Origin of the sequence: Bacillus sp. LBG-1-113 (assembly GCF_020708615.1) — a bacterium.
GTDB classification, from domain to species: Bacteria; Bacillota; Bacilli; order Bacillales; family Bacillaceae; genus Bacillus; species Bacillus mojavensis.
In genome coordinates this window covers 572,732-630,402 of sequence record NZ_JAJFDG010000001.1, presented here as the reverse complement: position 1 = coordinate 630,402, position 57,671 = coordinate 572,732, and the positions used below count along the sequence as shown (strand labels likewise).

The 57,671-nt window shown below is 45.1% G+C and carries 55 protein-coding genes and 2 pseudogenes (2 of these 57 running past the window's edge); 14 read left to right on the top strand and 43 right to left on the bottom strand.

Annotated features, from left to right (window positions below; genetic code table 11):
- The 4 genes from coaA to LJF29_RS03335 form a co-directional block, all read right to left on the bottom strand.
- Positions 1–285: the 5' portion of a type I pantothenate kinase gene (gene coaA / locus LJF29_RS03350; protein WP_024121956.1), read on the bottom strand. Its footprint begins 675 nt before the window's first position; only the first 285 of its 960 coding nucleotides appear in the window; its start codon is at positions 283–285; the stop codon falls past the left edge of the window.
- Between the two features lie 83 nt (positions 286–368).
- Positions 369–1,721 (bottom strand): D-serine ammonia-lyase, encoded by a 1,353-nt coding sequence (gene dsdA / locus LJF29_RS03345; protein ID WP_229146970.1) that lies wholly within the window; start codon positions 1,719–1,721, stop codon positions 369–371.
- A 92-nt stretch (positions 1,722–1,813) separates the two neighbouring features.
- Positions 1,814–2,593: an SDR family NAD(P)-dependent oxidoreductase gene (locus LJF29_RS03340; RefSeq protein ID WP_010334830.1), complete on the bottom strand. Its 780-nt coding sequence runs from the start codon at positions 2,591–2,593 to the stop codon at positions 1,814–1,816.
- 5 nt (positions 2,594–2,598) lie between these two features.
- The gene (locus tag LJF29_RS03335) at positions 2,599–3,558 is read right to left on the bottom strand and encodes an MBL fold metallo-hydrolase (RefSeq protein ID WP_229146968.1); all 960 of its coding nucleotides are present in this window, start codon (positions 3,556–3,558) and stop codon (positions 2,599–2,601) included.
- 401 nt (positions 3,559–3,959) lie between these two features.
- Between LJF29_RS03335 and proC the strand changes: the two genes are divergently transcribed.
- On the top strand, positions 3,960–4,796 hold the full coding sequence (gene proC / locus LJF29_RS03330) for a pyrroline-5-carboxylate reductase (RefSeq protein WP_229146958.1): 837 nt from the start codon (positions 3,960–3,962) through the stop codon (positions 4,794–4,796).
- A gap of 47 nt (positions 4,797–4,843) precedes the next feature.
- On the opposite strand, the gene LJF29_RS03325 is transcribed toward proC, so the two are convergent.
- Positions 4,844–6,475: a M20/M25/M40 family metallo-hydrolase gene (locus LJF29_RS03325; protein ID WP_229146953.1), complete on the bottom strand. Its 1,632-nt coding sequence runs from the start codon at positions 6,473–6,475 to the stop codon at positions 4,844–4,846.
- Positions 6,476–6,645: 170 nt separating this feature from the next.
- Between LJF29_RS03325 and namA the strand changes: the two genes are divergently transcribed.
- Together namA and LJF29_RS03315 are read left to right on the top strand one after the other, a co-directional pair.
- Positions 6,646–7,662: an NADPH dehydrogenase NamA gene (gene namA, locus LJF29_RS03320; protein ID WP_168748180.1), complete on the top strand. Its 1,017-nt coding sequence runs from the start codon at positions 6,646–6,648 to the stop codon at positions 7,660–7,662.
- Between the two features lie 119 nt (positions 7,663–7,781).
- Positions 7,782–8,552 carry an alpha/beta fold hydrolase gene (locus LJF29_RS03315; RefSeq protein ID WP_229146951.1) on the top strand — a complete coding sequence of 257 codons (771 nt, stop codon included), beginning with the start codon at positions 7,782–7,784 and terminating at the stop codon, positions 8,550–8,552.
- A gap of 34 nt (positions 8,553–8,586) precedes the next feature.
- Here the strand turns inward: LJF29_RS03315 and rpmG are convergent, their stop codons facing one another.
- Both rpmG and rnz read right to left on the bottom strand, forming a co-directional pair.
- Positions 8,587–8,736, bottom strand: coding sequence for a 50S ribosomal protein L33 (gene rpmG / locus LJF29_RS03310; RefSeq protein WP_229146950.1), 150 nt, complete (start codon positions 8,734–8,736; stop codon positions 8,587–8,589).
- A 74-nt stretch (positions 8,737–8,810) separates the two neighbouring features.
- The gene (rnz, locus tag LJF29_RS03305) at positions 8,811–9,734 is read right to left on the bottom strand and encodes a ribonuclease Z (protein ID WP_229146949.1); all 924 of its coding nucleotides are present in this window, start codon (positions 9,732–9,734) and stop codon (positions 8,811–8,813) included.
- 224 nt (positions 9,735–9,958) lie between these two features.
- On the opposite strand from rnz, the gene zwf reads away from it, so the two are divergent.
- On the top strand, positions 9,959–11,428 hold the full coding sequence (zwf, locus tag LJF29_RS03300; protein WP_010334843.1) for a glucose-6-phosphate dehydrogenase: 1,470 nt from the start codon (positions 9,959–9,961) through the stop codon (positions 11,426–11,428).
- Between the two features lie 75 nt (positions 11,429–11,503).
- On the opposite strand, the gene LJF29_RS03295 is transcribed toward zwf, so the two are convergent.
- The 3 genes from LJF29_RS03295 to LJF29_RS03285 all read right to left on the bottom strand — a co-directional run bounded on the left by LJF29_RS03295 (position 11,504) and on the right by LJF29_RS03285 (position 14,971).
- Positions 11,504–12,130, bottom strand: a complete 627-nt coding sequence (locus tag LJF29_RS03295) for a DUF3885 domain-containing protein (RefSeq protein WP_420709683.1) — start codon at positions 12,128–12,130, stop codon at positions 11,504–11,506.
- 77 nt (positions 12,131–12,207) lie between these two features.
- Positions 12,208–13,617 (bottom strand): NADP-dependent phosphogluconate dehydrogenase, encoded by a 1,410-nt coding sequence (gene gndA / locus LJF29_RS03290; RefSeq protein WP_010334845.1) that lies wholly within the window; start codon positions 13,615–13,617, stop codon positions 12,208–12,210.
- A 109-nt stretch (positions 13,618–13,726) separates the two neighbouring features.
- Positions 13,727–14,971 carry a DNA polymerase IV gene (locus tag LJF29_RS03285; protein WP_229146942.1) on the bottom strand — a complete coding sequence of 415 codons (1,245 nt, stop codon included), beginning with the start codon at positions 14,969–14,971 and terminating at the stop codon, positions 13,727–13,729.
- Positions 14,972–15,043: 72 nt separating this feature from the next.
- On the opposite strand from LJF29_RS03285, the gene mifM reads away from it, so the two are divergent.
- From mifM to LJF29_RS03270, 3 genes and pseudogenes are all read left to right on the top strand, one after another.
- Positions 15,044–15,331 carry a membrane protein insertion/folding monitor MifM gene (gene mifM / locus LJF29_RS03280; RefSeq protein ID WP_081638334.1) on the top strand — a complete coding sequence of 96 codons (288 nt, stop codon included), beginning with the start codon at positions 15,044–15,046 and terminating at the stop codon, positions 15,329–15,331.
- Positions 15,332–15,360: 29 nt separating this feature from the next.
- The gene (locus tag LJF29_RS03275) at positions 15,361–16,188 is read left to right on the top strand and encodes a membrane protein insertase YidC (RefSeq protein ID WP_229146937.1); all 828 of its coding nucleotides are present in this window, start codon (positions 15,361–15,363) and stop codon (positions 16,186–16,188) included.
- Between the two features lie 126 nt (positions 16,189–16,314).
- Positions 16,315–17,041 (top strand): annotated as a pseudogene (locus tag LJF29_RS03270) (YqjF family protein).
- Between the two features lie 49 nt (positions 17,042–17,090).
- Here the strand turns inward: LJF29_RS03270 and LJF29_RS03265 are convergent.
- Genes LJF29_RS03265 through mce form a run of 3 tightly spaced genes read right to left on the bottom strand, consistent with a single transcriptional unit; the run spans position 17,091 to position 20,165 of the window.
- A complete protein-coding gene (locus LJF29_RS03265; protein ID WP_229146936.1) occupies positions 17,091–18,206 on the bottom strand; it encodes a tripeptidase T in 1,116 nt (371 codons plus the stop codon).
- Between the two features lie 17 nt (positions 18,207–18,223).
- Entirely contained in the window at positions 18,224–19,750 is a 1,527-nt protein-coding gene (locus LJF29_RS03260) for an acyl-CoA carboxylase subunit beta (RefSeq protein ID WP_229147574.1), read from the bottom strand.
- On the bottom strand, positions 19,743–20,165 hold the full coding sequence (mce, locus tag LJF29_RS03255) for a methylmalonyl-CoA epimerase (RefSeq protein ID WP_229146935.1): 423 nt from the start codon (positions 20,163–20,165) through the stop codon (positions 19,743–19,745). Before mce ends, LJF29_RS03260 begins: the two co-directional genes overlap by 8 nt.
- 89 nt (positions 20,166–20,254) lie before the next feature.
- Here mce and prli42 point away from each other — a divergent pair, with 89 nt between their 5' ends.
- Positions 20,255–20,347: a stressosome-associated protein Prli42 gene (gene prli42 / locus LJF29_RS03250; protein WP_003226489.1), complete on the top strand. Its 93-nt coding sequence runs from the start codon at positions 20,255–20,257 to the stop codon at positions 20,345–20,347.
- A 19-nt stretch (positions 20,348–20,366) separates the two neighbouring features.
- Here the strand turns inward: prli42 and LJF29_RS03245 are convergent, their stop codons facing one another.
- The 6 genes from LJF29_RS03245 to brxB form a co-directional block, all read right to left on the bottom strand.
- Positions 20,367–20,897 (bottom strand): L,D-transpeptidase, encoded by a 531-nt coding sequence (locus tag LJF29_RS03245; protein WP_229146933.1) that lies wholly within the window; start codon positions 20,895–20,897, stop codon positions 20,367–20,369.
- Between the two features lie 51 nt (positions 20,898–20,948).
- Complete coding sequence (locus LJF29_RS03240) at positions 20,949–21,917, bottom strand: aromatic acid exporter family protein (protein WP_229146932.1); 969 nt, start codon at positions 21,915–21,917, stop codon at positions 20,949–20,951.
- A 71-nt stretch (positions 21,918–21,988) separates the two neighbouring features.
- The gene (gene artR, locus LJF29_RS03235) at positions 21,989–22,711 is read right to left on the bottom strand and encodes an arginine ABC transporter ATP-binding protein ArtR (protein ID WP_229146930.1); all 723 of its coding nucleotides are present in this window, start codon (positions 22,709–22,711) and stop codon (positions 21,989–21,991) included.
- Complete coding sequence (artQ, locus tag LJF29_RS03230) at positions 22,704–23,363, bottom strand: arginine ABC transporter permease ArtQ (protein WP_010334856.1); 660 nt, start codon at positions 23,361–23,363, stop codon at positions 22,704–22,706. The genes artR and artQ overlap by 8 nt, the downstream gene beginning before the upstream one ends.
- Before the next feature lie 80 nt (positions 23,364–23,443).
- Positions 23,444–24,211 (bottom strand): arginine ABC transporter substrate-binding protein ArtP, encoded by a 768-nt coding sequence (gene artP / locus LJF29_RS03225; RefSeq protein WP_010334857.1) that lies wholly within the window; start codon positions 24,209–24,211, stop codon positions 23,444–23,446.
- Positions 24,212–24,477: 266 nt separating this feature from the next.
- A complete protein-coding gene (gene brxB, locus LJF29_RS03220) occupies positions 24,478–24,915 on the bottom strand; it encodes a bacilliredoxin BrxB (RefSeq protein WP_024121978.1) in 438 nt (145 codons plus the stop codon).
- A 161-nt stretch (positions 24,916–25,076) separates the two neighbouring features.
- On the opposite strand from brxB, the gene LJF29_RS03215 reads away from it, so the two are divergent.
- From LJF29_RS03215 to LJF29_RS03205, 3 genes are all read left to right on the top strand, one after another.
- Positions 25,077–25,970, top strand: a complete 894-nt coding sequence (locus LJF29_RS03215) for a YegS/Rv2252/BmrU family lipid kinase (RefSeq protein WP_229146928.1) — start codon at positions 25,077–25,079, stop codon at positions 25,968–25,970.
- Between the two features lie 122 nt (positions 25,971–26,092).
- Positions 26,093–27,262 (top strand): multidrug efflux MFS transporter Bmr, encoded by a 1,170-nt coding sequence (gene bmr, locus LJF29_RS03210; protein ID WP_010334860.1) that lies wholly within the window; start codon positions 26,093–26,095, stop codon positions 27,260–27,262.
- Positions 27,263–27,331: 69 nt separating this feature from the next.
- Complete coding sequence (locus LJF29_RS03205; RefSeq protein WP_029441362.1) at positions 27,332–28,168, top strand: MerR family transcriptional regulator; 837 nt, start codon at positions 27,332–27,334, stop codon at positions 28,166–28,168.
- Between the two features lie 62 nt (positions 28,169–28,230).
- Here the strand turns inward: LJF29_RS03205 and LJF29_RS03200 are convergent, their stop codons facing one another.
- The 8 genes from LJF29_RS03200 to LJF29_RS03165 form a co-directional block, all read right to left on the bottom strand.
- Positions 28,231–29,496: a dihydrolipoamide acetyltransferase family protein gene (locus LJF29_RS03200; protein WP_229146926.1), complete on the bottom strand. Its 1,266-nt coding sequence runs from the start codon at positions 29,494–29,496 to the stop codon at positions 28,231–28,233.
- A gap of 21 nt (positions 29,497–29,517) precedes the next feature.
- Positions 29,518–30,501 carry a 3-methyl-2-oxobutanoate dehydrogenase subunit beta gene (gene bfmBAB, locus LJF29_RS03195; RefSeq protein ID WP_103672249.1) on the bottom strand — a complete coding sequence of 328 codons (984 nt, stop codon included), beginning with the start codon at positions 30,499–30,501 and terminating at the stop codon, positions 29,518–29,520.
- Positions 30,502–30,514: 13 nt separating this feature from the next.
- On the bottom strand, positions 30,515–31,507 hold the full coding sequence (gene bfmBAA, locus LJF29_RS03190) for a 3-methyl-2-oxobutanoate dehydrogenase subunit alpha (RefSeq protein WP_229146925.1): 993 nt from the start codon (positions 31,505–31,507) through the stop codon (positions 30,515–30,517).
- Between the two features lie 21 nt (positions 31,508–31,528).
- Complete coding sequence (gene lpdA, locus LJF29_RS03185; protein WP_229146923.1) at positions 31,529–32,953, bottom strand: dihydrolipoyl dehydrogenase; 1,425 nt, start codon at positions 32,951–32,953, stop codon at positions 31,529–31,531.
- A 15-nt stretch (positions 32,954–32,968) separates the two neighbouring features.
- Positions 32,969–34,054 (bottom strand): butyrate kinase, encoded by a 1,086-nt coding sequence (buk, locus tag LJF29_RS03180; protein ID WP_229146922.1) that lies wholly within the window; start codon positions 34,052–34,054, stop codon positions 32,969–32,971.
- A gap of 23 nt (positions 34,055–34,077) precedes the next feature.
- Entirely contained in the window at positions 34,078–35,172 is a 1,095-nt protein-coding gene (gene bcd, locus LJF29_RS03175; protein ID WP_024121987.1) for a branched-chain amino acid dehydrogenase, read from the bottom strand.
- A gap of 11 nt (positions 35,173–35,183) precedes the next feature.
- Positions 35,184–36,083, bottom strand: a complete 900-nt coding sequence (gene yqiS, locus LJF29_RS03170) for a phosphate butyryltransferase (protein ID WP_229146920.1) — start codon at positions 36,081–36,083, stop codon at positions 35,184–35,186.
- A gap of 124 nt (positions 36,084–36,207) precedes the next feature.
- The gene (locus LJF29_RS03165) at positions 36,208–38,286 is read right to left on the bottom strand and encodes a sigma-54 interaction domain-containing protein (protein WP_229146919.1); all 2,079 of its coding nucleotides are present in this window, start codon (positions 38,284–38,286) and stop codon (positions 36,208–36,210) included.
- Between the two features lie 151 nt (positions 38,287–38,437).
- Between LJF29_RS03165 and LJF29_RS03160 the strand changes: the two genes are divergently transcribed.
- Positions 38,438–38,680, top strand: coding sequence for a DUF2627 domain-containing protein (locus tag LJF29_RS03160; protein ID WP_010334868.1), 243 nt, complete (start codon positions 38,438–38,440; stop codon positions 38,678–38,680).
- 35 nt (positions 38,681–38,715) lie between these two features.
- On the opposite strand, the gene prpB is transcribed toward LJF29_RS03160, so the two are convergent.
- From prpB to LJF29_RS03115, 9 genes are all read right to left on the bottom strand, one after another.
- Entirely contained in the window at positions 38,716–39,621 is a 906-nt protein-coding gene (gene prpB, locus LJF29_RS03155) for a methylisocitrate lyase (RefSeq protein ID WP_229146917.1), read from the bottom strand.
- A gap of 16 nt (positions 39,622–39,637) precedes the next feature.
- Positions 39,638–41,056 carry a bifunctional 2-methylcitrate dehydratase/aconitate hydratase gene (locus LJF29_RS03150; protein WP_229146915.1) on the bottom strand — a complete coding sequence of 473 codons (1,419 nt, stop codon included), beginning with the start codon at positions 41,054–41,056 and terminating at the stop codon, positions 39,638–39,640.
- A 14-nt stretch (positions 41,057–41,070) separates the two neighbouring features.
- Positions 41,071–42,195, bottom strand: coding sequence for a citrate synthase (mmgD, locus tag LJF29_RS03145; RefSeq protein ID WP_229146914.1), 1,125 nt, complete (start codon positions 42,193–42,195; stop codon positions 41,071–41,073).
- A 31-nt stretch (positions 42,196–42,226) separates the two neighbouring features.
- Positions 42,227–43,366, bottom strand: a complete 1,140-nt coding sequence (locus LJF29_RS03140; RefSeq protein ID WP_229146912.1) for an acyl-CoA dehydrogenase — start codon at positions 43,364–43,366, stop codon at positions 42,227–42,229.
- Between the two features lie 28 nt (positions 43,367–43,394).
- Positions 43,395–44,261: a 3-hydroxybutyryl-CoA dehydrogenase gene (locus LJF29_RS03135; RefSeq protein ID WP_229146910.1), complete on the bottom strand. Its 867-nt coding sequence runs from the start codon at positions 44,259–44,261 to the stop codon at positions 43,395–43,397.
- A 25-nt stretch (positions 44,262–44,286) separates the two neighbouring features.
- Positions 44,287–45,468, bottom strand: coding sequence for an acetyl-CoA C-acetyltransferase (locus LJF29_RS03130; protein ID WP_229146909.1), 1,182 nt, complete (start codon positions 45,466–45,468; stop codon positions 44,287–44,289).
- 122 nt (positions 45,469–45,590) lie between these two features.
- Positions 45,591–46,334 (bottom strand): glycerophosphodiester phosphodiesterase, encoded by a 744-nt coding sequence (locus LJF29_RS03125; RefSeq protein WP_229146908.1) that lies wholly within the window; start codon positions 46,332–46,334, stop codon positions 45,591–45,593.
- A gap of 89 nt (positions 46,335–46,423) precedes the next feature.
- Positions 46,424–47,044, bottom strand: coding sequence for an N-acetylmuramoyl-L-alanine amidase family protein (locus tag LJF29_RS03120; RefSeq protein ID WP_229146906.1), 621 nt, complete (start codon positions 47,042–47,044; stop codon positions 46,424–46,426).
- A gap of 22 nt (positions 47,045–47,066) precedes the next feature.
- Positions 47,067–47,360, bottom strand: coding sequence for a hypothetical protein (locus tag LJF29_RS03115; protein WP_032731307.1), 294 nt, complete (start codon positions 47,358–47,360; stop codon positions 47,067–47,069).
- 327 nt (positions 47,361–47,687) lie between these two features.
- On the opposite strand from LJF29_RS03115, the pseudogene LJF29_RS03110 reads away from it, so the two are divergent.
- Together LJF29_RS03110 and LJF29_RS03105 are read left to right on the top strand one after the other, a co-directional pair.
- Positions 47,688–47,820: pseudogene (locus LJF29_RS03110) on the top strand (hypothetical protein).
- A gap of 72 nt (positions 47,821–47,892) precedes the next feature.
- Positions 47,893–49,011, top strand: coding sequence for an NADH-dependent flavin oxidoreductase (locus tag LJF29_RS03105; RefSeq protein ID WP_229146904.1), 1,119 nt, complete (start codon positions 47,893–47,895; stop codon positions 49,009–49,011).
- Positions 49,012–49,592: 581 nt separating this feature from the next.
- Here LJF29_RS03105 and spo0A read toward each other — a convergent pair.
- The 7 genes from spo0A to LJF29_RS03070 all read right to left on the bottom strand — a co-directional run.
- Entirely contained in the window at positions 49,593–50,396 is an 804-nt protein-coding gene (spo0A, locus tag LJF29_RS03100) for a sporulation transcription factor Spo0A (RefSeq protein ID WP_010334880.1), read from the bottom strand.
- A 275-nt stretch (positions 50,397–50,671) separates the two neighbouring features.
- On the bottom strand, positions 50,672–51,949 hold the full coding sequence (gene spoIVB, locus LJF29_RS03095; RefSeq protein WP_229146903.1) for a SpoIVB peptidase: 1,278 nt from the start codon (positions 51,947–51,949) through the stop codon (positions 50,672–50,674).
- A gap of 360 nt (positions 51,950–52,309) precedes the next feature.
- Positions 52,310–54,040, bottom strand: coding sequence for a DNA repair protein RecN (gene recN / locus LJF29_RS03090; RefSeq protein WP_229146897.1), 1,731 nt, complete (start codon positions 54,038–54,040; stop codon positions 52,310–52,312).
- A 35-nt stretch (positions 54,041–54,075) separates the two neighbouring features.
- Positions 54,076–54,525: an arginine repressor ArgR gene (gene argR / locus LJF29_RS03085; protein ID WP_010334883.1), complete on the bottom strand. Its 450-nt coding sequence runs from the start codon at positions 54,523–54,525 to the stop codon at positions 54,076–54,078.
- Between the two features lie 96 nt (positions 54,526–54,621).
- Complete coding sequence (locus LJF29_RS03080; RefSeq protein WP_229146895.1) at positions 54,622–55,467, bottom strand: TlyA family RNA methyltransferase; 846 nt, start codon at positions 55,465–55,467, stop codon at positions 54,622–54,624.
- Positions 55,464–57,365 (bottom strand): 1-deoxy-D-xylulose-5-phosphate synthase, encoded by a 1,902-nt coding sequence (dxs, locus tag LJF29_RS03075; RefSeq protein ID WP_229146894.1) that lies wholly within the window; start codon positions 57,363–57,365, stop codon positions 55,464–55,466. The genes LJF29_RS03080 and dxs overlap by 4 nt, the downstream gene beginning before the upstream one ends.
- Positions 57,366–57,543: 178 nt before the next feature.
- Positions 57,544–57,671, bottom strand: the end of a protein-coding gene (locus LJF29_RS03070; protein ID WP_010334886.1) for a polyprenyl synthetase family protein. The gene runs 763 nt beyond the window's last position; 128 of the gene's 891 nt are visible here — the last part of the coding sequence; the start codon falls outside the window, past its right edge — the gene reads right to left on this strand; its stop codon occupies positions 57,544–57,546.

Here is a 57,671-nt window from a genome sequence, read left to right as displayed (position 1 = left end):
GGCAATACCAATGATAAACGGAATTTTGGCTGAATGAGGGTGCTTCAAGAAAACATTCACATGCTTATTTCGTTCGGCAGCGGACTTGACATGCAAATGAAGCAGACGAACAAGCGGAATATAGATCGTCTCCACTTCTTCTACGGATAAATGATCATTCAGCCCTTCAACAGCTTTTGCCTCTTCTTCAGAAACCGCAATCGACAAATGGCCTCCAAATCCTGACCAAGACTGCCGGCTGTGCTGTGTATATAAAGTATGTAAATTAAGCTCTTTATTTTTCACTGTTTACACCTGACTCTCTGTAGCTTTAAACAAACGCTTACAAAGATTGTAACGGAAAACATTCCTACTGTCTGCTTATTTTTTCAATTTATCTTTTTTAACAAGTCAGCACCGATTCGGTTATATGCAGCCATTTCTTCTTTCGGAACCATACTGCCTCCCGTTCCCCAGACGACATGTACGGCATTTTTCATGCTGTGCCGCAGATCACTTTCAGACATGTAGTGTTTCCCGGTTTCCGCTAGAAACAGCTGAACAGGTCCGAACATGCCGGCAAGCGCTGACGGCTCTAATTGCTTATTTTCAGATAAAGCCAGCAAATGAAGCAAGGCATACAGCGTTTCGTCTTCGATAGTATAACAGCCGTTCAGCAAAGGTTCTATCAGATTGCCGACAAATCCTGACGGGCGCCCAACGGCAAGCCCGTCAGCAGCCGTTACATTATCCAAGCCGATATCCTGTACAGAGATCCGATCATGCAGGCCTGAATATAGACCTAAGAGCATAGACGGTGAATGGGTTGGCTCCCCGAAAAATACATGGACATGGTTTCCGTACAGGAGCTTCAGTCCAAATGCCACACCGCCCGGCCCTCCGCCGACTCCGCAAGGCAAATACACAAACAGCGGTGTTTCAGGACCAGGCTCGATATTCATAAAGCTGAGCTGCGTTTTTAAACGACTGGCCGCTGCCGCATATCCTAGGAACAGATGTCGGGAATGTTCATCATCAACAAAATAACAGAATGGGTCTTGTTCCGCCTGCCGCCGTCCTTCTTTAACCGCTTCACTGTAATCTGATTCGTACTCAATGACAGTGACACCCTTTTTGCGAAGTAAATCCTTCTTCCACTGTTTAGCGTCGGAGGACATATGCACCGTCACGCGAAAGCCTAGTTTGGCGCCAATGATGCCGATGCTTAAACCAAGATTTCCTGTTGAGCCGACAGCAATGGAATAGCGGGAGAAAAATGAAGTGAACCGCTCTTCGTGCAAGACGCGATAATCGTCTGTTTCCTTAAGCATTCCTTCTTGAAGCGCCAGCTCCTCCGCATGCTTCAGCACTTCATAAATACCGCCACGGGCTTTAATTGATCCAGAAATCGGAAGCTCATGATCGCACTTTAAAAGCCATCTCCCCGGAAACGTTTCGCCATACACTTCCTCCAGCTTCTTTTTCATATGGCTTATTTCAATAAGCGGCGATTCAATCATCCCTTCGGCGGCTTTTGTTTCCGGAAATGCCTCTGCAATATAAGGAGCAAAACGCCGAAGTCTTTTGTCCGCCTCGTCTATCTCACATTCCCACTCAGCCGCTTGTAATGCCACCCCCTCTTTCTTGCCGGGATTAGCCCAGAATACCGGTCGGGCATCAATCAGTTTCTGAATAAATGGATCTTTTATCAGGTCACGCAGAGTTTCTTGATTTATTGACATCAGCGATTTCTCCTTCCTTTAACAACTATATCTCTTTATAAAAAACTGCCTGCAAACACACCAAAAGGCGTCTCACACAGGCAGTTCCATGCTTATTTTTTCATGAGCACCCGTCCAGCCAGCTTTTCCACAAGTGCTGGAAACATCTGATATAGCTTTGTTCCGGCATTCATCAAACGAGGAAGATTGATTTCACGTTTGTTCGTCATAATGGCAGACGTAATTTGTGCTGCCACATCATCTGGGTCAAGCATCCAGCGTCCGACATTTTTGACATAGTCTCCGCTTTTATCAGCGATAGAAAAAAAGTCAGTCTGAATCGGCCCTGGATTGACTGTCGTCACATAGACGCCCGTGCCCGCCAGTTCCATACGCAAAGCGTTTGAATAGCCGAGCACAGCATGTTTTGTCGCTGAATAAAGGCTGGATTTCGGCGTAGCAATTTTCCCTGCTTGAGAGGCAATATTAATGATATGTCCGCTTTTTTGCTCAAGCATATGCGGAAGAACAGCTTTTGTACAGGCAATCAGACCGAAAACATTGACATCAAACATTGATTTCATTTCATCTAGGGTCGAATCTAAAACCGTTTCAAAAATACCAAAGCCAGCATTATTGATCAGCACATCAACCGGACCGATCTGATCACGGACAAGGGTGATATCTTCAAGACGGGAGACATCCAGAGGAAAAATATCACACTGTCCGCTCCATTCCTCGGTCATTTTTCTTTTGATTTCCTTCAAACGATCCTCACGTCTTGCCGACAGCAAAACATGGGCTCCTTCAGCCGCACATAAATAAGCGATTCTTTCTCCAAGCCCTCCTGAAGCACCTGTAATCCAAATACGCTTGCCAGCTATATTTTTCACCCTGTTCACCTCTCTATTGCTCTAAAGTATGCGGTATTTCCATCCCAATATGACGTGATGCCTGCTTCGGCCGCCAATATATCAAGATGCCCAACCGTTTCTGACATCGTTAAAAACAACTCTTTTTCATAAACGGCTGGAAAGAGCTGCTGACAGACCTGAAAAGCGGTAAGCGGTTTTTCCGACAGCATGTGACGCACATCCTTGGTCCGGCTGTTCTGCTTGTCAAACCGCTTCTTGATCAGCGCTCGTACATTGCTAATCGTTTCGCCATGACCGGGAAACACTGTGTTCGGGGCAAGTTCAGACAGCCTCCTCAGCGACCGCTGATAATCCAGTAAAGGCTCCGTTCTTTTTTCTCCCGTTTTTGGCGCTTCAAGAATCGGGTTAGACGAGCTGTTCGCCAGCAGCAAATCACCGCCAAGCATTCTTCCGGTCTTTTCATGAAAGAGAACAATATGCGACTCTGCATGTCCGGGCATCTCCAGAACAGTCCAGTCTTCCATCCCATCAATTTTCATCCCTTCCGTCACCGTTTGGGTCAAGGATCTTGTACAGGAAAATGCGTACGCCGACCGGATAAGCCTTTCTGCTTTCACATCATCAAATGGAACGCCTAACTCAGGCAGCAGCTTTTGAAAAAAATGTTTTTGCCACTCCATAAATGCCTTGTCTCTGCTGATATATGGTTCGTTAAACGGATGTCCAATCACTTTAATGTCATCAGAAAAAACATCAAGCAACCCTGCATGATCCGCGTGATGGTGAGTCAGCACGATCTGATCAATATCTGACATTTCTATATGTACAGCGGCAAGCTGCTCTTTTAGGGCTGCAGCCGCCTCTTTGGTTTTCGGTCCACAATCGATTAGAGTCAGCGCATCACCTTTTACTAAGTAAACGATGACATCACCGACGGCAAACGGTGTCGGGACGCGAATCGGAATGATATCTGCAGTTGTCATTCTTTTGCTCCTTGTCTTCATTCATTACTCATATTTTAGCTTTTTCTCGGTCTTGTGTCATTATTGCCGTATGAGAACGGCCCTTTTTGAAAAAGCTATTGACATTAGCTTGTCCCCCATTGCATAATGAACAACAACTAAAATGAGAACCATTGGAACGCTATGACGAGGAATAGTATACAGGCAATGGCCAGAGAGAGCGATATCCCCAGGCTGAAAGGTATCGCGGCCCGCTTGTTTGTAGAACCTGCCCTCAGAGCGGTTAGGAAAACCTAAACGTTTCCCGCGTTACGGGATTTGAGCTGAGCACAAGTTGTGCTAATGAGGGTGGTACCGCGAGCCTTTTCGTCCTTTACGTGATGAAAAGGTTTTTTTGTTGTTCTGATAGAAGGAGGATATCCATGAAAAAGATAGGATTTGTCGGCGCCGGGTCCATGGCTGAAGCTATGATCAACGGTTTTTTGCAAAGCGGCATTACAAAACCTGAAAATATTTATATCACAAACAGGTCAAATGAAGAGAGACTCAATGAATTAAAGGAAATGTACGGCGTGCGACCATGCAGGGATAAGAGCAAGTTTTTCACACAAACTGATATCGTCGTTCTTGCTTTTAAGCCTAAGGATGCGGCAGAGAGCATTGACAGCATTCGTCCTTATATGAAGGATCAGCTTGTCATTTCTGTGCTTGCAGGCCTTACCATCGAAACCATTCAGCATTATTTCGGCAGAAAGCTTGCTGTCATACGGGTAATGCCGAATACTTCAGCTGCCATCAGAAAATCAGCAACCGGATTTTCCGTAAGCGCTGAAGCAAGCCAAGACGATATCACGGCGGCTAAAGCATTGCTAGAAACAATCGGTGAGGCCACATTGGTTGAGGAGCAGCACCTTGATGCCGTTACCGCGATAGCAGGCAGCGGCCCCGCTTACCTGTATCGCTATATTGAAGCGATGGAAAAAGCGGCGCAAAAGGTCGGTTTAGATGAGGAAACGGCAAAAAAACTGATCCTGCAGACAATGGCAGGCGCGACAGATATGCTTCGCCAAAGCGGAAAACAGCCGACGCAGCTGCGCAAGGAGATTACGAGCCCTGGGGGAACAACAGAGGCAGGCCTTCGCGCTTTAACGGAGGCCCGCTTTGAAGAAGCAATCATTCATTGTATTGAAGAAACGGCCAAACGAAGCGCTGAAATCAAAGAGCAATTTGCCGGAGCCGCTTTAGAAAAGCATTTTTAGAGAAAAACATAAGACAGAAGACAATGCTCTTTCTGTCTTCATTTATCCTAAGACTGGCTGGCAGCTTCTGATTGTTTTAATAGTGCAGAGATTGTAAAGGAAAGCAAGTCGGGAAGCACCTCAAAGGAATAAGGCACATACAGTCGTTCCGTCCATTTATGCGGGTCTTTTCCAGACGGGCCGACATTTAATACCGGAACATACAGCGCCTCGTCTTCCCTGCTTGGAAGTGAGTATCCTCTGTTAAAGAGCGGCATATTGCTTGTGTATGCACCAACATCCTGTTTTTCCAGCTGAAGATAGCTCAAATCCGAGAGCCCTGGAAAATATTGAACCTCCCGTAAAGCAATGCCGTACCTATCAGCTGCATATTGAATGAGCTTGCCGGCAGTATTCTTGATTACCTGATCGTTTTTTGATGACACTGCCGGATAAAACGGAGGGCTATAAAAGAGAACAATGAGCGGCGCATCTTCCTTACACAGCGCAGCGAGCTCTGATACAATTTTAGTCGAAAAATCTCTGTCTCCAAGGTCTCCCCTGTTTGCATAGGTGAAATTCAGCACCCGTTCTGTTTCCGAGCTTCCGACACGACTTTTCGCACGTGCAAGAAGCTCATCAAACGTAAAAACAGAGACAGTTCGTTCAATTGGATGAAATGGCTCAAACTTCTGGAAATCACGTGTTTTCTGCTGAATATGATTTGTAATCTCCTCTGCCGCCTGCTCTGCGGTTTTTTTTAGCATGTCATGCAGCTCACTCGCGGAGCGCTGCATTGTCAGCACATTAAATAACGTAACGGCTGTATGCGGTGTTTGGACGGAATATGCCTCTTTCAAGTCCTTTTGCATTAAGTTTACCGGCGGCGGGGTGACTTCCCCGTCAGCCATTTCGCAGTAATTCACGTTCAGCTCCAGCAGACGATTGATCTCAGAAACCATTAAATTTGCATTTAAACCGGAAAACGGCTCTCCGACATGCGTTTCTATCCCTTTGCAGAAAAATCCTGCGAGAACCTTGCCAATGCTTCCTGTATACACATATTGCCGCTGGTCGCCCGGAAATTTTTCAAACATCGGTTCGCTATTCAAACAAGCAGTGTATGTAAGATGATATTTATGCTCGATTTCCTTCAGTGCAGGAACGGCTTCGATCATTCCTCTTGAATTCACTTCCTCGTCAGGAACCGTAATCAAAAGGACATTCCCATCAAAATGACCATTCATTGCCCGCTCAAGCATCGACAGCTGAACAGCAAGTCCCGCTTTCATATCCATCGTGCCTCTTCCAAACAGCCAGTCGCCGCTTTCCGCGTCTGTTCTCACGCGTTCAGGAAGCCACTCTTTTTTCTCCAAAAAGGAGTTTAAAAGCTCAGCCGGCTTACAGGCCATATGCTTGAATTCGCCGTAGTCCTCTATGTCCACGACATCAAAATGGCTCAGCAATAGCACTGTCTGTTTGACATCTTTCTTTTTGACAAGCGCCGTCAGAAACGTTCTGCCGTCTTCCATTGGATGGAGTGTGACATGATCAGGGTTATTTTGAAAATAAGGCTTGTCCTTTAAAAGATAATAAAGATATTCCGCAAGTGCGGCTTCCCCTTTCGAACCAGTGACACTTTCGTACTGGACAAGCGAAGTTAAAAGGGTAAGCAAATTATCCTTAGTCTGCCAATTCATCATTTCCACCCTCCTATGTATAAAAACGCTTCGATTCTAAAAAATAACATGACTCCCTGTCTATTATACAGAAATGTTTGACAAAATCGGATCGTTTGAGCAGTTTATATGACGGGAAAGAAATGACTTGTTATAATCAACCTCTAAAAACCTTACGGGAGGCGAAAGAAATGGCCAGAAAATTATTCACACCTATGACGATTAAAGATGTAACGTTAAAAAACCGCATTGTGATGTCACCAATGTGCATGTACTCTTCTCACGAAAAGGACGGAAAGTTACAGCCGTTCCACATGGCTCACTACATAACACGCGCAGTCGGCCAGGTCGGGTTAATTATTGTGGAAGCATCAGCGGTTAATCCTCAAGGACGCATCACAGACCAAGATTTAGGGATATGGAGCGACGAGCATATCGAAGGTTTTGCAAAGCTGACTGAGCAGGTAAAAGCGCAAGGCTCAAAAATCGGAATTCAGCTTGCCCACGCAGGACGTAAAGCAGAGCTTGAAGGAGATATTTTCGCTCCGTCTGCGATTGCGTTTGACGAGCAATCCAGCACACCGGTTGAAATGACAACTGAAAAAGTGAAAGAGACCGTGCAGGAGTTCAAACAAGCAGCAGCCCGTGCAAAAGAAGCAGGCTTTGATGTGATTGAGATTCATGCGGCACACGGATACTTAATTCATGAATTTTTATCTCCGCTTTCTAACCATCGCACAGATGAATACGGCGGCTCACCAGAAAACCGGTACCGTTTCTTAAGAGAAATCATTGATGAAGTCAATCAAGTGTGGGATGGTCCTTTATTTGTCCGTGTATCGGCTTCTGACTATACAGACAAAGGCTTAGATATCGCTGATCATATCGGTTTTGCAAAATGGATGAAGGAGCAGGGCGTTGACTTAATTGACTGCAGCTCAGGTGCCCTTGTTCATGCAGACATTAACGTATTCCCTGGCTATCAGGTCAGCTTTGCCGAGAAAATCCGCGAACAGGCTGATATGGCGACTGGTGCTGTCGGAATGATTACAAATGGTTCAATGGCTGAAGAAATTCTTCAAAATAACCGTGCAGACCTCATCTTTATCGGCAGAGAGCTATTACGCGATCCTTACTTTGCAAGAACTGCCGCAAAACAGCTCAATACAGATATTCAAGCCCCTGTTCAATACGAAAGAGGCTGGTAATCTTGAGATACGAGATATCCGCGGTTCCGCCGCCGGATATCTCTTTTTTTATTTTTGGAGAAACGATCAGCTGACGTTCTCCGTCTCCCTAGTAGAACCAATTAGAGGAGATGACTCCAATGAATGCAGCATGGATCGAAAGGACCTATATGGTTGACGGTTGTGAATTTCATACAAAACACCGAAAAGGATTTAGCGGTGTAACCATTGTTTTTGAAGCCGGCTACGGCACTTCTTCAGAGACGTGGAAACCATTAACAGCGGACATTGATGGCGAATTTGGCATATTCACATATGATAGAGCGGGCATTGGGAAAAGCGGACAAAGCAAGGCAGAACGAACAGCCGACCAAAAGGTGAGAGAATTAGAAAGCTTGCTTAAGGCAGCAAGTATAAGACCGCCTTATCTGGTTGTTTCACATTCATACGGATCGGTTATCAGCAGTTTATGGGCCTGTAAAAACCGAGAGGATATTATCGGCATGGTGCTCCTTGATCCCGCTTTAGGAGATGACGGCACAGGCGGCTTTACATTTATTCCTGAAGAAATGCATACAGCATACAAAAAGCAGATGATGCTCGAAGAGACATATGCTGAATTTTTGAAAAGCCTGCAGCAGGTCAAACAGCAGCAAGTCCATTTAGGAAACATGCCCCTTATTGTCCTGTCATCAGGTGAACGCACTGAGAAATTCGCCTCTGCTGAAGCGGACTGGAGAAACCTGCATAGCAGCATTTTGTCCCTATCCGATCAAAGCGGCTGGATACAAGCAAAAAACAGCTCACATAACATTCATCATGATGAACCTCATATCGTCCATCTGGCGATTTATGATGTATGGTGTGCAGCCTGCCAGCAGGCCGCCCCGCTGTACCAGGCAGTCAATTAAACAAAAAACCCGGCTAAAGCAGCCGGGTCTTTTATTACTTTGTTTCGCGATGAAGGGTATGTTTTTTTAACCGCGGTGAGTATTTTTTCAGCTCTAAACGATCAGGATTTGTGCGTTTATTTTTGGTTGTGATGTAGTTTCTGTCCCCTGTTTCAGTGCAAGCCAAAGTAACATTTACTCTCATGTTTAACATCTCCTTATAAAGCGTAATGATTACGTTTTATTATACAGCTTAATAACAAATTGTCAAACACCTTCTCAGCCTCTCGGAACTTGTACCTCTAAGAAATCATAAGCCGTGATGCTGTTCGGAAAAACGGCTGCCGCTTCTTTCTGAAGCTCCAGAGAGGCCTCTCCCTGATATCTTGCGCTGATATGAGTTAAGATGAGCTGCTTCGCCCCAGCTTCTTTTGCTGTTACAGCTGCTTGTTCTGTTGTACTGTGAAAATAATCAAAAGCAAGCTTCACATCATCCTTAGCAAAGGTGGCTTCATGCACAAGCACATCACAGTCCCGCGCAAGCTCTTTTATCTTATCGCTCACTCTCGTATCCCCGGAAAACACGACAGCTCTCCCCTTTTTAGGAGGCTCCAAAAAATCCTCCCCATTTATGGTGCGTCCGTCTTCAAGCGTCACGATTTCACCTTTTTTTATTTTCGAATATACAGGTCCAGGCGGAATACTCATTTCCTTTAATAACGCCGCCTTTAAAGAGCCAGGCACATCTTTTTCTTGTACGCGGTACCCAAAGGCCTCTACACCATGAATCGCGGATGCAGCTGTGACGATAAACTGGTCGTCCTCAAATACGGCTCCCTCTTCAATCTCTTGTATCACAAGCGGATATGTTAGGTGAGTTTTCGTGACGGCAAGACTTGTTTCAATAAAGGCCTTGATGCCTTTCGGTCCGTAAACCGTCAGCTCGTCCTCACCGCCCTGAAAAGAACGGCTGCCAAGAAGCCCCGGAAGACCGTATACATGATCGCCGTGCATGTGAGTAATGAAGATTTTTTCTATTTTTCGAGGTTTAATTGATGTATGTAAAATTTGATGCTGTGTGGCTTCCCCGCAGTCAAACAGCCATACAGATCGCCTTTCTTCAAGCAGCTTTAATGCGATCGACGTCACGTTTCTAGACTTAGCGGGAATTCCGGCTCCCGTCCCTAAAAAAAGTAATTCCACATTTCCTTCCTCCTACTAGAACTAGTTACCTACAAGGATACAGGATCAGGCGTAAAATGTGAATCTCGCCTCTGATTTGGGCAAACCTTTCGTTCTAGAAATATTTTTGCGCCATTCTGCAAAAAAAGGGGCTTAAATGTTTGCTTTCGTTGAATTTTAGATTTAAAATGAAGGAAATATACGGGGTACTAAAATAAAGCTTCGAATAAAGTGAGGTACTTTTAGTGAAAACAAACCAACAACCAAAAGCAGTAATTGTCATATTCGGTGCAACGGGAGATTTGGCAAAACGAAAACTCTATCCGTCCATTCACCGTTTATATAAAAATGGACAAATCGGAGAAGAGTTTGCAGTTGTAGGAGTCGGAAGAAGACCTTGGTCCAATGAGGATCTTCGCCAAACCGTCAAAACATCTATTTCCTCAGCTGCTGATAAACATATAGATGACTTCACGTCTCATTTCTATTATCACCCGTTTGACGTGACAAACCCTGGTTCTTATCAAGAGCTTAACGTACTGCTCAACCAGCTGGAAGATACATATCAAATCCCGAACAACAGAATGTTCTACTTGGCAATGGCTCCAGAATTCTTTGGAACAATTGCAAAGACATTAAAATCAGAAGGTGTTACAGCAACTACAGGCTGGTCCCGCCTTGTGATTGAAAAGCCGTTTGGCCATGACTTGCCAAGCGCGCAAGCATTAAATCAAGAAATTCGTGAAGCATTTACAGAAGATCAAATTTACAGAATCGATCACTATTTAGGAAAACAAATGGTACAGAATATTGAGGTTATTCGATTTGCCAATGCGATTTTCGAACCGCTATGGACAAATCGCTACATCTCAAATATCCAAATCACATCAAGCGAATCACTTGGTGTTGAAGACCGTGCTAGATATTACGAAAAATCAGGCGCCCTTCGCGACATGGTCCAAAACCATATTATGCAAATGGTTGCGCTTCTCGCAATGGAGCCGCCGATTAAACTGAACACAGAAGAAATCCGCAGCGAAAAAGTGAAGGTGCTGAGAGCCCTCCGCCCTATTGCAAAAGACGAAGTGGATGAGTATTTTGTGCGCGGACAATATCAAGCCGGTGAAATTGACGGTCTGCCAGTCCCTGCTTATACAGATGAAGATAACGTCGCTCCTGACTCAAATACAGAAACCTTTGTTTCTGGAAAGCTTCTGATCGACAACTTCAGATGGGCTGGTGTTCCATTCTACATTCGTACCGGAAAACGAATGAAAGAAAAGTCTACAAAAATTGTCGTTCAATTTAAGGACATTCCGATGAACCTGTACTACGGCAATGAAAACAACATGAATCCGAACTTACTCGTCATTCATATTCAGCCTGACGAAGGCATTACACTGTACTTAAACGCTAAAAAACTCGGAGGAGCAGCACACGCGCAGCCAATCAAACTGGATTACTGCAGCAATTGCAATGATGAGCTGAACACTCCTGAAGCATATGAAAAATTGATTCACGACTGTCTTCTTGGCGATGCGACGAACTTCGCACACTGGGATGAAGTGGCCCTTTCTTGGAGCTTTGTCGATTCCATTTCTGAAACATGGGCAGCCAACAAAACCCTATCGCCAAACTACGAAGCAGGTTCTATGGGTCCAAAAGAATCAGATGATCTTTTGGCGAAAGACGGCTTGCATTGGTGGAATATATAAAGAAAAAGGCTGAAAGTGCTTGTAAAGCATTTTCAGCCTTTTATTGATGTACCAAGCTCTCTGCTTCTAAGCGGCTCAAAAAAGACAATTGATTTTCTCTCTGCCGTAATCTAATATCCAACTGTTATATGTTTCATACATATCCCGTATTGTTTCAGCTGCAGCAGCTAAAATATCGCAGCCTCGATCATCATAAAGATGAAAAATGGTTCTCTTTTTTATATTGATAAAGTAAATATCTTGAGAAATGCTTGGTTTTATCCCCATATCTTGATTACATATCGCTCTCAGCATTGGAATATATCTTACATCACCAGCTTTACACCTCAGAAAAAATCTATGCGTTTTATCATCATCATCAGAACAAGTATAAGAGACAGCAATGTGCTGCAGTTTTTTCAACACAGCTTTTTCTCGAATGTACCGTGAGAAAATATGTAATTTGCTCTTATATCTCCTTCCCCCTCCAAAACCAACAGCATCAGCTATAACAAATATATCATCATCATCGGCATGTAGAGACTTAAATAAAGTGACAGCTCTCTTATATGCGTTATCTATATAAGGGCTGTGTAGATAAGCAGCATTCACATTATATCCTACGCCTATTTCAAACCGGATGCCGATCTGCCAGTTATAAAACAAAGGAGGTGTAAGTCGTAACCCAGGAAAATTTTCAAGTACATACTCATTTACAGGCAAAACATACATCCTTTCGTTCCCCGCACTCTATTTCAAAAAAATCCCGCAGCTGTCAGGCTGCGGGATTTTTCACATTATTATTTCATCCATTCCGTATGGAAGACACCGTCTTTGTCTGTGCGCTCATAAGTATGGGCGCCGAAGTAGTCACGCTGCGCTTGGATCAAGTTTGCAGGCAGCACGGCTGTGCGATAGCTGTCATAATAAGCTAGTGCGCTTGAGAATGAAGGTACCGGCACACCTTGGGCAACTGCAAGTGAAATCACTTGGCGAAGCGCTCCTTGGTAGCTTTCTGCAATGTTCTTGAAGTGGCTGTCAAGCAGCAGGTTGTCGAGCTCAGGATCACGGTCGTAAGCTTCTTTGATTTTCTGCAGGAATGCCGCACGGATGATACAGCCGCCGCGGAAGATCATAGCGATTTCACCGTAATTGAGATCCCAGTTGTATTCTTCAGAAGCAGCTTTCATTTGGGCAAATCCTTGGGCGTAAGAACAGATTTTGCTCATGAACAGCGCTTTTCTGACGGCTTCGATCAGTTCTTCTCTATTTTCTGTAACAGGCTTCACTTCAGGTCCTGAAAGAAGGTTGCTTGCTTTCACACGCTCATCCTTCATCGCTGAAATAAAACGTGCGAATACAGATTCAGTGATAATTGGAAGCGGAACCCCTAAGTCAAGTGCACTTTGGCTTGTCCATTTTCCTGTTCCTTTTTGACCCGCTTTATCAAGAATCACGTCAACAAGCGGTTTGCCTGTTTCTTCATCTTTTTTCGTGAAGATATCAGCAGTAATCTCGATCAGGTAGCTGTCAAGCTCGCCTTTATTCCATTCAGCAAATACTTCATGAAGCTCATCAGCTGAAAGGCCAAGTACCTGTTTCAGGATGAAATAAGATTCAGAGATCAGTTGCATATCCCCGTATTCAATACCGTTGTGCACCATTTTTACATAATGGCCGGCACCGTCCGGACCGATATATGTCGTACACGCTTCACCATCAACTTTTGCAGAAATTGCTTCAAGAATCGGCTTCACAAGTTCATGAGCTTCTTTTTGTCCGCCGGGCATGATAGAAGGCCCTTTAAGCGCTCCTTCTTCTCCGCCTGAAACGCCTGTGCCGATAAAATGAATGCCGCTTTCAGCAAGCTCTTTGTTTCGGCGCTGTGTATCTTTATAGTATGTATTTCCGCCGTCAATTAAAATATCGTCCTTCTCTAAGTGAGGAAGAAGAGATTGAATTGTCGCATCTGTAGCAGTTCCCGCTTTAACCATTAACAAAATTTTGCGCGGTGTTTCCAAGGATTGAACAAATTCTTCAATGCTGTAGGTGCCGACAACGTTTTTGCCTTCAGCCTCCTGCAAAAATTCCTCGGTTTTGCTGCTTGATCTGTTGTAAACAGAAACAGAAAATCCTCGGCTTTCAATATTTAAAGCCAGATTTTTACCCATGACCGCAAGTCCGATAACTCCGATTTGTTGTTTTGACATATTCTAACGTCCCTTCTGAAAACGTTTAACCATTTTAAAATTTACATTAAAATAAAATGATATTTATACTATTGAAATTACCATACTTCACCCCCTTATTTCAAGACATTCAGCTTTTCTTTTCATCTTGAAAAAAATCTTTATTAAAGCTTGTCCCGCTTGTTTTGCTCTCGTCTTTTTTAACCTTTGCACCTTTTCTGATCAGCTTGGAGCCGTACTTTTCATTCAGTTTTTCCATCATCTGCTGAATCGGTTCATCCTTCGCATCCTCTGTAAAGCTGAACAAATCGAGTTGCTTATAGGCCTGCTCTTTTTCTACCAAATCCGTTCCGGTAATGCCGAGCAGCCTGATTGGGTTTTTGTTCCAATGCTTAAAGAAGAGATGTTCTGCTTCATTATATATCTCGTTTTTTTGATCTATCGGATTCTTCAGTGTGATGCTTCTTGTAATGGTTTTCCAGTCCGCGTATCTGATCATAATAAACAGCTTTGAAGCCATTACTTCCTTACGCTGCAAACGGTCGCTAACGGATGCGGACAGTTTTCGAAAAACAGCTAACAGCTCATCCTCATCGGCAGAATCATGAGAAAGTGTGGATGAATTGCCTACGCTTTTAAATTCGTAAATGCGCTCCGGATCAACAGGGGCATGGTGAATGCCGTTCGCTTTATTTTTGAGACGGGGCCCGTTGATGCCGAGCATCCGTTTTAGCGAGTGTTCGTCAGCGGCTGCTAAATCTCCAATCGTATCAATACTAAGCCCGTTCAGTTTTTCCGCCGTCTTTTTGCCTACGCCATGCATTTCTCCAACTGGGAGAGGCCAAAGGATATCAGGCACTTCTCTTTTTCTCAGGATGGTGATCCCAAGCGGTTTTTTCATATCGGATGCCATTTTAGCGAGAAATTTATTCGGGGCAATTCCGATGCTTGACGGAAGCAGCAGCTCCTTCTGCAGTCTGCTTTGTATTTCTTTTGCCGTCTCATAGGCATTGCGGCTGTATGGTGTATCCGTCATATCCATATAGCCTTCGTCGATGGAGACAGGCTCCACCAGATCCGTATATTCACGAAGGATGCTAAACATCGCTCTTGAAGAGCTTCTGTAGCGGTCAAAGTTCGGCGGAAGGACGATGAGATCAGGACAGTTGCGCTTTGCTTCCCAAACCGGCATGGTTGTTTTCACGCCGTGCGCCCTTGCTTCGTAGCTGCATGTGACGACGATGCCTTTTCGTTCTTTGACGTTTCCGGCAACTGCAACCGGCTTTCCTCGGAGAGCCGGGTCATATGCCATTTCCACCGATGCATAGAAACTGTTCATATCAATATGGAAAATAATTCGGCCCTTCCCCGGCATAAACATATCTCCTTTCTGTTCATTAGACAACGGCTTGTACATATAGTAAAATGAAGGTATTGAATGGATGTGATGACAATGTTTGTGGAGTCGATAAATGACGTTTTATTCTTAGTCGATTTTTTCACAATTATTCTTCCGGCTCTGACCGCCATCGGGATCGCTTTTCTCTTGCGAGAGTGCCGTGCCGGCGAGCAGTGGAAATCAAAACGAACAGATGAACATCAGACGGTCTTTCGAATAAACCGAACAGACTTTCTTATTATTATATATCATCGCATTACAACTTGGATACGTAAAGTCTTCCGCATGAATTCACCTGTGAATGATGATGAAGACGTCAGTTCCCTTCTTTTATAAACCGCATTTATAAAAAGGAGGAGAACAAATTGTTAAAAACATATCAGAAACTTTTGGCTGTAGGGGCCTTTTTGATCGTATTATGCTCTGGAAACGCAGCTTTTGCTGCAACAAATCAGGTGGGAGGTCTCGGTAACGTCGGTTTTTTCCACGACTATTTAATCGAGCCGTTTTCCTCGCTGCTGAAAGGCGTTGCCGGACTGTTTCACGGAGAATACGGGTTGTCTATCATTCTTGTAACCATTATTGTGCGCGTTGTGGTACTTCCTTTGTTTGTCAATCAGTTTAAAAAACAGCGTGTGTTCCAAGAAAAAATGGCAGTCATTAAACCGCAAGTAGACAGCATTCAAGCCAAAATTAAAAAGACAAAGGACCCGGAAAAGCAGAAAGAACTCCAAATGGAAATGATGAAGCTGTATCAGGAGCATAATATCAACCCGCTTGCGATGGGCTGTCTTCCAATGCTGATTCAGTCTCCGATTATGATTGGGCTTTATTATGCGATTCGCTCAACACCTGAAATTGCTTCACACTCGTTTCTATGGTTCAGTTTAGGGCAATCTGATATTCTCATGTCCCTTAGTGCAGGGATCATGTATTTTGTCCAAGCCTATGTCGCTCAAAAGCTGAGCGCGAAATATTCCGCTGTCCCGCAAAATCCGGCAGCGCAGCAATCTGCAAAGCTAATGGTGTTTATCTTCCCTGTGATGATGATGATTTTCTCGCTTAATGTACCTGCGGCCCTTCCGCTGTACTGGTTCACCAGCGGACTGTTCTTGACATTGCAAAACGTCGTACTTCAAATGACACACCATAAACAGAAAAAAACAGCCGCTCTTACAGAACCGGTGAAATAAAAAACAACTCCGACTTTGGTTCGGAGTTGTTTTTTATTTCCATCACTTTCAAGAACCTGCATTCGTTTTAAAAAGAAGAAAATCGGGAATACCTTTACTCACATCCAAATGAAAGGAGCTGGTGTCGTGACGGAACAGTCTCAACAAAAAAATATTGCTGTGCCTGAGGGAATTTGGATCATGAAACAAACATGGAATGATGTCTTATTTGCTCATTGGCCTGTTGATGACTCTACCCTTCGAGCTAAGATTCCGTCCATATTGGACATAGATACATATCACGGACAAGCTTGGGTAAGCATGCTTCCCTTTATGCTCACAAACCTTCGCGCGCGTTTTCTCCCACCTATTCCCGGAGCCCAGTCCTTTCCAGAGCTTAACCTGCGCACTTATGTCACCTATAAAGGCAAGCCGGGCATTTATTTCTTTAGCTTAGATGCTGATCATCGGCTGGCAGTTCAAGGTGCACGGACTTTCTTTCATTTGCCTTATTTTTACGCCGATATGAAAGCCGAAAAAAATGGGGATGCTATGGAATATAGAAGCAAACGGAGAGACGCTGGAAAAGCAGAATTCGATGCCACGTACCGGCCACTCTCTGCGCCTTTTACAGCGCAAGAGGATTCGCTTGATTACTGGCTGACGGAGCGATACAGACTTTACACCACTCATCGTGACAAGCTATATTATGAGGACATTCACCATCACCCTTGGCTTCTTCAAAGAGCCGAAGCCCAGTTTTCAACCTACAGTGGCTGATGCTCACGAAATCACTTTACCAAACTCAGAACCGCTGCTTCATTATGCCAAAAAACAAGACGTATTATTTTGGCCGCTTCGACAATGGCGCTGACTGTTAGGAAAAAACCCGAATGCCAGATCCGCACTCGGGTTTTTCTTCATTATTTTGCTGCTTCTTCAATAATGGCAACAACCATTTCTGCTGTTTTCACCAGCTCTTCAATCGGCATTTTTTCGTTCTTCGTATGAATTTGCTCATACCCGACAGCAAGATTGACTGTTGGGATGCCGTGGCCTGCAATTACGTTTGCGTCGCTTCCGCCGCCGCTCGTTTGCAGTTCGCTCGTGCGTCCGATTTTCGCTGCCGCTTTTTTCGCGATTTCAACGACTTGGTCGCCATCTTGATATTTAAACCCTGGATACATGACTTCGATTTCGACTTCTGCACGTCCGCCCATATCAGCCGCTGCCTCTTCAAAAGCAGCTTTCATTTTTTGAACCTGCGCTTCCATTTTTTCAGGAACTAAAGAACGCGCTTCAGCGAGAATGTGAACTTCGTCGCACACAATGTTTGTTTGTGTGCCGCCTTCAAACCGGCCGATGTTTGCTGTTGTTTCTTCATCGATGCGGCCCAAAGGCATCTTTGAAATGGCCTTGCTTGCGATTGTAATCGCTGATATCCCTTTTTCTGGTTCAACTCCAGCGTGTGCAGTTTTACCGTAAATCGCCGCTCTTACCTTCGCCTGAGTCGGTGCCGCAACAATGATATTGCCGACTTTTCCGTCTGAATCAAGAGCATAACCGTAGGATGCTGTTATCATGGAACGGTCAAGCGCCTTTGCCCCGATAAGACCTGATTCTTCACCTACTGTGATGATGAATTCAATCGTGCCGTGCTCAATGTTTTCTTCTTTGAGCACTTTAATTGCTTCAAACATGGCAGCCAATCCCGCTTTGTCATCGGCGCCTAAAATTGTTGTGCCGTCTGTTTTAACATACCCGTCCTCAACAACCGGTTTTACGCCGTTTCCGGGTACGACTGTGTCCATATGAGATGTAAAATAAATTGTATCTGTCTTTTTCGTTCCTTTTAATGTGCAGATCAGGTTTCCTGCTGCGTGGCCAGTGATACCCATTGTATCGTCTTCTTTGACGTCTACACCTAAATCAGAAAATTTTTGTTTCAGCACTTTGCAGATTTCAGCTTCGTGCTTCGTTTCTGAATCGATTTGAACAAGCTCTAAAAATTCTTCCAGCAGGCGTTTTTCATTCACCATTTGTAAGTCCCTCCATGTTAAAGCGGTATGTTACCGTGCTTTTTTTTCGGTCTCTCTTCTGTCTTATGTGCAAGCATGTGAAAAGCTTGGATGAGTCTTTTCCTTGATTCTTCCGGCAAAATGATGTCATCGACCATTCCGCATGCCGCCGCTTTGTAAGGGCTGGCGTTTTGTTTTTTGTATTCAGCTGTTTTTTCGCGTTTTGTCTTTTGCGGGTCAGCTGACGCTTCAATATCTTTATCATACAAAATAGATGCCGCCCCCTCAGCACCCATCACTGCGATTTCGGCATTTGGCCAAGCAAACACGAGATCCGCTCCGATGGATTTGCTGTTCATGGCGACATACGACCCGCCATACGCTTTTCTGATGATGAGCGTTACTTTGGGAACCGTCGCTTCTGCATAAGCAAACAGCAATTTGGCTCCGTGCCTGATAATGCCGTTATGCTCCTGCTGAATGCCGGGCAAAAACCCCGGTACATCTTCGACAGTTAACAGCGGGATGTCAAAGGCGTCACAAAACCGGATAAATCTCGCTGCTTTATCAGCCGCGTCAATCGTCAGGCTCCCTGCTAAATGTTTCGGCTGGTTTGCCACAATTCCGATCGTTTTTTTGCCGAGCTTTGCAAATCCGATGACGATATTTTTCGCAAAATACGGCTGAATCTCAAAAAAAGACTGTGGATCAGCCAATTCCTGAATCACCGCCCGAACATCATATGGCTTTGTGCTGTCAGCCGGCACGAGGCGGTTTATTAACGAGCTGGAGGCCTCATCCACAGATGAAGGCGGCGGTGATATTTGTTTGTCGAGCGGCAAATAAGACAGCAGCATTTTCACTCCTGCCAGAACCTCCTCTTCCGTTTTTCCGGAAAAGTGGGCATTTCCGCTGACGGCATTATGTATTCCCGCTCCTCCTAAGCTCTCCGCGTCAACCTGTTCTCCTGTTACTTTTTCAATGACCTTTGGACCGGTAATAAACATTCGGCCCGTCTGTTCTGCCATAAAAATAAAATCAGTAAGTGCCGGAGAGTACACAGCGCCTCCAGCACACGGCCCTAATATAACCGAGATTTGCGGAATGACTCCGGAATATAAGACGTTTCGGTAAAATATGTGACCGTATCCATCTAATGATACCACACCCTCTTGAATTCTCGCACCACCTGAGTCGTTCAGCCCGATAATCGGGGCTTTATTTTTTGCTGCAAGATCCATAAGAGAGGTAATCTTTTTCGCATGGGTTTCGCCAAGCGCCCCGCCGAATACGGTAAAATCCTGCGCAAACACATATACAGAGCGGCCGTCAATCGTACCGTAGCCCGTCACGACTCCATCTCCCAATATACGTTGCTCCCTTGTTAAGCTTCGGCTCTCCATGAAGGGATATAATTCGATAAAACTATCCTCATCCAAGAGATAGGCGATTCTTTCCCGCGCTGTGAGCTTTCCCTTTTTCCGCTGTTCAGCTTGCTTTGCATGTCCCCCGCCTTCTTCTGCCTGCCTGCGCCTGTTGTATAGATGACCGATATGCTCATTCATATTCAATGTCTTGATCTCCTTTCAGTTCACAGAGCTCGACAAGCACGCCATTTGTTTCCCGCGGAGAAATAAACGCGATCTGTTTCCCGTTTGCTCCCTGTCTCGGCTGCCTGTCTATTACATCAATTTGCCGGTTTGATAATGCTTGAAGCTGATCTGTTAAGCCGCTGCATAGAAACGCAACATGGTGCAGCCCCTCTCCTTTTTTATCTAAAAATGTACGGACAGGGCTGTCAGGCGTTAACGGCTCAATCAGCTCCAAATAAACGCCTCCCGCTTGGAAAAGAGCAATGGTCGCCTTTTGCTCTTCAACCGTTTCTTGATGAAGAAACGTTAATCCCAATACACCTTCATAAAAAGCTCTGGCCTTGTTTATGGAATAAACGGCAATTCCAATATGGTCAAGTCCGGTCATTTTCATCCCTGCTTTCCGGCAATAGATATCGCTTGTCCGCCCATAAAAAACACGTTAAAATATAATCAGATTGTCTAAGGAGTGAAACCATGTCTCAAAAACTGATGAAAAGCGTCTTAATCGTGATTTTGGGAGTTTTTATTCTTTCAACAGTGCTCTCAGGAATCGTTATGTTTTTATAATGATAAAAAAGCAGGCGGCCTATTGAACGGGAACAACCTGCTTTTTTATCAGGGCTTTATGCTCAATGGCTATCTCCTCAAAAGACCGGGAGTCTTTCGTGATCAGCACTCTCGTCCCCACCGGAATCTCTTGAAACAGATGAACAACGTCAGCGTTATGCATACGTATACAGCCGTTAGATACAAATTGACCGATAGATTCTTCCCGGTTTGTCCCATGAATTCCGTAGATCCGGCCGTCTGTCCCTCTCGCATCAAACCCAATCCACCTTGCCCCAAGCGGGTTCTCAGAAGCTCCGCCTTCAATATTTTTCTTTCTGTAATAAGGATTCACCGCTTTTACTGTAATCGAAAATTCTCCCTCAGGCGTCAAATCATCCGACTTTCCGGTTGCCACACGATAAACGCCTTCAATTTTGTTGTCGATGATGAGAGCAAGCTCATTTGTTTTCTTGTTGACGATGACATACGGGTCACCTGGAAGCGGATTTTCGCCAAGAGGCCATATCGGAGAAATAAACATCATTATTGAACATAAGAAAAAACGCATAAGCTCCTCCTTTTCCATTAGGTTGACCAATGTAGGATGAGCTCATGCGAGTTAAGAGAGCGATTTTTCTGCTTTGATTCCTTTGAAATAACTTTTGATTACCAAATATTGCTCCATTTCCCCCAGAAGATGAAAAAGTGCGGCTCTTGCTTCAAATTCTTCTCTCGTCGCAGGAAGCGGCATCTCCTCGAATTCTTTTCTCATATCAGCAAGTCTTTTCAAAAACTTGTAGGCTGTATTTCCCGGGTGGATTGCTTCCCGCAGATCACAAAGAAATTCGGCAATCATTTTTCCCTGATCCACCGTAATGGAAATCGATGTCACTTTAGGGAGAAGGCGCTCGATGATTTCAAATTGTTTTTCTCTCATTTTAAAATAATGATAGTGCTGATTTTCGTGGCGCAGAATGTGGTTTTGTACATCTCGATACGCCAGGTTTTTGGCTTCAGTGATTAACTGGTGTGTTTCCGGAATTTCTTTTCCTGTCCAATCTTGCTCACCAGTTAACAAATACCGTTCGATTTCTGCGAAAATGACAGCAAAATTGTCCTCTATCTTTTTTCGATAGGCGATTAGCTTCCGGTCAAGGCTCGGCATATACAGATTCATTAAAAGAGCAACGCCGATTCCGACCGTAATTAACTGGACTTCATTCCAGATGAATTGGGGCGTAATGCCGCCGGACATATACAGATGAAGGATAATAACTGAGCTGGTGACGATCCCTTCGTTTATTTTTAAAACAACAGTTGTCGGGATGAAAATCAGCAAAAGCAATCCAATGACAAACGGATCATAGCCAATCAGTTCGAAAAAGAGATAGGAAAAGAGAATTGCCAGACAGCATGCTGCAAATCGGGCCCATGACGCTTGAAGCGACCGTTTTTGTGTGATTTGTATGCACAAAATGGTGATGATTCCTGCTGATGCGAAGTTTTGCAGATGTAAAAGCTGGCTTATATAAATAGCCAAAGCTGTTCCAAGTGCGGTCTTTATTGTGCGGTAACCAATTTTAAACATGTCGGACTCCATTCTATTTGTTTCTTCAACAAAAAAGAAGAAGCACAAGCCTTCTTCTTTTTCCCTATATTCTATAATATTTTTTCTAAAAAGTCCTGCGCTCTTTTGGATTTTGGCGAAAGAAAAAATTCTTTCGGATTGCCGTCCTCGACAATCATCCCTTCATCCATAAATAACACGCGGTCGGCCACTTCTTTTGCAAAGCCCATTTCGTGAGTAACGATCACCATAGTCATCCCGGTTATAACCAGTTCTTTCATGACCTGGAGCACTTCTTTGACCATTTCAGGGTCAAGCGCGGATGTCGGCTCGTCGAACAGCATGATTTCCGGATTCATTGCCAAAGCACGGGCGATGGCAACACGCTGCTTTTGTCCGCCTGATAAACGGTTTGGATAGTCATTTCGCTTTTCAAACAACCCGACTTTACGCAGCAGTTCCTCGGCTTTTTCCTGTGCAGTCTGCTTTGATTCTTTCTTGACATTTACAGGCGCATACATGATATTTTCGAGAACCGTTTTGTGCGGAAAAAGATGAAAATGCTGAAATACCATTCCAATGTTTTCCCGCACCTTTAATGTATTGGTTTTCAGCTGCGTAATCTCTTTGTCTTTTATTGTGATGGTTCCGCCGTTAGGCTTCTCCAAAAGATTCAAACAGCGAAGAAATGTGGATTTGCCTGAACCTGAAGGGCCGATGACGGCAACAACCTCACCTTCAGCGATGTTTGTTGAAATGTTTTTTAATACTTCTTGTTTCCCAAATGATTTTGACAGCTTTTCAACCTTAATCATTGGATTTCAGCTTCCTTTCTACAGCCTTGCCGATAAACGTTAAAATAAGGACAAGCACATAATAAATCAATCCGGCGATAATCAGCGGCTCAAGGTAATTGTACGTGGCGGCGCCCGCTTGATACGCGCGTCTCATGACATCGCCAAGACCAATAACGGTAACAATCGCCGATTCTTTTGTTAACGTAATTAATTCATTTACAATGGCAGGTGATATATTTTTGAAGGCCTGCGGCAAAAGCAGATCCTTCATCATTTTGCCGTACGGAACACCCAGTGCGACAGCAGCCTCTTTTTGTCCTTTATCAATGGCATTGATTCCCGCTCTGATAATTTCCGATACATAAGCAGCGGAATTCAGTGACAATGCGACAACCGCCGCCCAAAACTGGTCAATTTGAAAGCCGAGCAGCTGCGGGAGCCCGAAATAAACAATCATAAGCTGCAGCACTAAAGGCGTGCCGCGAAAAACTGATGTGTAAAAATCAGCAAGCCAGATCAGCGGGCGGAACGTGCTGATCTTGCATAAGCTTAGCACAATCCCTAATATAAGTCCGATAATAGCAGATACCACAACAATTTTTAATGTAATTGCTAAGCCTTCTAATATAAAAGGAATTTGGGGGATCGTTGCTGAAAAATCCAAATTCATAGCCTTTGTCTCCTTTTCTTACAGGAAAAAAAATTTCCTATTCAATAAAAAGGCTCAACGAAAAAGTTGAGCCGCTTTTTTTACTTCTCGCCAGTGAACCACTTTTTCTTCAATTTATCGAGCTCTCCATTATCTTGCATTTCTTTGAGGGCTTTATTGAATTTGTCCGTCAGTTCACTGTCTTTTCTGAAAGCAATCGCTGAACCGGCTTCCTCCGCTTTCGCATCAGGAATTACGAAGCCCTGCAGGTCATCATTTGATTTGAAATACCCTTCTGCCACCATATCTTCGATAATCGCAGCGTCAAAACGGTCCGATTTGATTTCCTGCACCAAATCAGAAATTCTGTTGCGGTCTTCAGTTTTAAAATTATATTCCGGTGAAAGCTCTTTCCCCTTCTCTTCTTGAATGGAGCCAAGCTGAACGCCGACTGTTTTTCCTTTCAGATCTTTTAAAGACTTAATGCCGCTGTCTTTTTTGCTGACAATCATATGATTCGCTGTGTAATATACATCAGAAAAATCAACTTGTTTTTTACGATCAGGCGTCGGTGTCATTCCTGACAAAACCAAATCAACCTGTTTTGATTTCAGTGCTGTAATTAAGCTGTTGAAGTCCATATCCTGCACTTCAATTTCGTAGCCGGTTTTCTTTGCAAGGGCCTTTGCCAAATCTACATCAAAACCGACAATGTTATCGCCATCTTTATATTCAAACGGTTTGTAATCCGCCGAAGTTCCCATAATTATCTTTTTCTTCCCGCTTTCTGAACCTGAATTGCTTGAGCCGCAAGCAGATAATGCAAAGGTGATGCACGCAGCTACCAGTAATAAGAGCCATTTTTTCATGATCCATTTCCCCCATATTCATTACTTTTATCATATTTGAATATTTATTCGTTAATTTGTATTTTAAACACTTTCTTATTTTTATGCAATACTATTTTTAAAAATTATCTCGAAGCTTATTTTTCCAGCAATATCTTCTCCTATCACTAGGCAAAAGGACATCTTTTATAGCGCATCCATTGAATAAACTCTAATATTTATTCATCATGACTTGGAATTTTATGCACAAAAAAACCCCGTGCCGCTCGGGCATCCGGGGTTTTATCTTATACTTCTTCGCAATATTCCTCGAAGGCTTCCTGCAGTTTTGAGACAACTGCCATCGGCTCATGGCCTTCAATTTCATGACGCTCGACCATTTTCATAATCTTTCCGTCTTTTAGAATAGCAAATGACGGAGAAGATGGCGGGTATCCTTCGAAATATTCGCGTGCTCTTGCCGTCGCTTCTTTATCCTGTCCCGCAAACACAGTCACGAGCTGGTCAGGTCTTTTGTCATAATGAACGGAATGGTATGCAGCCGGTCTTGCAATCCCGCCCGCGCATCCGCAGACAGAGTTGACCATGACAAGCGTCGTTCCTTTTTTCGTAAGTGCCTCGTCCACCTCTTCAGCTGTTTTCAGTTCGGTATATCCTGCAGCCGTAATTTCTTGTCTCGCTTGGCGGACAACATCATTCATAAATAAATTAAAGTCCATGTTCAATGAAGACCTCTCCTTTTTCATCATCTGTTCTTATGATAGCAAGGAAACCGCCTTATCGGCAAATGCCACCGCTTATATCGGAGGATTTTTTGCTTTTCGTTTACTCCTTACAAGATAAGGGAATTATATAATCAGATGTATAAATAAAGGAGCAGTTTTGTATGAGCCACCGGAAAGCTTTACTTATTCATAACGGAAACGCCGGCAACAAAAATATAGAAAAAGCATTAGGAGCTGTTGTGCCAGTTTTATCACAATCGTTAGATGAGGTCATCATTAAACAGACAAAGAAAAAAGACGATGCTTATCATTTTTGCCGTTCGATAGATGATTCTGTCGAGACTGTCTTTATTCTCGGCGGCGACGGTACAGTTCATCAATGCATCAATGGCATCAGTTCTTTAGAAAGAAAGCCGTCTATCGGTATTTTGCCCGGCGGAACGTGCAATGACTTTTCAAGAGTGCTGGGCATTCCTCAACATCTTGCAAAGGCAGCCGAAGCACTCGTCTCAGGAAAAAAATCCAAGGTTGATGTATGCCAGATGAACGATCGTTATTTTTTAAATTTCTGGGGGATCGGCCTGATCGCAGAAACATCGAATCAAATCAACGAAACGGAAAAAGCGTTATTAGGAAAAATCAGCTATTTTACAAGCGCGTTACGTACCGTCTCATCCGCTGAGTCCTTTCCTATTTCATTGACAATCGATGGGCAAGAGATAAAAGATGAAGCCGTTATGCTGCTTGTCATGAACGGGCAATACATTGGAACGAATCGAATTCCCCTGCCGGATGCCAGTATAAGTGACGGATTACTCGATATCCTCATTTGCCGCAGCACCAACCTCTCCGCTTTGCGCGAGCTAATGAATATGGAACAGGGTTCAATAGAGCGGCTCACCGGAGAGCTGTCCTATGTTCAGGCCTCTCGCGTCGAAATTGAAACAGACACCGTCAAAAAGGCTGATACAGATGGAGAAGTGTATACACATACACCCGCTGTGATTCAAGTCCTTCCGCAGCACATTGACATGCTTATTCCCCGCAATGAATAACTGTCCGCTGGTAAAGGACTTTATAAAGAGCGAACAGCTTCATAGAAAGAAATCCGTTGACTCTCCCCTAAGAGGAGGTCTTACAGTATAAGGGATACACTTTCGTAAAAAGGGGAAGTTACATGAAGAAACAGAACATCACATTAGCTATATTATTAACCAATTTATTCATTGCTTTTTTAGGGATCGGGCTTGTGATCCCGGTAACGCCCGCGATTATGAATGAATTGCATTTATCCGGTACCGCAGTCGGCTATATGGTTGCATGTTTCGCTGTTACACAGCTTATTGTTTCACCAATCGCCGGACGCTGGGTTGACCGCTTTGGACGTAAAATTATGATCGTGATTGGTCTATTGTTTTTTAGTGTTTCGGAGTTTTTATTCGGCATCGGAAAAACAGTTGACATTTTATTTATATCCCGTATGCTTGGCGGTATCAGTGCTGCCTTCATTATGCCCGGAGTCACGGCTTTTATCGCCGATATCACTACTGTTAAAACACGGCCGAAAGCGCTCGGCTATATGTCAGCCGCTATTTCGACAGGTTTTATTATCGGTCCCGGCATAGGCGGATTTTTAGCGGAAATCCATTCCCGTCTGCCTTTCTACTTTGCGGCAGCCTTTGCGTTAATAGCAGCAATTTTATCGATGCTAACGCTACGGGAACCGGAGCGAAATCCTGAGAATGAGAAAATAGAGGGGCAAAAAACAGGATTCAAACGGATTTTTGCACCTATGTATTTCATTGCTTTTCTCATCATTTTAATATCGTCTTTTGGGTTAGCATCGTTTGAATCTTTATTTGCGTTATTCGTTGATCATAAATTCGGATTTACGGCCAGTGACATTGCCATTTTGATTACTGGGGGAGCAATTGTCGGAGCCATCACGCAAGTCGTCTTATTCGACCGCTTCACAAGGTGGTTTGGGGAAATCCGTTTAATCCGCTACAGCTTAATTCTCTCAACAAGTCTTGTGTTTTTGCTGACCATCGTAAATTCATATGCTGCGATTTTATTAGTTACCTTCACCGTATTTGTCGGATTTGATCTTATGCGCCCGGCGGTAACAACCTATCTGTCAAAAATTGCGGGAAATGAACAGGGATTTGCTGGCGGTATGAATTCAATGTTTACCAGCATCGGCAATGTATTCGGCCCCATCATCGGGGGAATGCTATTCGATATTGACTTAAACTATCCATTCTATTTTGCAACAGGAGCTTTAGCCATAGGCATTGCGCTGACCATTGTCTGGAAAGCCCCTGCCCATATAAAAGCCAGCATGTAAAAGTAGCGTATTCTTTGTGTACTGCAAAGGATGCGCTTTTTCATTATACTGATCATAAGGGGGGATGGCATGAAGGACTCGTTTTATTCAATTGGAGAAGTTTCAAAACTGGCAAATGTGTCGATTAAAGCGCTTCGTTACTACGATAAGATTGATTTATTCAAACCCGCCTACGTCGATCCGGATACGAACTATCGCTATTATACAGACTCCCAGCTCTATCATCTTGATTTGATCAAATCATTAAAATATATTGGCACACCTTTAGAAGAGATGAAAAAGGCACAGGAATTAGAGATGGAGGAACTGTTTGCTTTTTATACAGAGCAGGAAAAGCAAATCAGAGAGAAATTAGATTTTTTATCAACATTGGAGCAGACCATTTCTCTGGTGAAAAAGCGAATGAAACGGCAGATGGAATATCCTGCGCTCGGTGAGGTGTTTGTGCTAGATGAGGAAGAAACACGGATTATACAGACAGAGGCAGAGGGAATCGGGCCTGAAAACGTGCTCAACGCCTCATACAGCAAACTAAAAACATTTATCGAATCAGCCGATGGCTTTTCGAACAATAGCTACGGTGCTACTTTCTCGTTTCAGCCGTACAACAACATTGATGAAATGACTTACCGTCATATTTTCACGCCTGTCTTAACGAATAAACAAATTTCTGCGATTACGCCGGATATGGAAATCACAACAATACCAAAAGGCAAATATGTTTGTATCGCTTATAATTTCTCGCCAGAGCATTATTTTCTCAACTTACAAAAGCTGATCAAGTATATCACGGACCGTCAATTAACGGTTATCAGTGATGTTTACGAGTTAATCATACCGATTCATTATTCTCCGAAAAAACAAGAAGAATATCGGGTTGAAATGAAAATCCGAATCGCAGAATAATGGTACATAGAAAAAGAGCATTTTTTGAAGGTATCGTTCAAAAAATGCTCTTTCTGTTTGTTTTAGTAGACAGATGTTTTCTCATCTATCGATTCTAAAATTTCTTTGACACGTGTCAGGAATCTTCCACACACGAGGCCATCAAGCACTCTGTGATCTAAAGACAGGCACAGATTGACCATATCTCTGACAGCAATCATGCCATGATCCATGACAACCGGGCGTTTGACGATCGATTCCACTTGAAGAATTGCAGCCTGAGGATAATTGATGATTCCCATCGACTGAACAGATCCGAACGAACCTGTATTGTTGACGGTAAACGTTCCTCCCTGCATATCGTCTGCTGACAGTTTTCCGTCTCTTACCTTTTTGGCAAGGTCGGTAATTTCTCTCGCAATGCCTTTAATCGTTTTTTCATCAGCGTTTTTGATCACCGGAACAAATAAAGAATCTTCCGTGGCAACCGCGATTGAAATGTTGATATCTTTTTTCTGAATGATTTTGTCCCCCGCCCACATGCTGTTCATTTGCGGGAATTCTTTTAACGCCTGAGCGACCGCTTTTACGAAAAAGGCGAAAAAAGTTAAATTAAAGCCTTCTGTTTTCTTGAAGGAATCTTTTATACTGTTTCGGTATGCCACCATGTTTGTGACATCGACTTCCATCATCGTCCAAGCGTGAGGAATTTCTGTTTTGCTTCGTTTCATATTTGAAGCGATCGCTTTTCTAACAGCTGTGACAGGAATTTCTTTATCTCCGGCTGCTGAAACAGGATGAGAAACGTCTTCTTTCGTCTCCTGTTTTTGCACTGGTGCAGGAGCTGCTGCTTTTGGCTCTTCAGTCTGTTCTGAAACGCCGCCTGAATCAATGATACGTTGAATATCTTTTCTCGTGATCCTTCCGCCGGCTCCCGTTCCTGTCACTTGCTCAAGGTCAATGCCATGCTCTCCGGCCAAACGAAGTACGGCTGGAGACAAACGTTTTTTATTGGCCTGACTGGCTGCTTCGGTGCGGCTTTCAGGAGCTGCTTGCCCGGCAGTTGGCGCTTCGGTCTGATCTTGTTTTTGTTCAGCCGGCTTTGCGCCTTCTGTTTCGATTTTGCAAATAATTTCTCCGACTTGCAGGGTCTGGCCTTCTTCTCCCACAAGCTCTGTTATTGTACCGGTAAAAGAGGACGGAACCTCTGCGTTTACCTTATCTGTCATGACTTCTGCAATCGGATCGTATTTGTTCACTTTATCTCCAGGGGCGATGAGCCATTTGCTGATCGTGCCCTCCGTTACGCTTTCGCCAAGCTGCGGCATCGTCATTTGTTCTATTGCCATGATCGTATCCTCCTTACGTCTTTAAAACTCCGCTAATTCTCTCATCGCCGCTTCTACTTTATCAGGGTTGACCATAAAGTATTTTTCCATTGTCGGCGCATAAGGCATAGCCGGAATATCAGGACCTGCAAGCCGTTTGATCGGCGCGTCTAAGTCGAACAGACAATGCTCGGATATAATGGCAGCCACCTCACTCATGATACTGCCCTCTTTTGTATCTTCTGTGACCAAAAGGACCTTTCCGGTTTTGGATGCGGCTTCGATGATCGCTTCTTGATCAAGCGGGTATACCGTTCTTAAATCCACCACATGTACAGAAATGCCGTCTTTTTCGAGACGTTCTGCAGCCTGTAAAGCAAAGTGGACACAAAGCCCGTATGTGATCACCGTGATGTCGTCGCCTTCCCTTTTTACATCAGCCTTGCCGATAGGAAGTACATAATCATCTGCCGGTACCTCTCCTTTGATCAGACGGTACGCGCGTTTATGCTCAAAAAACAGCACCGGATCTTCATCACGAACTGCGGCTTTTAAGAGTCCTTTCGCGTCATATGGCGTTGAAGGCATCACAATTTTCAGTCCGGGCTGATTGGCAAAAATTGCTTCGACTGATTGAGAATGATAAAGCGCTCCGTGCACGCCGCCACCGTACGGCGCTCTGACAACGATCGGGCAGCTCCAGTCATTGTTGCTGCGGTAACGGATTTTAGCAGCCTCGGAGATAATCTGGTTTACCGCCGGCATAATAAAATCTGCAAACTGCATTTCAGCAATCGGCCTCATGCCGTACATAGCCGCTCCGATACCGACTCCGGCGATCGCCGATTCAGCAAGCGGCGTATCCATGACACGCTCTTCTCCAAATTGTTCGTACAGGCCGGCTGTGGCTTTAAATACACCGCCTTTTTTCCCTACATCTTCCCCAAGAACGAAGACACGTGAATCTCGTTCCATTTCTTCTTTCATCGCCAAATTGATCGCATCAATATATGACATTACTGACATTTGTACTTCCTCCCTACTTCGCATACACATAATCGAGCGCTGACTCGGGAGCTGCATAAGGAGCGTTCTCCGCTTCATCTGTCGCCTCGTTTATGATTGCCATGATTTCGTCCAGCATGGTTTGTTCTATCTCTTCAGTCAGCAGGCCTATTTCCTGTAAGTAAGCTTGATAAGTAAACAGGGGATCACTTTTTTTCGCTTCCTCTACTTCTTCACGGCATCTGTAGCTGCTGTCGTCGTCATCGCTGGAATGCGGTGTCAGGCGGTAAGAAATCGTCTCAATTAAGGTAGGGCCTTCTCCTCTGCGCGCCCGTTCACGCGCTTCTTTCACCGCTTGATAAACTTCGAGCGGATCGTTTCCATTCACCGTCACACCAGGCATTCCATAGCCTACGGCACGATCTGAAATATTTTCACAGGCCACTTGCTTATCGTAAGGGACTGAAATCGCGTATTTGTTGTTTTCACACATAAAAATAACCGGAAGCTTATGAACAGCGGCAAAGTTTGCCCCTTCATGGAAATCGCCTTGGTTTGAAGATCCTTCTCCAAATGTGACAAAAGCCGCAATGTCTTTTTTCTCCATGCGTCCAGCCAGCGCAATGCCGACCGCATGCGGCACTTGCGTTGTTACCGGAGAAGACCCCGTCACGATCCGGTTTTCCTTTTGACCGAAATGCCCCGGCATTTGGCGGCCTCCTGAGTTTGGATCTGCTGCTTTGGCAAACCCGGACATCATTAAGTCCTTCGCGGTCATGCCAAACGCGAGCACGACACCCATGTCTCTATAGTAAGGCAGCACATAATCCGTTTCACGGTCAAGGGCGAAAGCTGCTCCTACTTGTGCTGCTTCCTGTCCTTGACAAGAGATAACAAACGGGATTTTACCAGAGCGGTTTAACAGCCACATTCTTTCATCGATTTTTCTTGCTAACAGCATGGTTCTATACATATCAACGGCTTCCTGATCAGTCAGCCCTAATGCTTGATGTCGGTTTGTACTCATTCAAGCGCCTCCTTTATGCTTTTAAAAATGAATGGCTTTGCCATCTGCAGCAAGCGCTGCTTCTCCAATCGCTTCAGACAGCGTCGGGTGCGGGTGGATCGTTTGCCCGACCTCCCACGGCGTCGCATCCAGCACTTTTGCAAGACCTGCCTCTGATATCATGTCGGTGACATGCGGGCCTATCATATGCACCCCGAGAATATCATCTGTGGCACGATCAGCTATGATTTTTACGAAACCATCGCTTTCCCCGTACACAAGTGCTTTTCCGATCGCCATAAATGGGAACTTTCCTATTTTGACATCGAATCCCTTCGCCTTTGCCTCTTCTTCCGTTAAACCCACACTAGCTGCTTCCGGGCTGGAATAGATGCACTTCGGTACAAGTGCCGGGTCAAGCGGGTGCGGATTAAGGCCTGCGATATGCTCCACTGCAAGAATTCCTTCATGTGACGCCACGTGGGCAAGCTGAAGGCCCCCGATGACATCCCCGATCGCATAAATATGAGATTCTTTCGTCTGGCAGCTGCCGTTAACAGAGATGACGCCATTTTCAGTGACAACTTCGGTGTTTTCCAAACCGATGCCTTCAATATTTGCCTGTCTGCCAATGGAAACAAGCATTTTTTCCGCTGTATAAGTGACGGTTTCTCCGCCTTTTTCCGCCTGTATGCTGATTTCACCTGATGATTTTTTCAACGTATCAGGCAGCACTTTAGCTCCTGTAACAAATTGAATTCCTTTTTTCTTAAGAAGGCTTTGCATTTCTTTTGAAATGTCCTGGTCTTCAGTCGGCAATATCCGGTCCGCATATTCGACAACCGTTACATTTACGCCAAAGTCATGAAGCATCGACGCCCATTCAATTCCAATAACTCCTCCGCCGACGATGATCATCGATTTTGGAAGCTCCTCCATTTGAAGTGCTTCATCCGAGGTTAAAACAAACTCTCCGTCCGCTTCCAGACCCGGAAGCATTCTCGGCCTTGAGCCTGTAGCAATAATGACCTGCTTCGGGATCAGCATGTCATTTTCTTCGCCATTTCCCCGTTCAACAGAAATTGTTCCCGGCAGCGGAGAGAAAATAGACGGTCCAAGGATGCGCCCATATCCGTCGTACACGTCGATTTTTCCTTTTTTCATTAAATGATTCACGCCCGCTGCAAGCTTATCAACAACGGCCTGCTTACGGTGCTGCACCTTTTCAAAGTTGAGGGACACGCCGGACGTTTCGACTCCGAATTGATCGGCTTCACGGGCTGTCCGGTACACTTCTGCGCTTCTAAGCAGCGCTTTACTCGGAATACAGCCTTTATGCAGGCATGTTCCGCCAAGCTTTTCTTTTTCTACAACGGCTGTTTTCAAGCCGAGCTGCGCCGCTCTGATCGCCGCGACATAACCGCCTGTACCGCCGCCCAGAATGACTACATCATACTCAGTTGCCATCTGACTCACTCCTGTCTATTCAATGCGATATTGTTTGGATTGCTCTTCGCCCTGCAATACCCTGAGCGCCCCTTGGGCCAGAGATTGCAGTTCGTTTTCTCCCGGATAAACTAAAACGTCCGAAATCCAATCTATGTATGAGCTGATGCTGGAAACAAAGCTTTTGCCGTAAGCCAGACCTCCTGTCAGAACAATGGCCTCGACTTCGCCTTTTAATACGGCGCTTGCTGCTCCGATTTCCTTCGCTACCTGATACGCCATGGCATCAAAAATTAAGCGGGCTTTTTCATCGCCCCCCTGAATCATTTGTTCAACTTTCACAGCGTCATTTGTACCGAGATAACCGGAGAGCCCGCCGGTTCCGACCAGTTTTTTCATCATTTCTTCTTTTGTATATTTTCCTGAAAAGCATAAATTGACGAGATCCCCCGCAGGCACTGTTCCTGCGCGTTCAGGACTGAACGGCCCCTCTCCGTGAAGGCCGTTGTTGACATCCACCACCCGGCCCCGATCATGCACCCCTATTGTAATGCCGCCGCCCATGTGAGTAATAATCATTTTCATATGCTCATATCGTTTGCCAAGAGAGGCTGCCGCCTTACGGGCGACAGCTTTTTGATTTAAAGCATGAAAAATGCTTTTCCGTTCAATTTCAGGCATGCCTGACATTTTAGCGAGTTCTGACATTTCGTCAACTACAACAGGATCCACAATATAAGATGGAATGTTGAGACCGTCAGCAATTTCCCTTGCGATAATGCCTCCTAAATTGGAGGCATGCTGTCCGGCATAACCGCTTTTCAAGTCCTCTATCATATGGTCATTCACTTCATATGTCCCGCCTTCTATCGGGCGGAGAAGACCGCCTCTGGCACAGACAGCATCAAATTTCGAGATATTAATGCCTTGTTCATGAAGCGTTTCGAGGATATGCTTTTTTCGAAACTCATACTGGTCAATAATATGGTCGAATTGCTGCAGCTCTTCTATGTTGTGTCTCAGTGTTTTTTCAAAAATACTGCGTTCATTATGAAAAACACCGATTTTCGTCGAAGTTGAGCCTGGATTAATGGTGAGAATGCGTTTTTCATCATGTAGCATTACAAAACCTCCAGATCAATTTCTTAGCGTCTGCTTAATATATGGTGGCCGTTCTGCAAAAACTGGCTTCTTGAGCGGCGATTGCGTTCAATTCGCTCTTCAGCCAAGCGGTCAGCCGCTAAATACGTCGGAATGCCGTCACGCTGGGAAATGTCAAGGACCCGTTCAATATTAGCGTAAATGCCCTCAACCTTTTTCAGTGCACGTTCCGCATTATAGCCGTAAAGCTCATCCGCCACATTGATAACGCCGCCCGCGTTGATGACGTAGTCCGGTGCGTAAACAATGCCCATTTCGTGAATTTGATCGCCGTGGCGAGTTTCTTTCAGCTGATTGTTAGCCGCGCCTGCAATCACTTTTGCTTTCAGCTGCTTAATAGTATCGTCATTGATGGTTGCACCAAGAGCACATGGCGCATAAATATCGCAGTTTTGTGAATAAATATCTTCTGGATCAACTGCACGTGCACCAAAATCTTGTACCGCACGTTCAACTGATTGCTTGTTGATATCCGTAACGATTAAGCTTGCTCCTTCTTCATGAAGGTGGCGGCATAGATTGTAAGCCACGTTGCCAACACCCTGTACAGCGATGGTTTTTCCTTCAAGAGAGTCTGTGCCGAATGCAGCTTTAGCGGCAGCCTTCATGCCTTTATACACTCCGTAAGCCGTAACAGGCGACGGATTTCCTGAAGAGCCGAATGCAGGGGAAATACCTGTGACAAAATCTGTTTCATCATGAATGATATCCATATCCTCAACCGTTGTGCCGACATCCTCAGCCGTAATATATCTGCCGTTAAGCCCTTGAATATAGCGGCCAAACGCACGGAACATTTCTTCATTTTTATCCTTGCGCGGATCGCCGATGATGACCGTTTTTCCGCCTCCCAGGTTTAAGCCTGCCGCCGCGTTTTTATAGGTCATGCCTCTTGCAAGTCTGAGTGCGTCCTCAATTGCAGCTTCTTCATTTTCATATGTCCACATTCTCGTTCCGCCAAGTGCAGGTCCCAGCGTCGTATCATGAATTGCGATAATTGCTTTTAATCCTGATTGTTCGTCTTGGCAGAAAACCAATTGCTCATAATCGTATTGCTCCATATATTTAAACAGTTCCATATCAGTTCCTCCTAAAGTGTGTATTCTTCAGATGCGCATAATGCCAGCGCGATCGAATACAGTTTGTTTTCAGCGGAATCCGCTCGGCTCGTTAATGCAATCGGCGCTTTGGCTCCCGTAATGACAGCCGCCACGTGTGCTTTTGCAAAATAAATCAGTGATTTATATAAAATATTTCCCGCTTCAATCGAAGGAACGAGAAGAATATCGGCGCTGCCCGCTACGTCTCCCGAAATCTTTTTCTGAGCCGCAGCGATTTGCGATACTGCATTATCTAAGGCAAGCGGACCATCTACAATGCACCCTTTAATCTGCCCTCTTTTGTACATTTGGGCGAGAGCAGCTGCATTGACCGTCGCTTCCATCTTCGGATTTACCGTTTCTACCGCTGCAAGGGCAGCCGCTTTTGGCATATTGTTCCCTACTGCACGCGCGACATGAACAGCATTTTGAAGAATCTGCTGAAGCTCCTCCAGCGAAGGGGCGATGTTCATAGCCGAATCTGTCACAAACATCAGCCTCTCAAAACCGGGAATATCAAATACGGCCACATGAGAAAGGACACGGGATTTCCGCAGGCCTTCCTGTTTGTTTAATACCGCTTTAAGCAAAACAGACGTCGGCACATTCCCTTTCATTAAGACATCCGCTGTTTTTTGATGAACAGCGCGAACCGCTAGCTTCGCTGATTCCTCCGGCGTATTGGCATGAATGATTTCCACTTGATGCCCTTGCATGGATGATGTCAAGTCGTTCAGTTTTTTGCTGTCGCCCACTAATAAAAAACGGACGGACAAATGCTCGGCTGCCAGTTTCACAGCCCGGATCACTTCCTCATCCTCAGCATGAGCAACCGCAATGGTCTTGTTTTTGTGCATCGACGCTTTGCCGATCAAATCTTTCAGCTTCATCAGTTACCACCTTTCTTGTCTCGACTCCGCTTTTTATTATGCAAGTTCTATGCCAGCTCGGTGCGATGCTGTCATGATGGATGCGAAGAAAGATTCGTGCAGACGTTTGCGCTTATTCTGCAAATTATTGCATGCCTTCATTTGCAAGGCCGTATTTATCCATTTTGTAATATAAATTTCGAATGCTGACGCCGAGAGCTTTCGCTGTTTTCGTACGGTTAAAATGATGCTTTTCCAGCGTTTGCTGAATCAAGTGAGCCTCAAATTTTTCAACGGCCTTAGACAGCTTTTCGCCTTCGATGTCAGGAAAATCAAAACCGGCTCCCTGTTCTGCGCTGTTTTCTTTTTGTTCTATTTCAAATACAGGCAAATGCTCTTTTTCAATCCATTCCATGTGCGGCTTCAGAAAAATCATTGCTCGTCCAAGGACATTTTCCAGCTCGCGGACATTCCCCGGCCAATGGTAAGCCGACAATGCCCGCAAAGCCTGCTGCGTCAGTCCCTTTACATTCCGGCCGTAATCCCGGTTAATTTTTTGAATGAGCCTTTCACTGAGTGCTTCAATGTCTTCAATCCGCTGACGCAATGGGGGAATAGAGATGGGATAACGATTAATACGGTAATACAGATCTTCACGGAACGTACCATCCGCCATTGCTTTTTCGATATTTACATTTGTGGCTGCAATAATTCTCACATTAACAGGGATTGCTTTCGTGCCTCCCACTCTGACGATCTCTTTTTCTTGAAGAACACGCAGCAGCTTCGCCTGCATATTTTGCGTCAGCTCGCCGATTTCGTCTAAGAAAATACTGCCGTTATTGGCTTCTTCAAATAAGCCCTTCTTGCCGCCGCGCTTTGCTCCCGAAAACGCGCCTTCCTCGTAGCCAAACAGTTCCGATTCCAGAAGATTTTCTGAAAGAGCGGCGCAGTTTACGCGGATGAATTTATTGTATTTCCTGTCGCTTTCGTTATGGATGGCATGGGCAAACAGCTCTTTTCCAGTGCCCGATTCTCCGCGCAGCAAAATCGTTGCCGGCGTTTTCGCTCCGAGCTTCGCCTGCTCAAGCGCAACCAGCATTTGCTCACTTTTGCCGATAATGTCGTCGAAGGTATATTTCGCTTCGAGCGTGCGGATAATCTGTCTGGCCCTGTTAAGCTCTGCGGTCAGCATTTTAATTTCTGACACGTCATGGATCACGCCGACACTTCCTTTTAAAATGCCATCCACAATCACCGGCGCCACATTGACGATGACCTCTTTTTCATTCGGGCCGACCTTCATTCTGACGCCGCGCACTGGGCGTCTTGTCTCAAGCACCTTTAAATGCATGCTTTCTCCTTCAGAAATATCAGTGCTCGCCGGCTTGCCGATGACTTCTTTTTCAGAAAGTCCCGTCATTTTTGTGTATGCTTTATTGATCAACAGGCCAATGCCATTTTCATCAACGACAGAAATCGCCTCATCAGAGGATTGTATAATCGCCTCCAGCATCGTGCGCACCTGTTTTAGATTTGTCACTTCCTCCGCCAGCTCGACCGCATCTGTAATATCCTTAAATACACAGAGTGCTCCGAGCAGACGTCCGCCTTCATCAATGATCGGCAGCCTGGTTGTTACAATTTGCAAATTTTCACCCAAAAGCTGCTTTTGATTGTATTCAGGCTCTCTTGTTTTTAAAATCCGAGGCATCTTAGTGCTCGGGATGACTTCTTTGATCGGGCGCCCAATGACTTCCTCGCGTTTTTTCCCCACCATTTTTTCAGCCATATGATTAAATAGAATGATCTCTTCATTGATATCAATAAAAATCATCCCGTCATGAGTGGAATTAAAGATCCGGTCATGTTTGTAGGTTTGTTCTTTTAACATTTGAATCAGCTGCTGTTTTTCTTCCATGAGCTGAAACACAATATAAGCCATCTTTCCCGGCATAACAATGGTCTGCTCATGCTTTTCCTGAAGGAGTTCGTCAAGTACAGCTTGATCACCCGTTGTATGAATGACGATATCCGGCTTTTGTTGTATGTATGGTTTCCAATCAGATGAAACGGCAATTCCATAATGTTTTGCTTCTTTTAATCCCGGCGCTTCGGGGTTTTTGTCAACCACGGCAATAATGTCTATGATGGCTGTTTTAATGAGAATTTGTAATAACGCCGTTCCCCTTTTACCGGCACCTACGATCAGTACCTTCTGCATCCCGATACCCCTTTGTATGAAAAAATTTGCATACCTGTTTTTTCCGTTGCAATAATTTGCACAACCCTATGTTACCACGTTTTCTTCTCTTGACAAAATATTTTTTCCGCTGGACAATAAAGGAAATGAAAAATAAAGGGGTTTTCTGAACATGAGCCGACTTTTTGCGCTTTTGATTTTAGTGCTCCCCGGCGCCATCTCTGCTATGGGCATTAAACTGATGAGAGATATGCTTTTCGGCCATACGGTAAAGCCGTTTTCTTCTCTTTGGCTCCAAGGTTTATCAGGATTTATCTTTTTTGTTTTCGGCCTGTATGTGCTGGCCGGGTTCATCTTGTACAGAGACAGAAAACGCAATCAAGTCAGTCCGCGATTCAGAAAACAAAAGATGTAAAAAAGCCGGAGCGCGCTCCGGCTTTTTTGTTCGCACTATTCATCAGGCAAGACAGTCTTGGCAATCGTTTTGTCCAGCGCTTCATAATCATAATAAGAAATCGTTTCATACAGTTCCTTACGCGTCTGCATATCATCAAGCCCTTCTTTTTGCGACCCGCGCTCCCTTATCAGGCTAAACATCCGTTCATAAGCCTTTGCCGCAGCTCTGAGCGAGGTGACCGGATAGATCACCATCTGAAACCCCATAGCAGCAAATTCATCTGCATGATAATAAGGCGTTTTCCCAAACTCAGTCATATTGGCAAGAAGCGGGACAGGGATCTGTTCAGCAAACTGGCGAAATTCGTTTTCCGTTTGAAGCGCTTCAGGGAAAATTGCGTCCGCTCCCGCCTCAATGTATGCCAAAGCGCGTTTTATTGCGGATTCAAGTCCTTCCTGCGCTCTTGCATCTGTACGGGCAACAATGACAAGTGATGGCGCCGCTTGTTTGATGGCTTTTATTTTTTGCGCCAATTCCTGAGCCGGGACAAGCTGTTTGCCATTCAAATGCCCGCATTTTTTCGGAAGCTGCTGGTCCTCTATTTGCACAGCTGCCACCCTTGCTTCCAGCATCTCGCGGGCGGTGCGGGCAGCGTTTAATACCCCGCCAAAGCCCGTATCGATATCAACGAGCAAAGGCAGGTCTGCTGCGCGGACAAGATCTTTTGCCCGTTCGGCCATTTCTGCCGACGTAACAATTCCGAGATCAGGCAGCCCCCTGCTGGCCGTATAAGCCGCACCCGATAAGTATAAGGCAGAAAAACCGGCCTCCTTCGCAAGCAAGGCGGCCATCCCGTCATGAACACCGGGAATTTGCAATATTTCCGGCGCACACATCAGCTTGCGGAAGCGTTCAGCAAGCTCTTCTTGTGACGATTGCTTATTGACGATCCAAGACAAGATATGAGTCCTCCTTTCACATACAGAACATATCGACAAAATCGTTTACACGCATGGTTTGCAATGTTTCATAACTGGTGCAGTTCTTGTAAATATGGTTTTGCTGTTTCTCAGAAAAATGGGTTTTGAGATTCGCAGAAAACTTTTCTAACAATTTTGGCACAGCCTCGTCTCTTCGAAAACGATGCCCCAGCGGAAATTCACATTCAACCATCTCTGTACTCGTTCCGTCTTTAAAATGAATCTGAACGGCATTTGAAATGGAGCGTTTATCTGGTTTGAGGTAATCTTCAGTATATGCTTTGTTTTCAGTTACTTCCATTTTTTCTCGAAGCCTATCTATTCTTGGATCACTTGCCGTATCTGCCTCATAATGCTGTGCAGTGATATCACCGAATATTAAACCAATCGCTGTGATGTATTGCAGACAATGATCGCGATCCGCCGGATTATGCAGAGGGCCTTTTTTATCAATGATGCGAATAGCTGATTCATGCGTTCTGATGACAACACGGTCAATTTCATCGATACGGTCTTTGACCTGCGGATGAAGAATGACGGCACACTCTGCCGCTGTCTGGGCGTGGAATTCCGCAGGATAAGAGACTTTGAACAACACATTTTCCATGACATAAGCGTCAAGCGGGCGGGCAAGCTTGATCTCTTTCTTATTGAATAATACGTCTTGAAAGCCCCATCCCGGAGCGGTCAAAGCTGTCGGATAACCCATTTCGCCTTTTAACGCCATCAGTGCGAGATGAACGCCCCTGCTGGTCGCATCTCCTGCGGCCCACGATTTGCGCGAGCCTGTATTAGGTGCATGCCGGTATGTCCTCAAGGCTGCATTGTCAATCCAAGCATTCGAAAGCGCATGATTGATTTCTTCCCTACCGCCGCTCAGCAGCTTTGCGGCTACAGCCGTCGTTGCCACCTTGACAAACAACACATGATCAAGACCGACTCGGTTTAAGCTATTTTCTAACGCCAGCACACCTTGAATTTCGTGAGCCTTAATCATCGCTTCAAGGATGTCACGGACCGTTAATGGCTCTTTTCCTTCAGACAGCCTCACTCTTGATACATAATCAGCCGCCGCAAGAATGCCGCCCAAATTATCTGACGGATGCCCCCACTCCGCAGCAAGCCACGTATCGTTGTAATCAAGCCAGCGGATCATACACCCTATGTTAAATGCTGCCCGTACAGGATCAAGAACATATGACGTTCCCGGCACTCTGCTTCCGTTTGGCACATGGGTTCCGGGGACAATCGGGCCGAGCAGCTTGGTGCATTCGGGATAACGGAGCGCTAAAATCCCGCAGCCGAGTGTATCAAGCAAAACGTGACCTGCCGTTGTAAACGCTTCTGAACTCGTAATCTCTTTCTCAAGCACATAGTCTGTTATTTCTTCAATGACATGATCCGTTTTCAACATTCGACCAATTCCTTTCATGATTTGGATTTGTTCTCATATCGCGGGCCGGTATAGCGGACACGAGGGCGGAACAAGCGGTTATTGGAATGCTGTTCCATCACATGTGCGCATAAGCCTGCTGTTCTCGCACTGAAAAAAACAGGCGTATACAATGGAATTGGTATACCAAGCATCCAATACACCGGGGCGGCATAATAATCCAAATTCGGATAAAGCCCTTTTTCCCGCTCCATCAGCTGCTCCCCCGCTTCACACATTTCGTATAAGCAATGATCGCCGGCTTGATCGCATAGTTGCTGAAGCGCTTCTTTCATCATAAGCGCTCTCGGGTCCATTTTTTTCATATACACCCGGTGGCCGAAGCCCATAATTTTTTCTTTTTTTCTCAGTTTTGATAACAGGATTTGTTCAAAATCAGGCGTTGTTTTTGCCTCTAAGAGCATATACATGACCGCTTCGTTTGCGCCTCCATGTAGATTTCCCTTCAAAGATGCTACAGCTCCTGTCAATGCGCCATAAAGATCCGATTGTGTTGAGGCGATCACCCTGGCTGTAAAGGTTGAATTTGGCATCTCATGCTCGCTGTACAGGATAAGTGAACGGTCAAAGATCCGCTCTTCCAATGCGGATGGTATTTTTCCCGTCATCATGTATAAGAAATTCGCGCTGTAGGATAGGTGCTGAAGCGGGGAAATTGGTTTTCCTTTATTTATCATTCTATAGCTGCTTGCTGTGAGAGCAGGCATTTTTCCTAAAAGCTGATAGGCGCGCTCCTTGTTTGCAGAAGGCGATCGATCGTCAATTTGGCTGTCGTAGCCGGCAAGAGCTGACATCCCGGTTCGCAGACTATCCATCGGATGAGTATGTTCAGGCAGCAGCTCAAGCAGACGGACAATGTCAGCCGGCAGGTTTGAAGCGCTGTTGACCTTCCTTTTGACCGTTTCCGTTTCATTGTCAGCCGGCAGCCTCCCCTCCAGCAATAGATGCACCAGTTCAAGATAGCTTTTGGTTTTTGAAAGATCTATTAAATCATAGCCTCGAATCAATATCTGACTATACTGTGTGTCAAGATAAGAAATATTCGTTTCTGCTGCGACGACCCCGTCAAGACCTGGAGAAAAATGCTGTTTACCATCCATATCCTCAACCTCCGCTTTGCGTTATTATCTGTCAGATTGTGCCAAGCAGGTGCTTGGAAATAATGAGTCTTTGAATTTCATTTGTGCCTTCATAAATTTGTGTTACCTTTGCGTCCCTAAGCAGCCGTTCGACCGGATAATCTTTCATATAACCATATCCTCCATATATCTGGACTGCCTCAAGTGCAGCTTTCACTGCTGAATCAGAAGCAAATTGTTTAGCCATGGACGCTTCCTTTCCGCAGGCCAGACCGCGGGTATGGAGATCTGCCGCATGATAGACAAGGTGCCTTGCCGCCTCTGCTCTTGTCGCCATATCGGCGAGCTTAAACGATATGCCTTGATTGGCTGCGATAGGCCTGTTGAATTGGACACGCTGTTTCGCATAAGCAACCGCATATTCCAGGGCAGCCTCTGCAATTCCCAGCGCTTGTGCTGCAATGCCGATGCGTCCCACATTCAGGTTCGCCATTGCGATTTTAAATCCATCCCCCTCTTGGCCCAGTAAGTTCTCTTCCGGCACTTCCGCATTTTCAAATATCAGCTCTGTTGTGTTGGAACCGTGAAGCCCCAGCTTTCTTTCTTTTTTGCCGACTGTAAAACCAGGTGTGTTCTTTTCAACGATAAAAGCCGAAATCCCGTTCCTGTTTTGGCCTGGGGCAGTTAAAGCAAACGTAATATAGAGGTCAGCGGCACCCCCGTTCGTTATGAAGATTTTCGATCCGTTTAAAATATATTTGCCGTTCTTTTTGATTGCTGTGGTGCGAAGGCTCCCGGCATCCGATCCAGAGTAAGGCTCAGTCAGCGCAAATGCACCCAAATAGTTTCCTGAGGCGAGTTTCGGTATATATTTCACTTTTTGCTCTTCGTTTCCGAAGTACAAAATCGGATTTGTGCCCACTGAGGAATGAACCGAAAGAATGACACCGACCGCCGCGCTGATTTTAGAAATCTCATGAATGGCCAAAATATAAGAAACAATGTCCGCTCCAGCGCCGCCATATTGTTCCGGCACTGGTATTCCCATCAAGCCGTGTTCACCCATTTTCTTCATTAGCTGAAATGGAAATTCATCTGTTTTCTCCATGACCTCCGCAGCAGGAGCAATTTCTTTTCGGGCAAAATCACGCACCATCTTTCGCATCATGACTTGCTCTTGGGTTAAATGCAACTTGGCCACCTCCGGGTTGGAATTGACTTCAGGTATTCTTCACCTCGCCGTAATGATAAAAACCGCGTCCGCTCTTTTTGCCGAGCCACCCTGCTTTGACGTACTTACGAAGCAGCGGGCAAGGGCGGTACTTGGAGTCACCAAGCCCGGAGTGAAGGACTTCCATAATCGACAAACATGTATCCAGCCCGATAAAATCAGCTAACTTAAGGGGTCCCATCGGGTGATTCATACCAAGTTTCATAACCTGGTCTATTGCGTCTGGCTCAGCTACCCCCTCATAAAGGCAATAGATGGCTTCATTGATCATTGGCAAAAGCACACGGTTGGAGACAAATCCGGGAAAATCATTGACTTCGACCGGCGTTTTCCCCATTTTTTCCGCTAATGCAATAATGGCTAACGCAGTTTCATCTGATGTCGCCAGGCCGCGAATGACTTCAACCAGTTTCATCACAGGAACGGGGTTCATAAAATGCATGCCAATGACATGTTCAGGTCGGTTTGTGACAGCTGCAATTTCTGTTATCGGCAAGGAGGATGTATTGCTGGCCAAAAGCGTATGAGCCGGGCAAATATGATCAAGGTTTTTGAACAATTTAGTTTTTGCCGTCATGCTTTCTGCAATTGCTTCAATCACAACATCCGCATGCTGCGCCTCCTCCAGCGCCGGGGAAAGCGAAATACGGCTGATAACAGCCTTCACTTCTGCTTCCGTCTTTCTTCCTTTTTCAGCATCGCGGGTCAAATGCTTTTTTATGTGCTGAAACCCCGTTTCCGCTGCCTCAGGATTCAAATCATACAGCCGCACATAAAAACCGGCTTCAGCCGCTGTTTGGGCAATTCCGCTTCCCATTTGTCCAGCGCCGGCTACCATGATATGTTTGATTTCCATTCAAATCCCCTTCTCCGTCAATGTTTTAATGAACTTGAACCAAGACAGCGTCTCCCTGAGCCGCTCCGCTGCAAATAGCAGCAATCCCCAGTCCACCTCCCCGGCGCTTTAATTCGTACACAAGTGTCATCAAAATTCTCGCACCGCTAGCACCGATCGGGTGGCCCAGTGCAATTGCTCCGCCATTGACGTTTACTTGTTCAAGATCAAACCCAACGATTTTTTCACATGTTAATACAACAGAAGCAAATGCTTCATTGACTTCAAAAAGGTCAATATCCTGTAATGTAAAGCCGGTCTTTTTCAGCAGCTTGTTTATTGCGTATCCCGGGGCCGCCGCAAGCTCATGCGCTTGCATTCCGGCTGTTGAAAAACCAAGAATGGTTGCAAGAGGACGCTTTCCAAGTTCAGCGGCTTTTTCCTCAGACATTAATACAAATGCTCCCGCTCCGTCGTTGACTCCCGGCGCATTGCCGGCTGTAATGGATCCGTCACTCGAATAAATCGGAGAAAGTTTCGCAAGCTGATCGAGAGTGGTATCGCGGCGAATCGCTTCATCTTTGTCAACAATGTTTGTTTTTCCTTTCCGGCCAAGCCAGCTGACAGGAACAATTTCTTCATCAAACTTTCCTTCATCGGCCGCAGCAGCCGACCGCTTATGACTTCGAAGGGCCCATTCATCCTGCTCTTTACGTGAAATGCCATATTCCTTGGCCGCAGTATTTCCGTGAACGGCCATGTGCACTTCATCAAAAGCGCACATTAATCCGTCGTAAACCATTAAATCCCTCAGCTCCCCGTTACCCATCCGTGCCCCCCAGCGGCCAGCGGGAACAGCATACGGAATATTGCTCATGCTCTCCATGCCTCCGGCAACAAGAATGTCCGCATCACGCGCCCGAATCATTTGGTCACATAGAGTGACAGCACGAAGGCCAGAGGCGCAAACTTTATTTAGTGTTTCCGATGGCACACTCCAAGGCAGTCCGGCTATACGGGCAGCTTGCCGGGAAGGTATCTGGCCCGCACCGGCTTGGACAACCATACCCATGATGGCGCCTTCCGCCTGATCTCCAGAGACTCCGGCACGCTTTAACGCCTCTTTCATAGCAGCGCCCCCGAGTTCAGCAGCTTTTACTTCTTTTAACGCACCTCCAAATTTGCCAAACGGGGTTCTTGCGGCACTTACAATGACTGTTTTCCTCATGGTTTCACCTCAAATCAAAAGATAGACAGCGCTTACATTTCTGGGTGTCTTCTATGAATGTATGCTTTGAAACAGGTATGAATGAATGAAAAAGAAGGCTGCACCGGCAGCCTTCTTGAAAACTAATTTGTTCTATTCAATTTCTTAGCGATGGCAGCAGCCCGCTCAGGAAAATCTGTGAAAATGCCGTCTGCTCTCATTTTCATCAAATGCTCCATATCGTCTGGCCGATTGACTGTATAAGGCCTTACCTTAATCGAGCTATTTCGCATTTGCAGCAGCACTTCATCCGTTACCGCCGGGCTATGCAGCTTTGGGTGGTAGCCGGCTGCCGGAATGGATTTTACATATTGATCAGCCTGATATAGCACATCTGAGGTCAGCACCGCCCGTTCAATATGGGGTGCCAGCCGGCCGCATAACGCTAAGCTTTCATGGTTAAATGCGGACAGAATCGTTCTTTCTTCTATTTTAAATCGCTTTACTGTCTCAAGCACTTTTTCTTCCATTCCTTCATAGCGGATCACGCTATTTTTTAATTCAATGTTAATCAGAAAATCCTTTTTTTCCGCCCACGAGAGCACGTCTTCAAGCAGCGGCACCCTTACATCGCCGACTGTTTGTTGATGACCGGCAGCCGCATCAGCGGTTTTCAAAACATCGTACCTCGTGTCCTTTACGAAACCTTTTAAGGATGTCGTCCGGTCGAGCCTTTCATCATGAATAACGACAATATGTCCGTCTTTTGTCAGCTGAACATCAAGCTCGATTCCATCCGCTCCGTTTTCAATCCCTTTTTCAAATGCAATCATTGTATTTTCGGGATAATGACCTGATGCCCCCCGATGGGCAAAAATCTTTGTCATTGTTTCACCTCAAGCCTAAAGTTGCCCGTTTTCTCTATTATACTGATTTAGGCCTTGTCACTCTAGAATGAAGTGTTTTTGTACTCTGACTACTGTGCGTAATAAGAGTCAATTCCGGCGACAATCGCGTCAGCAGCTTTTTTTTGATATTCTTCACTCCCAAGCTTGTCCGCATCAGAGCTGTTTGTTATAAATCCAAGCTCAGCCAGCACACTCGGCATTTTTGAATATGTAATGACATAAAAATCCGATTCTTTCACGCCCCTGTCTCTTGTTTGCAAGGATGATACCAGCTCTGACTGAATATCTGATGCCAGCCGCTGACTGTTTTCCGCTTCATAATCAGACTGAAAGTACGTTTCCGTGCCTGAAGCAGAGGAAACGCCCGAATTCACATGAATACTGACAAAAAGATCAGCATGGTTTGCACTTGCTTTTGCCACTCTTTCCTCCAAGGTCAGAAAATGATCATCCATCCTTGTAGCAACAGGAAACGCTCCTTCCGCTTTCAGCTTGTCCACAACATAACCGGAGACAGCCAAATTAATATTTTTCTCTAACAGCCCGTTTCCGACTGCCCCGCTGTCTTTGCCACCATGACCGGCATCAATATATACCGTTTTCCCTGCTATCGGCTCTGCCGCTTGTGCACAGGGCGCGAGCATAAAAGCCAATCCGCATATCGCTAAACTCCTCCATAACATTTTCAACGTTTCTCCCTCCGGTCTGTCATTACGAGTTCTTTTGCAGCTGAATATCTTCCAGCTGTAAGGTTCCGTTTTCTTTTTTTGTATATTTCACCTGGACTTTTGTGTGATCTGGCAGGTCCTCACAATCGTCGCGTTTGTCCCTTGGAACTTGTATCATGGTTTCTTCTCCGTTAAGGGAAACGGCGATTGTATGAGGATCAGCCGAACCAATGTATTTTCCCTCTTCTGTAAACTTTGGGACTGAATCATCTGCGCTTGCAATACTGCATCCGGAAAGCAGCAGCACAGTTAACAGAAATAGACCAGTTTGTTTCACATGATCACCTCTTCCTGATGTTTGGCTTTTATCTTTGACCAGAATGTCGGATTTGTAAAGCTGGCACGAAAGCCGGCACGACGTTTCCATGATTTTCAAAAGGGCTATCTGACCTGCTGATTTCCTGTTGTTAGAAAGAAAGCAAGCGGATCTGTCTATGAAGATGTCTCTAAAAGAGCTGCATTTTAGAAAAAATTAGCGGAAAGAAGCAACTTTTTATTCATTTTTAAAAACTTGATGAATAGAGTGAGCAGATGGTTTGACGGAAGGGTTGGACAGGCGTAAGCTTTTAAAGAATATTTACTTTACAAAAAGAAGATACAGCTCATGAAAAAATGTTCTGCTGCTGGCCGCGGCAGTCATCACTTACTCCATTGGCCATCAAATCAAAGGCGGCTACAAGAGCCCCGAAAAAGAGCGAAGAAAACCACATTCGGCACTCAAGATATTCAGCCGGTGAAGCAGATTAATTGCATCAAATTTTACATATAGGCTAGAATATGTGCGAATCCAAACGAAAGAAGATGATCTTATGAATCCAAAGTACAAACCGCTCTTTGAACCATTTACATTTCGAAGCGGCGTTACGATTGACAACCGGATCGCGGTTGCTCCAATGACCCATTATTCTTCCAACGAGGACGGCACGATTTCTGAAGCGGAGCTGGACTACATCATCCCCCGTTCAAAAGAAATGGGAATGGTGATTACAGCATGCGCAAACGTCACGCCTGATGGAAAAGCATTTCCCGGACAGCCAGCCATCCATGACGACTCCAATATTGCCGGGCTAAAAAGATTAGCGCAAGCCATTCAAGCACAAGGGTCAAAAGCGATTGTGCAAATTCATCACGGCGGAACTGAATGTCCTCCTGAGCTTGTTCCGAATCAGGATGTTGTTGCGCCAAGTGACGTGTTTGATAACGGTAAACAAATTGCCCGCGCATTGACAGAGGCAGAGGTTGAAAACATTGTGAAGGCTTTTGGAGAAGCGACAAGACGTGCCATTGAAGCCGGGTTTGACGGTGTCGAAATTCACGGTGCAAACGGCTACTTGATTCAGCAGTTTTATTCTCCAAAAACTAATCAGCGCACAGACCGCTGGGGAGGAAGCGACGAGAAACGATTAGCCTTCCCGCTTGCTATTGTGGATGAGGTGAAACAAGCAATTGCTGATCACGCGAAGGGTGCATTTTTAGTCGGCTACCGCCTGTCTCCGGAAGAGCCAGATACACCGGGACTGACAATGACAGAAACCTTCACGCTTGTTGATGCCTTAGTAGAAAAAGAACTAGATTACCTCCATATTTCATTGATGGACGTCAACTCCAAAGCGCGCCGCGGCGCAGACCCAACACGTACACGTATGGACTTATTGAATGAACGTGTCGGACACAAGGTGCCGCTGATTGCTGTTGGTTCCATCCATTCTGCTGATGACGCGCTTGCTGTGCTTGAAAACGATATCCCGCTGGTGGCGATGGGGCGTGAAATTTTAGTGGATCCTGATTGGGCTGTAAAAGTAAAAGAAGGACGCGAAAAACAAATTGAAACTGTGATAAAAGGCACAGACAAAGAAAAATATCACTTGCCTGAGCCGCTATGGCAAGCGATTGTGAACACACATGGATGGGTTCCTTATAAAGATTAATTTGATGTGACTGCCGGAATATTTCGGCAGTCTTTTTTATAAAAAAAGACCCTTAGGAAAGGGTCCTTTTCGTCAATCGAATAATTTGTGCAAATATTTAAACGGCAAAATGAGAAGCTGACCAATTACTTCGGTTAGAAAATCGAACAGCAGTCCGTCACGTTTTCTGTTTTTCTTTTTTCTCTTTTTCATGCGTATGTCTCCTATATACTTCAATTGCTCTTTATCCTACGAACATCCAGCGTAAAGGGTTTCAATCCGTTTTTGCCTTTCTGTTTCTCATGGTCCAACCAACGAATATACATACGACCATTGCAGCAAATGAAATGAAGTCAATCAGCATGCCTATTTTGTGTGACTCCACAACGATGTTTGAATTGACACAAAGCGAAAGAATAAATATAGCGATTAGCAGCCCGTACGTTTCACGCATTTTCGATCACTCCAAGCGTATAAACCAAATAGTCATCAATCTTCCGCATTTATTATAACAGATTTATCCAAAAATAAAACGCCTCCTATTTATCAGTGGAAACCAATAAATAAAAGACGTTTGATTTAAGTGCTTTTGCTGATCATGCTTAAGAAGCCTTATGTTCTAATCTCAGCTTATCCGCAACCATTGCAATGAACTCTGAATTTGTAGGTTTTGCCTTCGTCATGCTGACTGTATAACCGAACAATGAGGAAATGGAATCAATATTCCCTCTGCTCCATGCCACTTCAATCGCGTGGCGGATCGCTCTTTCTACACGGCTAGCGGTTGTATTGAATTTTTTGGCGATGTCCGGATAGAGGACTTTTGTAATACTGCCGAGCAGTTCGATGTCGTTATACACCATTGAGATCGCTTCACGCAGATAGAGATAGCCTTTAATATGTGCAGGGACGCCGATTTCATGGATAATGCTTGTGATGCTCGCGTCGAGATTTTTCCTTTTTGGTTCAGGCTGGCTGCTGCGTATAATGCTGCTTTGTGATGACGGCGCGCGATGCGTCACACTGCTGGCATTTCCGCTGACCTGGCGAATATGGCCGACAAGGTTTTCCATATCAAACGGTTTGAGTATAAAGTAGGACGCTCCTAAATCGACGGCCTTTTTCGTGACATCTTCCTGTCCGAAGGCTGTCAGCATGATGACATTTGGCTGTTTTTTCAGATCTGATTCTCTCAGTCGCTCTAAAACAGCAAGTCCGTCCAAATGCGGCATAATAATGTCCAAGACGAGCACATCAGGATCTTTTTCTTTAAATAGCGACAGACATTCCTGTCCGTTATAAGCAACTCCGATGACTTCCATGTCTTCCTGTCCTTCTATATATTCACTCAACAGGCTTACCAGCTCTCGATTATCGTCAGCAACACAAACTTTAATTTTCTCCACGTTTCTTCCTCCCCAAATGTAGTTAACAGGATTCCACCTTGCTACATGTTTACATTCGACAAAACCGCTATATACCCTCTAAAAAAAATCATAACTAACAATAATAGTGGCATATCTTCGTTATTCTATGTTTTTCTCTGTTTTTCGACTAAAAATGAAATTTGACAAATAAGGAAACGTGAATTTGTCGAAAAATCTTCTTTTGTTCATTTTAACGTATGTATGATGAGAAGTGAAGAGGGAGAAAAGCAAAAAAACTGCCGGAATTCCGGCAGTTAGCTTGCTTTTTCTTTTCCGTAAATATCGATTCCTGCTTCAGACAGCATCCATTCAATATGCACGCCATAGCCGCTTGTCGGGTCGTTGACAAACACATGGGTAACGGCGCCGACGACCTTTCCATTTTGAATGATTGGACTTCCGCTCATGCCTTGTACAATGCCGCCTGTTTCCTTCAGCAGTCTTGGATCGGTAATTTTTAAGACCATTCCTTTTGTAGCCGGAAACTTTTGAGGTGTCGTGCTGACGATTTCGATATCAAATTTTTCTACCTTATCATCATCAATGACCGTTAAGATTTCAGCAGGCCCTTTTTTCACTTCATTTGAAAAGGCAACCGGCAGCGCCTTGTCTGAGATTTTGTTTTTAATCGGCTGATGCAGCGTGCCGAAGATTCCAAATGGGCTGTTTCTGTTAATGTCCCCGATCGTTTTGCGTTCAGAGGAAAATCGCGCCAGTTTTTCTCCAGGATTTCCGCCTGTCCCTTTTTCAATTGATGTTACAGTCGATTTGACGATTTCTCCATCTTCCACGACAATTGGTTTTTTCGTATCCATATCGGAGATCACGTGGCCAAGCGCTCCGTATTTTTTTGTTTTCGGCTCATAAAAGGTCATTGTGCCGATGCCCGCGGCAGAATCCCTGATATATAAACCGATTCGGTATTTGCCTTCAGCTTCATCCTTTTGAGGAATCAGCTTTGTTTTGATCTTCTGTTTATCACGTTTGATCAGCAAATCAAGAGACTCTCCGGTTTTTCCCGCTTTTTGAATAAACGGGGCAACATCATTCATTTTTTCAATTTTCTGTCCATTCATCTCAATAATAATGTCGCCTGCTGTAATACCTGCCGATTCACCAGGGGATTTTTTCCCTTCGCTTGTGTTAATTTGATGAAATCCGACCACAAGCACTCCCACGGAATGAAGTTTGACACCGATCGATTGCCCGCCCGGTATGACCTTTAAATCCGGTAGAACTTGCACTTTTGTTTTTTTGATTGGAAATCCGGCAAGATCATATACTAATTCTGACTGGCCTGATTTTTTGCCTGTAACTTTGATTTCATGCGGGTCTTTCTCAACTGTAAACGCTTCTGATGATTTTTCCTGGGCGTTTACAGATAAACTCGTTTCAATCGGTTGTGTTTGGGTTTCAAATACTCTCATTTGCGTTGGAATCAGTAAATACTCTTTTAATGGTTTGCATAAACCTACACTTAATAACGAAACAAGGAGAATTAAACCTATTGCTTTTCTAATGTTATCCGGCATTCACTACTTCACTCTCCTCGCTCCTACCCCACACCTTCTTTATGAATTGCTGCTACATCATTACTTTTGCCTTCTCAGCCCTTATTTATAACTGTCATATAAAGAAAAACATTGGATATACTGATGAACGAATGGATGAGTATACAAAAAAAATAAGCTGCGCATATGCGCAGCTTTAGACTGTTGACAAAAGTTTAAAACCGAATAAAGTTTTAAATTTTTGACATTCTTTCAGCGTGATTGAAAACCCTTGAAGTCTAGAAAGGGCGGGTGCTGTCATTCTTGTGCACCGGCGCTTAGACTTGACAACGATTGCGAGAGTTTGTCAGCACGCTGAAGCTGCTGCGTATATTGCGCAGCTTATCCAGTTGTTTTGACTTGATCCGCTTGTTTTAACAGCTCTTTCGCATGGCGTTTTGTTAAGTCTGTGACTTCGACTCCTGCTATCATGCGCCCGATTTCCGCCACCTTCTCTTGTTTAGTCAGCGGCTTTACACGCGTCGTCGTTCTTCCGTCTTTTAATTCTTTCGCAATGTAAAGATGGGTATCGGCCATGGCTGCCACCTGAGGCAGGTGCGTAATGCAAAGCACTTGTGATCCCATTGATACTTTGTGAATCTTTTCAGCAATAGCCTGAGCGACCCTGCCGCTTACGCCTGTATCTACCTCGTCAAATATAATCGAGGTAACGTCCTGCTGTGAGGAAAAAATGCTTTTAATGGCAAGCATGACCCTTGACAGCTCTCCGCCGGAAGCTACTTTAGAAAGAGATTTCAGCGGCTCCCCCGTATTGGTGGAAATCAAAAACTTCACCAGATCAATCCCTTGTTCAGTGAGCTGAACAGGCTGCCCGTTTACAACCGGCGCTTCCTCACCGCGGGTTGCTGTTCTAACCTTAAACTCCGTATCGAAAGTCGACTTTTCCATATATAAGCTTTTCAGTTCACGATGGATTTCGTCAGCCAGCTTTTTCGCCCATGTTTTTCGGATTCGGGAAACGTTTGCCGCTTCTACTGCAACATCTTTACCAACCGAATCCAGCTCCTGCTTCAGGCTCTGAAGATGGCTGTCTCTGTTTTCAATTTGATCAATCTCTTCTTCAATTTTAGAAGCATATTCTAAAATATCCTCAACGGTTGCCCCGTATTTCCGCTTCAGCTGCTTAATCTCATTAAGACGCGCCTCAATAAAATTCAATCGTTCCGGGTCATATTCAAGCTCATCCAGCATATTTCTCATCTGAAATGTAGCGTCCTCCAAAAGATAGTAGGAGTTCGAAACACTCTCAGACAGTTTTTGCAGCGGTTCGTTAATATCGGATAAATCTTCAAGCTGAGACGACGCCATTCCGACCCAGTCCAGACCGCCCTGCTCGCTGCGCAGCGCATTATAAGCATTTTGCAGTGATTCAAATATTTTCTCAAAATTTGAAATTTGCTGGCGCTCTTCTTGCAGCTGCTCATCTTCGTTCAGTTCGAGCTTTGCCGACTCAATTTCTTCCAGCTGAAATTGAATCAGATCAAGCCGATGTGCCATTTCCTGCTCACTTTCAGAAAGCTGCTTCAACTTTTTAAGCAGCTTCATGTAGCGCTGATAGCCTTCCTGATACGCTTGAAGTGCGCTTTCCACTTCGGCTCCCGCAAACTTGTCCAATAGCTGAAGATGTTTTTCGTCCTCCATTAACAGCTGGTTATCGTGCTGCCCGTGAATATCCAATAAAAGCCTGCCGATTTCTCTTAGCGACGCAATTGTTACAAGTTTGCCATTTACCCGGCATACGCTTTTTCCGTTCGTGCTGATATCCCTTCTCATGACGATCATTTCATCTGAAACGTCAATCCCCTGTTCAGCACAAACGTCAAAAACGGGATGGCCGCTGTCTAACTGAAACAGCCCTTCAAGCTCGGCTTTTGTTTCTCCATACCTGACAAATTCAGATGAGCCGCGGCCACCGACTAAAAGTGAAATGGCATCTATGATGATGGATTTGCCGGCTCCGGTTTCTCCTGTTAAAACCGTAAGCCCGCGTTCAAAAGAAACCGTCAGTTCCTCAATAATGGCAAAGTTTTTAATCGATAATTCAGCTAACAAACAGCATTACACCTCTTATCTTTGTTAGATTTCCTTTACAGCAGCTCTAGGAGCCGGCTTTTTACGCCGTCGGTATCTTCAGGAGTCCGGCAAATAATTAAAATGGTGTCGTCTCCGCAAATGGTCCCCATAATTTCGTCCCAGTCCAGATTGTCCATCAGCGCTCCAATTGCCTGGGCATTGCCCGGCATGGTTTTCAGCACAATCATATGGCTTGCTGAATCTATTTTCACAAAAGCATCCATCAGTGACCGTTTCAGCTTAGACAGCGGATTGAAACGCTGGTCCGCCGGTAGGCTGTATTTATATGAGCCATTATTTGTCGGCACCTTCACAAGGTGAAGCTCTTTAATATCGCGTGAAACCGTGGCTTGTGTGACCTTGTATCCATCCTGCTTCAGCATGTCAACCAATTCATCTTGGGTTTCGATTTCATTGCTTGTAATGATTTCTCTGATTTTGATATGCCTCTGGCCTTTGTTCATGTAAGCACCTCTATTTCCAGCTTATCTGTTCTTATATGGTATATGATTCTCCGCAAAAAGTACATGAATGCAGAAAAAAGGAATAATAGCGCCCTATTATTCCGGTACATCTGCTTTTTTTTCTTTTAACGTCCTATGTGCTTCTTCCACTATGCGGCTGATTTCCTCCTCAGGCAAGCCTGCGCCTTCTTGACCTTCACCCGGCCACTGCAAATGAAGGAGAAATTCAATATTTCCGTCTCCTCCCGTAATTGGAGAAAATGACAGGCCTTTGCAGAGATAGCCCTCGCTAGCCGAAAAACTGACCATACGCCGCAGGACATCTTCATGCACCCTCGGATCTCTGACAATGCCTTTTTTGCCGACCGATTCCCGGCCTGCTTCAAACTGAGGCTTGACAAGCGCAATACAATCGCTGCCTGGTACAAGCAATGTTTTTAAAACAGGCAGGATCAGCCGAAGCGAAATAAAAGATACATCAATCGTAGCAAACTCCGGCATGCCCTTTGTGAAGTCTGCCGGAGTCGCATAACGAAAATTCGTGCGTTCCATCACAACGACGCGTTCGTCCTGTCTTAGCTTCCATGCAAGCTGGTTGTAGCCCACATCCACCGCGTACGACTGTTTTGCGCCGTTTTGCAGAGCACAATCCGTAAAGCCGCCGGTGGAGGAACCGATATCAATCATAATTTTCTCCTGAACAGAGACAGGAAATTCTTTCAATGCTTTTTCAAGCTTTAAACCGCCTCTGCTCACATATTTCAGCGGGTTTCCTTTGATGGTCAACGGAAGCTCGCGGTCAATTTTTTCACCAGGCTTGTCCAAGCGGTTTTCATTCGAATACACGATTCCTGCCATAATGGCCCGTTTCGCTTTTTCCCGCGTTTCCGCAAGCCCTCTTTCCACTAGTAATACATCTAATCGTTCTTTCTTAGCCGTCATGATCCAATTCCTTTATGTGTCTTGGGCGGTGCCAGCATTCGAATTCTGTCTGCCACCTGCTGTTTCGTTAATCCGATTTCTTCAAGAAGCGCCGTTACGCTTCCATGTTCTATAAATCGATCCGGTATGCCCATTCTGTCGATCGGCGTATGGTACATCCCCTGTTCATGAGCAAATTCTAAAACCGCGCTTCCAAATCCGCCTTCTAAGACCGCTTCTTCAATCGTTAGAATCGGCAATCCTTCATTTAGTATGTCCTTCATCATCTTTTCATCAATCGGCTTAATGAATCGCGCGTTGACAACGCGTACGGAAAGGCCCTCTTTTTGCAGCTCTTCAGCAGCTTCAAGCGCCATTTCAATTGTTGTTCCAAATGTTAAGATGACCGCGTCGTTACCCGGACGCAGCACCTCCCACGTGCCGATTGGAATCGTTTTAAGCTGTTCATCCATTTTGACGCCGAGGCCGTTTCCGCGCGGAAAACGCATGGCGATCGGACCGCCGTCATAGCTCAGCGCTGTATGAACCATATGTTGCCCTTCATTTTCATCCTTTGGCATCATTAAGACCACATTTGGAATGTGGCGCATAAACGCGATATCAAATACGCCTTGATGCGTCTCTCCGTCTGCACCGACTAATCCGGCGCGGTCGATTCCGATAAACACATTGGCGTTTTGACGGCAGATGTCATGAACAACCTGGTCATATGCACGCTGCAGGAAGGTTGAATAGATAGCCAGAAACGGCTTCATGCCTTGTAATGCCATTGCGGCTGCCATTGTAGCCGCATGCTGCTCTGCAATGCCGACGTCGAACATCCGGTCAGGGAATTCCTGCGCAAAGCCTTCAAGCTTCGAACCCACAGGCATTGCCGGTGTTATCGCCACGATTCGCCCGTCCTCACGTGCCATTCGCTGTACTGTGCCGCTGACAAGGCTGCTCCATGCAGGCGCTGCGGCTTTTGGTTTTACAAAGTCACCTGTATTAATTTTATATGGGCCGGTTCCATGCCACGTACCGGTCGTATCGGTTTCAGCAGGTTTGTACCCTTTTCCTTTTTTGGTGATCACATGCAGCAGGACAGGGCCTTTGGTTTTTTTAGCGTATTGAAGATTCTCAATCAGTTCATGATAAGAATGTCCGTCCACAGGGCCTAAATAAGTAAATCCGAGTTCCTCGAAAAACATGCCTGAGACAAGCATATACTTCAGGCTGTCTTTGACACGTTCTGCCGTGGCGGCAAGCTTGCCCCCAACAGCCGGAATCTTCTTAAACAGATATTCAAGCTCATCTTTCACCCATTGGTATTTCCCGGCTGTTCGCAGACGTCCGAGCATGGAATGAATAGCGCCGACGTTCGGAGCGATACTCATTTCATTATCGTTGAGGATAACAATCATGTCTTTTTTCTCGTCACCGATATGGTTCAGCGCTTCAAGCGCCATTCCGCCGGTCAGCGCACCGTCACCGATAATCGGAATGATAAACTCATCCGTTCCTTTAATATCGCGAGCGGCCGCCATTCCCATCGCACCTGACAAGGAAGTTGAGCTATGCCCGGTTTCCCATACGTCATGTTCGCTTTCGCTCCGCTTCGGGAATCCGCAAAGCCCTTTATATTGTCGAAGGGTTTCAAATTCTCTTCCCCGGCCCGTCAGCAGCTTATGGACGTAAGACTGATGACCTACATCCCACAAAAACTTGTCTTTCGGGCTGTTAAATTCCTTATGCAATGCAACGGTAAGCTCAACAACACCCAAATTAGGGCCAATGTGTCCGCCAGAAGCCGATAAAGTCGTAATCAGAAACTGACGGATTTCATCACTTAATTTCTCTAATTCATCAATGGACATGTTTTTTAAAAACGACGGGTCCTGTATTGATAAAAGATCCAAAGCGGATCAACTCACTTTCAGCATGAATTTCTGCATTGATATATGTCTTAAATGCCGAGCTGAACTCAGATCATTTCTCAGGCATAAAAAAAGACAAACGCGCTCTTCCTTTTGTTTTTTCATCGAAACTGCTTACATTTTACCATATGTCGTGCAGCCGCTTCAAATAAGGATCGTTTTAGTGGTCTCTTGCCGCAATTAAATCACAAAGCTCATACAAAAGGTCTTTTTGAAGGGAGAGACCCCCAATCAAGCGCTTTGCTTCTTCTATGTGACCGTCCAATTTCTTTTTGGCCCCTTCCAGTG

Bases quoted from the DNA above. Each gene is read 5' to 3' on its own strand.
- dsdA (WP_229146970.1), bottom strand. From the start codon at position 1,721: ATGTCAATAAATCAAGAAACTCTGCGTGACCTGATAAAAGATCCATTT.
- LJF29_RS03335 (WP_229146968.1), bottom strand. From the start codon at position 3,558: ATGACAACTGCAGATATCATTCCGATTCGCGTCCCGACACCGTTTGCC.
- proC (WP_229146958.1), top strand. From the start codon at position 3,960: ATGAAAAAGATAGGATTTGTCGGCGCCGGGTCCATGGCTGAAGCTATG.
- LJF29_RS03325 (WP_229146953.1), bottom strand. From the start codon at position 6,475: ATGAATTGGCAGACTAAGGATAATTTGCTTACCCTTTTAACTTCGCTT.
- namA (WP_168748180.1), top strand. From the start codon at position 6,646: ATGGCCAGAAAATTATTCACACCTATGACGATTAAAGATGTAACGTTA.
- LJF29_RS03315 (WP_229146951.1), top strand. From the start codon at position 7,782: ATGAATGCAGCATGGATCGAAAGGACCTATATGGTTGACGGTTGTGAA.
- rpmG (WP_229146950.1), bottom strand. From the start codon at position 8,736: ATGAGAGTAAATGTTACTTTGGCTTGCACTGAAACAGGGGACAGAAAC.
- gndA (WP_010334845.1), bottom strand. From the start codon at position 13,617: ATGTCAAAACAACAAATCGGAGTTATCGGACTTGCGGTCATGGGTAAA.
- LJF29_RS03285 (WP_229146942.1), bottom strand. From the start codon at position 14,971: ATGCCGGGGAAGGGCCGAATTATTTTCCATATTGATATGAACAGTTTC.
- mifM (WP_081638334.1), top strand. From the start codon at position 15,044: ATGACAATGTTTGTGGAGTCGATAAATGACGTTTTATTCTTAGTCGAT.
- LJF29_RS03265 (WP_229146936.1), bottom strand. From the start codon at position 18,206: ATGGTGAATGAAAAACGCCTGCTGGAAGAATTTTTAGAGCTTGTTCAA.
- LJF29_RS03260 (WP_229147574.1), bottom strand. From the start codon at position 19,750: ATGAATGAGCATATCGGTCATCTATACAACAGGCGCAGGCAGGCAGAA.
- mce (WP_229146935.1), bottom strand. From the start codon at position 20,165: ATGACCGGACTTGACCATATTGGAATTGCCGTTTATTCCATAAACAAG.
- prli42 (WP_003226489.1), top strand. From the start codon at position 20,255: ATGTCTCAAAAACTGATGAAAAGCGTCTTAATCGTGATTTTGGGAGTT.
- LJF29_RS03245 (WP_229146933.1), bottom strand. From the start codon at position 20,897: ATGCGTTTTTTCTTATGTTCAATAATGATGTTTATTTCTCCGATATGG.
- LJF29_RS03240 (WP_229146932.1), bottom strand. From the start codon at position 21,917: ATGTTTAAAATTGGTTACCGCACAATAAAGACCGCACTTGGAACAGCT.
- artR (WP_229146930.1), bottom strand. From the start codon at position 22,711: ATGATTAAGGTTGAAAAGCTGTCAAAATCATTTGGGAAACAAGAAGTA.
- artQ (WP_010334856.1), bottom strand. From the start codon at position 23,363: ATGAATTTGGATTTTTCAGCAACGATCCCCCAAATTCCTTTTATATTA.
- artP (WP_010334857.1), bottom strand. From the start codon at position 24,211: ATGAAAAAATGGCTCTTATTACTGGTAGCTGCGTGCATCACCTTTGCA.
- LJF29_RS03215 (WP_229146928.1), top strand. From the start codon at position 25,077: ATGAGCCACCGGAAAGCTTTACTTATTCATAACGGAAACGCCGGCAAC.
- bmr (WP_010334860.1), top strand. From the start codon at position 26,093: ATGAAGAAACAGAACATCACATTAGCTATATTATTAACCAATTTATTC.
- LJF29_RS03205 (WP_029441362.1), top strand. From the start codon at position 27,332: ATGAAGGACTCGTTTTATTCAATTGGAGAAGTTTCAAAACTGGCAAAT.
- LJF29_RS03200 (WP_229146926.1), bottom strand. From the start codon at position 29,496: ATGGCAATAGAACAAATGACGATGCCGCAGCTTGGCGAAAGCGTAACG.
- bfmBAB (WP_103672249.1), bottom strand. From the start codon at position 30,501: ATGTCAGTAATGTCATATATTGATGCGATCAATTTGGCGATGAAAGAA.
- bfmBAA (WP_229146925.1), bottom strand. From the start codon at position 31,507: ATGAGTACAAACCGACATCAAGCATTAGGGCTGACTGATCAGGAAGCC.
- lpdA (WP_229146923.1), bottom strand. From the start codon at position 32,953: ATGGCAACTGAGTATGATGTAGTCATTCTGGGCGGCGGTACAGGCGGT.
- buk (WP_229146922.1), bottom strand. From the start codon at position 34,054: ATGCTACATGATGAAAAACGCATTCTCACCATTAATCCAGGCTCAACT.
- bcd (WP_024121987.1), bottom strand. From the start codon at position 35,172: ATGGAACTGTTTAAATATATGGAGCAATACGATTATGAGCAATTGGTT.
- yqiS (WP_229146920.1), bottom strand. From the start codon at position 36,083: ATGAAGCTGAAAGATTTGATCGGCAAAGCGTCGATGCACAAAAACAAG.
- LJF29_RS03165 (WP_229146919.1), bottom strand. From the start codon at position 38,286: ATGCAGAAGGTACTGATCGTAGGTGCCGGTAAAAGGGGAACGGCGTTA.
- LJF29_RS03160 (WP_010334868.1), top strand. From the start codon at position 38,438: ATGAGCCGACTTTTTGCGCTTTTGATTTTAGTGCTCCCCGGCGCCATC.
- LJF29_RS03150 (WP_229146915.1), bottom strand. From the start codon at position 41,056: ATGTTGAAAACGGATCATGTCATTGAAGAAATAACAGACTATGTGCTT.
- mmgD (WP_229146914.1), bottom strand. From the start codon at position 42,195: ATGGATGGTAAACAGCATTTTTCTCCAGGTCTTGACGGGGTCGTCGCA.
- LJF29_RS03135 (WP_229146910.1), bottom strand. From the start codon at position 44,261: ATGGAAATCAAACATATCATGGTAGCCGGCGCTGGACAAATGGGAAGC.
- LJF29_RS03130 (WP_229146909.1), bottom strand. From the start codon at position 45,468: ATGAGGAAAACAGTCATTGTAAGTGCCGCAAGAACCCCGTTTGGCAAA.
- LJF29_RS03125 (WP_229146908.1), bottom strand. From the start codon at position 46,334: ATGACAAAGATTTTTGCCCATCGGGGGGCATCAGGTCATTATCCCGAA.
- LJF29_RS03105 (WP_229146904.1), top strand. From the start codon at position 47,893: ATGAATCCAAAGTACAAACCGCTCTTTGAACCATTTACATTTCGAAGC.
- spoIVB (WP_229146903.1), bottom strand. From the start codon at position 51,949: ATGCCGGATAACATTAGAAAAGCAATAGGTTTAATTCTCCTTGTTTCG.
- argR (WP_010334883.1), bottom strand. From the start codon at position 54,525: ATGAACAAAGGCCAGAGGCATATCAAAATCAGAGAAATCATTACAAGC.
- LJF29_RS03080 (WP_229146895.1), bottom strand. From the start codon at position 55,467: ATGACGGCTAAGAAAGAACGATTAGATGTATTACTAGTGGAAAGAGGG.